Source organism: Pantoea sp. JK (assembly GCF_026130245.1).
In the GTDB taxonomy this organism is placed as follows: domain Bacteria; phylum Pseudomonadota; class Gammaproteobacteria; order Enterobacterales; family Enterobacteriaceae; genus Pantoea; species Pantoea trifolii.
Genome location: NZ_JAINFN010000010.1, coordinates 115,344 through 173,014 on the forward strand (window position 1 = coordinate 115,344; position 57,671 = coordinate 173,014).

A 57,671-nucleotide genomic window follows, 5' to 3' on the forward strand; every position below is an offset into this window, starting at 1 on the left:
TAGCGACCTGGGTTCTGGCGTTGATTCTGATTCCACTAGCGCGCGCCATCTCTAAACGTGTGCTGAATCATTACGGCATGTGGAAGAAGCAAACCATCATCATCGGCAGCAGCCGCAACGCGCAGGAAGCCTGGCAGGCGCTGCAGAGTGAAGAGGTGATGGGCTTTGATGTAATCGCCTTCTTCGATGTTGATAAGAGCAGCCCGCAGGCCAGCATCTCTGGCGTACCTGTGCTACACAACGAACAAGAGCTGTGGCAACTGACCAACAGCGAAACCCAATTCATCGTGGCGGTGGAGTTCGAACAGAGCCAGCACCGCGATCACTGGCTGAAAACGCTGGCAATGCACAATTGCCGTTCTGTTTCGGTGATCCCAACGCTGCGTGGTGTACCGCTGTACGGCACCGATATGGCTTACATCTTCAGCCATGAAGTGATGATTCTGCGTGTAAATAACAACCTGGCGAAGCGCACTTCACGTTTCCTGAAGCGTGCATTCGATATCGTCGGCGCGCTGAGCATTATTTTGGCGCTGTCACCGGCGTTGCTGGTGCTCGGATTTATGGTTGGCCGTGATGGCGGACCTCCGATTTACGGTCATGAACGTGTGGGGCTGGGCGGACGTAAGTTCAAATGCCTGAAATTCCGCTCCATGGTGATCAACTCGAAAGAGGTGCTGGAAGAGGTACTGCGTACCGATCCTGTTGCCCGCGCCGAGTGGGATAAAGATTTCAAACTGAAGAACGATCCGCGCATTACCAAAGTCGGTCATTTCATCCGTAAAACCAGTCTGGATGAGCTGCCGCAGCTGTGGAACGTAGTACGTGGCGATATGAGCTTGGTGGGGCCGCGCCCGGTTATTGAAGATGAACTCTGCCGTTATGCCGGTGATGTCGATTATTACCTGATGGCGAAACCAGGCATGACGGGATTGTGGCAGGTTAGCGGTCGTAACGACGTTGACTATGAAACCCGTGTCTATTTTGACTCGTGGTATGTCAAGAACTGGTCGCTGTGGAATGACATTGCGATTCTGTTTAAGACGGTTGGCGTAGTGCTGAAACGCGATGGCGCCTATTGATAGACAGCGAAGCCGGGGAGGGCGTTATTTCCCCGGTTGAAAACTGCGGGTGCTGAGTGTGTCGTTATTTGACAGCTGCACTGATTGAGTCTGTATAAACCATTTTAATTGATGTCGTCTTTAGACTCGGTGACAACATAAAACCAAGGGAGCGCATAATAATGACCCACAGTTTCAGTGTTTAACCTGTCATATTCCATTTTTGTAAGACGCTACACAGCGGGCGATTTCGCCTCTATCAATCAATAACTGATAGCGAAGAATCAGATGATAATGAAAATTAAATTGATACCTTTACTGGTATCCGCGACTTTTCTCTCCGGATGTACCATTGAGCCGGGTTCTCACCTTTCCACCAGTGGAAAAGATGTCATAGAGCAACAGGATAGCAACTATGACATCGACAAATATGTCAACGTCTTCCCGCTGACGCCGCGTCTGGTTGAACAGATGCGTCCGAAGCCGTTAGTCGCTCAGGCTAACCCAATGCTGCAAAATGAAATTCAGAGCTACGAATACCGCATCGGTGTGGGTGACGTGCTGAACGTCACCGTCTGGGATCACCCAGAGTTGACCACACCCGCCGGTCAGTACCGTAGCGCCAGCGACACCGGCAACTGGGTTCAGGCGGATGGCACTATTTTCTATCCGTACATCGGTAAAGTGCGCGTAGCAGGCCGAACGGTCACCGAGATCCGCACCGAAGTGGCGCGTCGACTGGCACAGTTCATTGAAAGCCCGCAGGTTGACGTAAACGTCGCCTCATTCCGTTCACAGAAAGCCTATGTGACCGGTTCAGTCACCACCTCCGGACAGCAGCCGATCACTAACGTGCCGCTGACCGTGCTGGATGCCGTCAACGCTGCGGGCGGTTTAGCCGCCGACGCTGACTGGCGCAATGTGGTGCTGACGCACAACGGCAAAGAACAACGTCTTTCGTTGCAGGCGCTGATGCAAAACGGCGACCTGAGCCAAAACCATCTGCTCTATCCGGGCGACATCCTTTACGTGCCACGTAACGACGATCTCAAAGTCTTCGTGATGGGCGAAGTGAAGCAGCAGTCAACGCTGAAGATGGACCGCAGCGGCATGACGCTGGCCGAAGCGCTGGGCAACTCGCAAGGTATGGATCAGACCACTTCTGATGCCACCGGCGTGTTCGTGATTCGTCCGATTCGCGGCGCCAACCGCACCAAGATTGCCAACATCTATCAGTTGAATACCAAAGATGCGGCATCGATGGTGATGGGCACCGAATTCCAACTGGAGCCATACGACATCGTCTATGTCACCGCTACACCACTTACCCGTTGGAACCGTGTGATTTCAAGCCTGCTGCCGACCATCGTAGGTGTTGACGATGCCAGCTCCGCGGCGCTTCGTTTCCGCAACTGGTCGAACTAAGGGTTCGCCATGATTAAGTCCGTGTTAGTCGTCTGCGTCGGCAACATTTGCCGCTCCCCAACCGGGGAGCGTCTGTTCAAACGCGCGCTACCAAACATCCGGGTTGCCTCAGCAGGGCTCAGTGCCCTGAAAGGTTATCCGGCGGACCAGAAAGCCCATGATGTGGCCGCCGATCACGGCGTGTCGCTCGATGGTCATCAGGCACAGCAGTTAACGGCCAGCATGTGCCGTGACTATGACCTGATTCTGGTAATGGAAAAGCGCCACGTTGAGCAGGTGAATCGCATCGATCCAGCCGCACGCGGAAAAACCATGCTGCTTGGCCACTGGCTCAATCAGCAGGAAATTGCGGATCCGTACAAAAAAAGTCGCGAGGCCTTTGAAGAGGTCTACGGGTTACTGGAAAACGCTACCCAGAAATGGGTCAACGTATTAAGCCGATAGTTGGGATTATCCATGAATATCAAAAACAAGGTTATGACCGCGCCAAAGGAAGATTCGAATGGATGGGATCTGGCGCATCTTGTGGGACAGCTGATTGATCATCGCTGGATCATTGTTGCCGTTACCGCCTTCTTCATGCTGGTGGCGACGCTCTACACACTGTTTGCTACACCAATCTACAGCGCAGATGCGTTAGTGCAGGTTGAGCAGAAGAATGCCAGCTCAGTACTGAATGAGTTAGACAGCATTCTGCCGCCAACGCCGGCGTCCGATACCGAGATTCAGATTCTTGAATCGCGCATGGTTATCGGTAAAACCGTTGACGATCTAGGCCTGGACACCGTTGTTACCCAGAACTATTTCCCGGTGATTGGTAAAGGTCTGTCGCGCCTGATGGGAAATAAGCCATCGACGGTCGCCATCTCTCGCCTGGAAATTCCACGCACCATCGATAAGCGTACCGTTGAACTGGAAGTGACCGGTCCTGACTCGTACACCGTGTCAGCGGATGGTGATGAACTGTTCAAAGGTAAAGTCGGTCAGCTGGAAACGCACGGTGAAGTGACCATGCTGGTGAGCGGCATCAATGCTGATGAAGGCACCAGCTTCAGCGTCACCAAGCTGAACGAGCTGCAGGCGATTAACTCGGTGCTGGCCAACCTGACCGTTGCGGACAAAGGCAAAGACACCGGCGTGCTGGGTCTGGAATATCTGGGTGAAGATCCAGAGCAGATCAGCAAAGTGCTGAACCAAATCGTCAATAACTACCTGCTGCAGAACGTTGAGCGTAAATCTGAGCAAGCGGAAAAGAGCCTTGAATTCCTGCGCAATCAGCTGCCGCAAGTGCGTGGCAAACTGGATGATGCGGAAGACAAGCTGAATACCTTCCGTCGCCAGAACGAGTCGGTTGACCTGTCGCTGGAAGCAAAATCTGCGCTGGATTCTTCTGTCAGCGTGCAGAGCCAGTTGAACGAACTGACCTTCCGTGAAGCTGAAGTTTCTCAGCTGTTTACCAAAGATCACCCAACCTACCGCGCCTTGCTGGAAAAACGCAAAACGCTGGAAAACGAACAGGCCACGCTGAACAAAAAGATTTCTCAGATGCCACAAACGCAGCAAGAGATCTTGCGTCTGACGCGTGATGTGCAGTCTGGTCAGGAAATCTACATGCAGTTGCTGAACCGTCAGCAAGAGCTGGGTATCAGTAAAGCCAGCACCGTGGGTGATGTACGTATCATCGATGGCGCAGCAACCGGCAACAGCCCGGTAGCACCGAAGAAACTGCTGATCATCGCGGCGAGCCTGATTCTGGGTCTGATGGTTTCTGTTGGTCTGGTTCTGATGAAAGCGCTGTTGCATCACGGCATCGAAAATCCAGAACAGCTGGAAGAGCTGGGCATGAACGTGTATGCGAGCGTGCCGCTGTCAGAATGGCAACGTAAGAAAGATACCGAAGCATTGGCGCGTCGTGGCAACAAGGTGAAAACCGATCCACACGAAACGCTGCTGGCGCTGGGTAATCCTACTGACCTGTCAATCGAAGCGATTCGTAGCCTGCGTACCAGCCTGCACTTCGCGATGATGGAAGCGAAAAACAACATCCTGATGATCACCGGCGCGAGCCCAGGCATTGGTAAAACCTTTATCTGTGCCAACCTGGCAACGCTGGTAGCAAAAGCGGGCCAACGCGTACTGTTCATCGATGGTGATATGCGTCGCGGTTACACCCACGAACTGCTGTCAGCCGATAACAAATCCGGTCTGTCCAACGTGTTGTCGGGCAAAACCGAGTTCAGCCCAGCGCTGATTCAGAAAGGTGCGTATGGTTTTGACTTCCTGCCACGCGGCCAGGTACCACCAAACCCGTCTGAACTGCTGATGCATCGTCGCATGGGTGAGCTGCTGGATTGGGCGAGCAAGAATTACGATCTGGTGTTGATTGATACGCCACCGATTCTGGCGGTAACCGATGCATCTATCATCGGCAAACTGGCCGGTACCTCGCTGATGGTGGCGCGTTTTGAAACCAACACGCCGAAAGAGCTGGATGTCAGCTTCAAACGCTTTGCCCAGAACGGTATTGAGATTAAAGGTGTGATCCTCAACGCCGTGGTGCGCAAAGCCGCCAACTCGTATGGTTACGGTTACGACTATTACGATTACGAGTATGGCAAACCGACTAAAAGTTAATTTGCCCGTCATTCACTGTTAATGATGAGGGTAATCCGGTGAAGAGAGGGGCGGGTTGACCGCCCCTTTTGATTGCACCGTTTGAATGACGACACGCAACGATTGACACAGGTGATTCTCTTTATAACGCCAAAAAAAGCCACTGTTGGCATGAGAACTTGTGGAATTAAGGAATCACACCATGGCTCCATATTGGTATTTATCAGGGTTTGTACTGTTGCTTGCGCTGGTCGAAATCCTGTTGAAGAAAGACGAACGAACCACCCATATTCTGACTTACCTGCTGTGCATCGCCACCGTCACGCTGATTATCTTCGCCGGTATTCGCGGTCTCGGCACCGGGATGGATGACTATCAATATCGCAGCTTCTTTGCTGACTTCATCCGCCGTATTGAGGTCAACGGTTTTGCTAACACCGTCGCCTTCTTCCGTTACGAACCGCTGATTTTTGCTATCGCGTGGATCACCAGCCTGTTTTCACACAATGCCAGCGTGTTCCTGTTTGTGTTCAGTATTCTGGCGGTATCGACTAACGCCATCTTCTTTAAAAAGATGTCGCCGTATCCGGTATTGGCATTGGCGCTTTACTCGGCGCATATCTTTATTAACAAAGACGTGAACCAGATTCGTTTTGGCCTGAGTTCGGCGCTGTTTCTTGGCGTGATCTGGACGATTTACCTCAAGCAATACTGGTGGGCGTTTGCCTTCTTTATTCTCTCCTTCCTCAGTCACAACACCGCCGTAATGGTGGTGACCATCATTCCGTTCCTGTTTATTCGGGAATCGCGCTGGTGGCCAGTGGCCATCATCATATTAAGTGTGCCCCTTTCGGTGGTGGGCGGGACCGGCTTTATCGCCTTGATCGCCGGACATCTGGGATCGATGGGGGAAAGGGCCGCAGGCTACAGTAACGAAGCCTCGAATGCCGGTGACGGCAGCGTGGTGTCGGTGTCGAACCTGAAAAACATCATGCTGGTGTTCATCTTCGTCTACTTCATGCTGAGCAACCAGCTCAAGCGCGAACAGTACGACGTGTGGAAGCTGAACTACCTGCTGATTCTGACCTTTGCGATCGGCGGCGGCATCAGGATCTTCTTCTATAACTACTCATCGGGTGCGCGCCTGTCGAACTACCTGCTGCAGGTCGAACCGATTATTTTGACGTCGCTGATTTATCAGTCGAAACGGGTATTGAAGCCGGCGATGTTTGCGATGTTTGCTTTCTTCCTTGTTTATTACCTCTATTACAACACGATCTCACTGAAGCAAGCCGTTGTCGGCTATGAAGTTGCTCGTGAATTCAAATTGTTTCATTAACCGATGAGAGGAAATATGCGGAAGACCTTACTGGCAATGCTGATCACCTCTGCGCCGTTGCTGGCGCAGGCAGACGATCATCCCGGCACCTTTATCATCGCGGCCTACGGTGACTCGACCACCGCAGGCGTTACCGCCCAGGGCAATCGCAACATCATCAGTCAAAACAACGAAGTGAGTTTTTTGCAGCAGATGTTGCGCGAGAAGTACGGCAACAACATTGAGGTGAAGAATCACGGCATGCCGGGCGCACAGGTTTCGGTGCTGGTTTACAACAAAGACAATACGCCAATGGATTGGTCAGACCGCATGGCGAAATCCGATGCCAACATGATTCTGATTAACTATGCGATCAATGATGCGCGCATCAACTTCTTCAAAGATAAAGGCGAGCGCATTGAAACGCCGGAAGAGTACAAGCGCATCATCACCGAGCTGGTAAAAGGCGCGAAGGCGAATAACAAACTGGTGGTTCTTCAGGAACCGAATCCCATTTGTGGCAAAGCCGAGCGCTGGAACGTCTGGCCGTATGTTTACCAGTTAAATGAAGTGGCTAAAGAGCAGCAAGTTCCGATTGTGAAGCAGTTCAGCGTCATCAAAGAAAACCGTGACTGGCAATCTGAGATGTCGCCCGATTGCATTCACCCCAATGAGATGCTTTATAAACAGAAAGCAGCAAGAACCTTCAATGTCCTAAGCAGCACTTTCGATAGCGTTTTGTCACGGCACAGCAGCTAACCCAACTCAGATTCAGGAGCTGACATGTATGTATTAATCATGGTGCTGTCATTTTGTCTGGCGCTAATCATTCTGCGAGTATTCTCCTTCCACAAAGGCGTTTACAACGAGAGCGGTATTAAAAGTATCTCTGGTATGCGCGCGCTGCTGGCCAGCATCGTCGCGTTCTCACACTTCGCCCACTACATCTATTCGCTGGATGGTCAGTGGGTGTTCGATAAAGATTATTTTGCCTGGTTCTCTGAAGGCAACTTCTTCGTTAACTCCGGCAAATTTGGTGTGCTGCTGTTCTTCATGATCTCCGCCTTCCTGTTCTATCGCTGGCTGGATAATGAAACCCTGACGCCAGGGCAACTGACGCACAAGCTCCTCAAGTCGCGTATCCGCCGTATTGTCCCAATGTTCTGGTTCTCCGGTTTTGTCATCATCGCGGTGGGCGTGGTGCAGGGCGATCTCACTTATAGCCTGACGGCGGTGAAAGATGCCGTGCTGTGGTTGCTGTTTATTGGCAGCTATCGCATGGGTGATTTCCTGACGGCGGATGTGAACGCCGGTGTTGAGTGGACATTGCGCCTCGAATGGCTGCTGTATCTGTCGATTCCGCTGATTTACGTCCTTAATCGCGCCACCAAAGGCAAATACAAAACCCTGCTGATTCTCGGCTCGATCGGCGTGATTTTCTGCGTGGCGGTCGGCCTACGTCTGTGGGGTAAAACCTATACCGATCCGCGTCCGGTGCTGGGCTTCGCCATGGGCTATCTGGCGTATAAATATCGCGATAGGTTTGCGCACTACAAAACCTCCAGCCTGGCTGGCTTTGCGGTGATTGTGCTGTCGCTGTTCTCGCTGTCGTTCACCAGCAACACCTTTTGGTATCTGATTTTCCTCTGCTGCCTGACGGTGATCTTCTTTATTGTCAGCAGCGGTAACGCCGTGTTTGGCATTCTGGAAAACAAAACCCTGATGTCGATTGGTGAGGTGAGTTACAGCCTGTATCTGATTCACGGTGTGGTGCTCTATTTCATCAAGCAGATCCCAGAAACGCTCTATCCGCATTCGTTCCTGTTCTACACCTTGCTTTCAACGCTGTTCTTTGTCGCCTCTTTCTATGTGGCGAAACTGACTTACCTGTTTGTCGAGAAACCGTTTATCGGCAGCAGCAACAAGAAGAAAGTGGCGATGAAGACCTCGCCGACAAATTAGGACACCACCCATTATTCTTTTGAGCCCACAAGTTATATCATTGATTTTGTAACTTTTTTAATGAGGTGCTGGCAATGCAGGAGATTCGCTTCTCAATTGTTATTCCCGCGTATAACGCGTCGAAATCAATTGTCACGACGCTAGATTGTGTCAAAGCGCAAACCTATCGCAATTTTGAAGTCATTATTGTTGATGACAAATCGGCCGATGCGGCCGAACTGGCGCAGGTGGTGCGCAGCGAGCGTTATCAGGATTTGGCTATAAAACTGGAGCTGTCTGAGGTCAAACTCAACGGCGCCGGCGCCCGTAACAAAGGTATTGAGCTGGCAAGCGGCGACTTTATCAGCTTTCTCGATGCCGACGATGAGTGGCATCCGGACAAGTTATTAGTGGCGAGTGAAACCATCGCCAAACTGGAAGCGCAGGGCAAATCGCGCTACGTCATCTTTAGTCAGGTGAACATCCATCAGGATGGCAGCTTCCTCAAGGTGATGCCGATGCAGCCGCCCGGTAAGAACGAAACCGTGGCCGAATATCTGTTTGGCTGTTACGGCTTCATTCAAACCAGCACCATTGTGCTGAAGCGCGAAGATGCGGCGAAGATTCAGTTTGATGCGCGCTATATTCGCCATCAGGATTATGATTTCTGCATCCGCGCTGACCGCATGGGTTACGCGTTCGTAATGATCGACAAGCCGCTGGCAACCTATCATCTGGTGACCAAATTTGGTTCCAAGCACAAAGGCGAATCGGTCAAATACTCCTTCTTCTGGCTCGACACCATGAAGCCGCATCTGACCACACGCGACATCCATACTTATAAGGCGTTCAAGCTGCCGCTGCGCTATAAGATGGATGGTAAATCGCTGCAGGCCAGCCTCAGCTTTGCACGCTACTTCTTCCTCACCAACCGTGACAATCGCGCCTACTTCATGAATCGCCTGCTCGATAAGGTGAAGTCGCGCTTCTCGGGCAGAAGAGCCGTCTCCTGATTCACTTTTAAACACTTTCACTTGCTCCCTACATGGGGGCAATTTTTTGGTTCCTGAAACTCCGGGTAGACAAATGACAAATCATGTTGGCACCGTCGGTATTGTGATGCCGATGTATAACGCGCGAAATACCGTTCTGCGCGCGGTTGAGTCGATCATCAACCAGACCTACAGCGACTGGCATCTTTACCTCATCAACGACAAATCCACCGATGATTCACTGGCCTTTGTGCGTGAACATTGTCGGGACGCACGCATCACCATTCTCGACAATGAAGTGAATCAGGGCGCAGCCGAAACCCGTAACGTTGGATTGCGTGCAGCGAAAGAAGAGATCATCGCGTTTCTCGACAGCGACGACGAGTGGCACCGCGAAAAACTGGCCGAACAGACGGCTGCGATTGCCGCCGGCGACGATTTCGTGATCACGCATTATCACTACAAAACCAAAACCGCTGATCACGATATCAACTACAGCAAACCCTACCTGCAGCAGGAAAACTTCGTGAAGAAGCAATATCGCGTTTGCTTCTCCTCGGTGTGTTTCCGCCGTCCTCCACAGGGCATCTTCTTCCAGCGTAAAGGCCATGAAGACTTCCTGTTCCTCTATGAATTGTTCCTCCGCTACAAACAAGCCCGCGTGATCCAGAAAATCCTGGTCAACTATTACGAGTTGGGCGATTCACTGTCGCGTAACAAAAATAAAGCGGCGAAGTGGCACCTCGAATTATTAAGAATTATCTATAAAAACAATCCGTTAAAAGTATATTACTATTACACGTGGTACATGGTGAACGGGGTTCTTTTTGCCTTAAAACACCGCTAAGCGCAACGGTGATTTAGCTGCTTATATATTTTTGAGGTGGAAAGGATTGTATGAAGAAGATCGTTTTGGTGATTAAAGATGCCTACTCATATGCGGGCACGGAAAACATCTGCAACTTTATGTCTGAGTGCCTTGGCGAACAGCATGAAGTCACCATTTACTCGCTGGAAGGCCACGGCAAAACCTTTTATCCGTTCGAACGTGTGAAAAAAATTGTCAGCTTTGAAGGCCACAGCAACCCGATTAAAAGCGCCGTTGCCAGCATCCACCAGGAAGGCTTCGACAGCGTATTCCTGATCAGCATGGGCCGCCTGAGCGTGATGTTCGCCTTCTGGAACCTGATGGCGCTGAAGAAGAAGCGCTTCAAGGCGTATGCCTGTGAACACATCGCAATTAACTCGTTCAGCAAGCCAATTAAGCTGCTGAAGTGGCTGATGCTGCGCTATTACGATCAGGTGATCGTGCTGACTGACAAAGATCATCAGGTCTTTAACCGCTGGAACATTGCCAGCCAGCAAATCCCCAATCCGGTGGTGTACAAAGCGTTTCAACGCCAAACGCGCAGCCGTCAGGCGCTGGCGGTGGGGCGTCTTGATAACCAGAAAGGCTTCGACCTGTTGCTGGATATCTGGGCCGACTTCAGTAAGAAGCATCCCGAGTGGAAACTGGTGATTGCCGGTGACGGCGAACTGCGCCAGCAGCTGCACGATCAGGCTGCCGCGTTAGGTATCACTAACAGCGTCAATTTCGTCGGCAAAGTCAGCAACATCAACGATTACTACCGCGAAAGCGACATGGCGCTGATGACCTCGCGCTATGAAGGTTTGCCGCTGGTGCTGCTGGAGGCCAAATCCTGGTCGCTGCCGGTGGTGGCGTACGATTGCCCAACCGGACCGCAGGAGATCATTAATCACGGTGAAGATGGCTTCCTGGTGCCGATGAATGACAAAACCACGTTTATTAAGCGTATGGAGCAGCTCGCCAGCGATGATGGCCTGTTCTATGCGATGAGTGAAAAAACCAAAGAAACCGCGCTCAAGTTTGACGGTAACCAGATCAAGCAGAGCTGGCTCGCGCTTGTTTAGCGACAATTATCGTGCCTCGGGAATTCTTTTTGGCCGTACAACCACGGGAATTGAAGCATGAAAAGAAGAGAAGTCTTGCAGGCCGCAGCCTCCTCGATTGTTACTGCGCTCTCAGTGAGTGCGTTTTCCAGCTACGCCGCAAAAAGTGGTCAGCCAACGTTAAAATCTGTCGATCCGTCCAGCGTACCCGCAGGCGATGTACCGATTCTTACGCCAGAAAACGTCTATACAATGCCACCGCAGTTCTGGCAGAACTTTGAGGGCAAACTGTGGATCGGTAAGGCGGGCAGCGATGCCAGCCAGTCTGGTAATCAGATCCCGGTGTTTCTGCGCGATGCCAATGGCAAAGTGTCACAAATCAGCCAGCCGATTGCGTTGAACAAAGGGAACTTCGCCCAGTTCATTCACGACAATGCGGCGTTGATCGCTAATCCATCACACTCAATGGTGGTGGAGGACGATCAAGGCCACACGCTGTTCTCCATCAGCGATGTTTCACGTCCTAATCAGAGCAACTTTAGCCAGCGTCTGGCGCAGCCGAACGGCTACCAGCTGATTGGCGAAATTCCGTCGGTTGAAGAACTTCGCAAAACCCGTCCGCTGTTTGCCGGTGCCAAAATCAAGCTGAAAAGCTGGCACGAAGGGCTGGAAGTGGGCGGCGGCGAGTTCGTCGGCACCTTCGGTGATGGCAAAGATGATGGCGGCGTGAACTTCAGCGGCAACGGTTTCACCTGGCGTCGTGTGGTGGAAGATTTCAACCGCCTGACATTGTTTGATTTCGGCGCTATCGCCGACGGCAAAACTGACACCGCGCCAGCGATCAAAGCCATGTATCAATGGTCGATTGATGCTAGCCAGCAGATCTGCGTGCAGTTCCCGGCCGGTACCTTCTTCGTTTCCGAATGTGATTTCGGTGACGAAGGTCGTCGCTTCTTCCGCATCTCGGGCGCGATGGTCAACTTCGGTTATTTCCCGGCGACCACGCTGGTTTCTGACGGTCGCTCCGAATTCCTGTTCCAGGTAAATGCGCGCTGGACAGAAATCTCCAACCTGAATTTCAACGGCAACACCGACAAGCGTCCGAACAAACAGGGTTTGTTCCGCAATACCTGTCCGGGCGGCCAGTTCTTCCGTGGCGCTTGCCTGCGCTTCAATCAGGTTGGCGGCGTCTCCCTTAGCCTGCTGGATACGCTGGATTGCAAAATCGACCAGTGGTATGCCAACGCCTGTACCGGCGATGTGATTAAAGCCAGCTGGTCGGGGCAAAAGGCCGGCGCCTGGGATCACAGCACCGCGATTGAGCTCTCCAACTTTAACGCTCAGCACTGTAAAGGCGGCATGGTGTTGAATCTGCCGCGCTGCAGCCAATCGATCATCCACAACGGCTGGATTGAGCACAGCGATTTCCCTGGCGACATCTCGAACGGCCAGTGGATTGTCGATGCGCTGAGCATTGAGGATTGTAAGAACCCGCTTAACGCGCGTAACTCGCGCCTTAATATGCGTCAGACCAATCTGCAGTCGGGCAGCTGGATTGATAACTCGCTTGAAGGCGAGCGCTGGCTGAACATCTGGGAAATGGGCTCAACGCGCGTCGAATCTTACGGCGTCGCCATCGATGGCAGCCTGAAATACAACTACATCACCTCGCGCTTCCGCCTGACCAATAACAGCGATCAGCAAACCTGGTTTGAACTCGGCAACTTCTACTCGCCAACGGTGGGCGATAGCTGGGAGATCGAGGTGTTTGGCCAGTCGCAGTTTAATAACGGTACTGCTAATCAGCCGCTGATGGATCTTATCAACGGTAAAGGCACTGGCGGCCGCGCGGTGATTCATCTGCAGCGCAAGAAAAACAAAGCCGAAGCCAGCTGGTCAGCGGAAGGTAGCTCGCCGGTGGTTGATGTGCGTTTCGAAGCGCGAAGCGATACCGACACCAAAGTCTACGTCAAGCTGGCGGGCTGGACGCCGACCACCGCCGTGCTGATCAAAAGCACCGCCAAGGATCGTTTCCTGACCGGCCAATGTGCGCGTGTGGATGCGGTGATGGACAAAGGCGCACCGGGCAGTGGCGCACAGCAGGCGCCGCAGCGTTTCAGCCTGCACAATGGTAAGGCTGGCATCGGCGGTAACGAGCAGGGCGATTTACTGATGGCATCGCGCGCGCTCAAGCCGGAACAGGTGGATACCCGCGAACCCAAAGGTTTCATCTCGGTAGTGATAAATGGCGAGCAGGTGGCTATGCCGTATTTCGCTGTGAAGTCGTAATGAGTGGTTTGTAAATCGGTCGCCATTAATGGCGACCCTACGTTAAATCGGCATTGGATGATGGTTTTGTAGGGTGCGCATTCATGCGCACCAGAGAGCAGCACCGACGTTAAGTACCACTTTTTGGGGTTTACTCCCATTGCAGTCCTTTGAATCAGAGTTCACTTTGCCAGTGCAGCTATTGGCGGCTTGTAAAAATTACAAAAATTTTTCCGGAGTTTTTTTATGAAGATTTTATTGGTAGGAAACCATACCTGTGGAAATCGTGGGGATGGCGCGATTTTACGTGGGCTGATTGATTCACTGAAATCCGCGCGCGCGGATTTGGATATCGATGTGATCAGCCGTTATCCAACAAGCTCTGGCTATTTACTGCAGCAGGACATCCAGCAGGATTCCCTGTTCCTGCACAACAGCAAGTCGGGCAAAGGGTTAGTCGGTAGCCTGAAACGCAAAGTAGCGAACCGTTTGATGCCGGACATCATGATGGCGCACCTCGGCAAAGGCGGCGTGTACAAATCCTTCTCGGTGCCACCGCATCTGGCGGCGTTCACCAAAAGCCTTGCGCAGTATGACGCGATTATTCAGGTTGGTGGCTCGTTCTTCGTCGACCTGTACGGCGTAACCCAATTCGACCACGCGCTCTGTGCGCTGATGGCGAAAAAGCCGCTGCATATGGTCGGTCACTCGGTCGGTCCATTCGAAAACCCGCGCGTGAACGCGCTGGCGAACTTTGTCTTTGATCGCGTCGACAGCCTGGTACTGCGCGAAGAGGTGAGCTACGACCGCCTGAAACAAGATGGCGTGACCACCAGCAAGGTGAAGAAGGGCGTTGATACCGCGTTTCTGGTTGAAGCGCGTGAGGTGGCCAATCCAAGCCATAACCTGCTGCACTGGCAAGCGATTATCAGCGCACGCAAAACCATTGCGATTACCGTGCGCGAACTGGCGCCGTTTGACAAACGTCTCGGTGTGACGCAGAAAGAGTATGAAGCTGCCTTTGGCCGCGTGATTAACGCGATGATTGCCGAAGGTTATCAGGTGGTTGCCTTCTCTACCTGTACCGGTATTGATAGCTACGCCAAAGATGACCGCATGGTGGCGCTGACGTTGCGCGATCATGTCGAGCATCCCGAGCATTACCATGTCATCATGGACGAGTTCAACGACCTCGAACTCGGCATCCTCCTCAGCCATTGTCATCTGACCATTGGTACCCGCCTGCACTCCGCCATCATCTCCATGAACTTTGGTACGCCAGCCGTGGCCATCAACTATGAGCACAAGTCGCTCGGCGTGATGAAACAGCTTGGCCTGCCGCAGATGGCCACCGATGTGCAGAGCCTGATGGACGGTTCGCTCATCGATAAAGTGCAGACGGTGCTGGCCGATTACGACAACGTGAAACGCAAAGTGGATACCGCGGTGGCGCAGGAGCGTGAGATTGGTAACCGCATTACAGCAGAAATTCTCAACGTCCTGGGGTGAAGTGATGAAGCTGACCTTTTTCACCATGCGTTTTCCTGTTGCCTCTGAGACCTTTGTGCTCAATCAGGTAACGCATTTCATTGACGCAGGCTACGACGTGGAGATTATCTCCGTGTTTCCGGGCGATATGATCAATCGCCACGCCGCGTTCGATGACTACAATTTGGCAGCGAAAACCCACTATTTACTGCCGGAAGAGAAAGTATCCAACCTCGATAAGCTCACGCAGCGTATCGGCTTGATACTGCCGAAAATCACCAAAGGCGCCCTGCTCAAGTCGCTGAATGTGCGTCGTTACGGCGCACAGGCCAGCAAACTGCTGCTGCCAGCGATTGTCGCGAATACCAAGCAGCCTTACACCGCAGATGTGTTTCTGGTGCACTTCGGCTATGCCGGCGCGCTGGCGAACAAACTGCGCGAGCTTGGCGTGCTGAAAGGCAAGCAGGCGACGGTGTTCCACGGCGCGGATATTTCACGTCGTCACATCCTCGAAGAGCACAAGCTCGACTACATCAACCTGTTCAAACAGAGTGAACTGATGCTGCCTATCAGCCACTTGTGGGAGAACAAGCTGATTGAGATGGGCTGTCCGCGTGCCAAAGTGCACGTGACGCGTATGGGCATCGAGCCGGAGAAGTTTAACTTCCGCCCACGCGAAGCCTTCCATCAACCGCTGCGCATCGTCTCTGTTGCGCGTCTGACCGAGAAGAAAGGGTTGGATGTGGCGGTGAAAGCCAGCGAAATCCTGCGCAATAACGGCGGCCAGTTCCAGTTCACCATCATCGGGAACGGCGAGCAGGATGGCATGATGCGCGAGCACATTGCGCGTGCCGGATTGCAGGATTGCGTCGACATGCCGGGCTTTAAGCCGCAGGACGAGATTCGTCAGGCGCTAAACGAAGCGGACATCTTCCTGCTGCCATCCAAAACCGCCGCAGATGGCGATATGGAAGGCATTCCGGTGGCGCTGATGGAAGCGATGGCGGTTGGCTTGCCGGTGGTGTCGACCTATCACAGCGGCATTCCTGAGCTGATTGAGAATGACGTCAGCGGATGGCTGGTGGCTGAGAACGATCCTGACGAGCTGGCGGCGACGCTGCTGCGTCTGTCGCGCGGCGATGTCGATGTGGCTCCGGTGGTCGCGGCCGCGCGGCAGAAAGTCGAAACTGAGTTCAATCAGCACATCGCTTACGGTGAGCTGGCGAAAATTCTGGAGCGCATGGTGTGAGCGGATTAAAAAAACAGGCCGTTTGGCTGTTTGGTAGTACCTGTTTTGCCGCATTGCTTCAGGTGTTACAGCTCGCCGTTCTGGCGCGCAAACTGGAAACGCACGAGCTGGGTTTACTGGCGATCATCAATGCGATTCTGGCGGTGGCGACCGTGCTGCAGGATATGGGCATGAGCAGCTACATCGTGCATCGCCAGGACATTAATCGCCGCGAGCAGAGCACCATTTACTGGGTGAACGTGTCGCTCAGTTTCTGCACCGGCTTGATTATGCTGGCGATTGCCTATCCGGTGGCGTGGTTCTATCACCTGCCGGAGCTGGTGGGCTTAATCATGCTCACCAGCCTCAACTTCCTGGTGCTGGGACATCTGTCGCAGTATCAGGCGCACTATGTGAAAACCAAACGCATGGTAACGCTGGCGAAGATTGAGATGGCCACCAAGCTGTTCGCGTTCCTGTGTACCGTGGCGATGCTGTATTACACCTCGCTCACCGTGGCGGCGGCGATTCTTGGCCTGTTCATCAACGCCTTCACGCGTATTCTCTGCATGATCTACTTCGGCGAGAAATCGTGGCGTCCGACCTGGGAATTCGACGGCAAAACCTTCGTCAGCGCGGTACGTTATGGCGTGTATCAGCTCGGTTCGCAGACCATTAACCAGCTGCGTACGCAGGCGGATGCGCTGATCGTCGGTAAAGTGATGGGCGCGGAAATGCTGGGGATTTACTCGCTGGCCAAAGAGCTGATCCTGCAACCACTGAAGCTGGTTTCGCCGGTGATTAACCGTCTGGCATTGCCGCGCTTTGCTGAGAAGCAGCACGATCCGGAGCAGCTGAAAAAGCTGTTCCTGAAAGGCACTTTCGTCATCATGCTGTTCAGCAGCGCGATGTATCTGGCGATTGGCATTCTGTCACCGGTGATTGTGCGCGTGCTGTACGGCGCTTCGCATGAGCAGGTTTATCATCTGATTCCGCTGATGCTGCTGTTTGGCATGCTGCGTCCGATGGGCGGCTTAACCGGCGCGATTTCGCAGGCCAACGGCCGCACCAATGTCGAGTTCTACTGGAACATCGTGGCGAGCCTGGTGGTGGTCGCGGTGCTGGCGACAACCTACATCTGGCCGAACGTGCTGTATGTAGCGCTGACGCTGTCGATCTCGCAGGTGCTGATCTCGGCTTTCGCCCATCCGTTCTTTATCAAGCCAGTGATTGGCATCCGCTTTATGCCGTATGCGCGCCAGTGGGTTTCAGTGTCGGTGGTGTTTGTCGCGTTGATGATGCTGGTAAACCACTTCAACCTGTTCGTAATGCCGGAATGGTTTGAGGGCTGGCTGTAACCTTCGTAAGGTCACCATTAATGGTGACCCTACAATTCCTACACGTTAACTTTTCTGAAAATCACTGGTCTTCCCCTTCGTCACTCTCGCTCCATCCTCTTACGGTTTTTCAGCGGCTTAGTGCATCGTTTCCGTTTTGTAATTCTGGCGATTTTACCGGCCAAATTGGCGATTTTTGATGTCGTGACAGAGAGTTAGTGCCGGTTTTTCAGATAAAGATTATACTTGCTCGACCGGCCGATCCTGCATAATCGACCCCACGTATTCACTTCATGAAATGGAATAAATATGACCAAGCTTAAAGCAGTAATCCCCGTTGCGGGTCTCGGTATGCATATGCTTCCTGCGACTAAAGCCATTCCGAAAGAGATGCTGCCAATCGTCGACAAACCAATGATTCAATACATTGTTGACGAATGCGTCGCGGCTGGCATCAAGGAGATTGTGCTGGTCACCCATGCTTCCAAAAATGCAGTGGAAAACCACTTCGATACCACTTACGAGCTGGAAGCGCTGCTCGAAGCGCGCGTTAAACGTCAGCTGCTGAGCGAAGTGCAGTCAATCTGTCCGCCGGGCGTAACCATCATGAACGTGCGTCAGGCTAACCCGTTGGGTCTGGGTCACTCCGTGCTGTGCGCGCGTCCAATGATTGGCGACAACCCATTTGTGGTGGTGCTGCCAGACGTGCTGCTGGATGACTCTACCGCTGACCACCTGCGTTATAACCTCGCCTCAATGGTGGCTCGCTTCGAAGATACTGGCCACAGCCAAGTGCTGGCGAAACACATGCCGGGTGAAGACCTCACCGAATACGGCGTGCTGACCACCGAACAGCCGATTGACAACCCAGGCGATATCAGCACCATCACCAGCTTTATCGAGAAGCCAGAAGCGGGCTCAACCGACTCTGATCTGACGGCAGTTGGCCGTTACGTGCTCTCTGCAGATATCTGGGAAGAGCTGGAGCGCACCGAGCCAGGCGCATGGGGCCGTATTCAGCTGACCGATGCTATCGCCTCCCTGAGCAAGAAGAAGCCGGTTGATGTGCAACTGCTGACCGGAACCAGTTATGATTGCGGTCGTAAACTTGGTTACATGCAGGCATTCGTCTCTTACGGCTTGCGTAACAACGATCAGGGCCGCGATTTCCGCGAATCCATTCAGAAAATCCTGGCGAAATAAGCTTCCTCATTCTCTACCGCGCCATTAGCGCGGTTTAAAGGAGTACACATGGCTATTTTGGTAACGGGCGGAGCGGGTTACATCGGCTCCCATACGGTGCTGGCGCTGTTAGAGCGTGGCGACGACGTTGTGGTCCTGGATAACCTTTGCAATGCTTCCCGCGAAGCCATTAACCGCGTGGAAAAGCTCTCAGGTAAAAAAGCGGTGTTCGTTGAAGGCGACATCCGCGATCGCGCCTGCCTGCGTGACCTGTTTGCCACCAACGACATCAGTGCCGTGATTCACTTCGCTGCGTTGAAAGCCGTTGGCGAATCCACGCGCATGCCGCTGGAATATTACGAAAACAACGTGGCTGGCACTGTGGTGCTGCTGGAAGAGATGCGCGCTGCTGGCGTATGGAACTTCATCTTCAGCTCATCTGCGACCGTTTATGGCGCGGATGCACCGGTTCCTTACGTGGAAACCACGCCAATCGGTGGAACTACCAGCCCGTACGGCACCTCGAAGCTGATGATCGAATTCGTGATGCGCGATTTCGCTAAAGCCGATCCGAATTTTAAAGCCATCGCACTGCGCTACTTCAACCCGGTTGGCGCGCATGAATCTGGTGAAATCGGTGAAGACCCAACCGGCATTCCTAACAACCTGCTGCCGTACATCGCGCAGGTGGCGATTGGCCGTCTGGAGAAGCTGGGCGTGTTTGGCGACGACTACGACACGCCAGATGGCACCGCACAGCGCGACTACATTCACGTTGTCGACCTGGCAGAAGGGCACCTGAAAGCGCTGGACCACTTAGCCAAAGTTGAAGGCTACAAAGCTTACAACCTTGGCGGCGGTGTGGGCTTCTCGGTGCTGGAGATGATCAAGGCGTTTGAGAAAGCTTCCGGCAAGCCAATTCCGTTTGAGTTCAAGCCACGCCGTGACGGCGATTTGCCAGCGTTCTGGGCAGATGCGACGCTGGCGAACAACGAACTGGACTGGCGCGTGACGCGCGGGATCGATGCCATGATGCGTGATACGTGGAACTGGCAGTCGAAGAATCCGAATGGGTTTGAATGATACTATTGCGGGCCTTAGCGCCCGCTTTACATGCACCTCGTCTGAAAAAACACTTCTGAGCTTTAGTCAAAATCTGATTGAGTTGAATTATTGACTCAGCAAACATCATCTCCGACCCAAAGCGGTCAATACTTAAACTAACACCCCCGGAAATCTGTAATTTGTTCGTCATTGAAGTTTACGAGTGGTAGAATTCCTGAGTAACGATCTCAGTGGCAATATTTTTGAAAAATGCTATAAACTATTGAATTATCAGCGTGATATCAGCATGAGAGGATTGGATTTTTCGCTTGAATTTGTTTGTATTTCAGCTATGTGGGAGCTGTAACCCAGGGGCGGTAGCATGTTATTTAGAGTTGAAGGCTAACGCATTTGTTTAGAATTATGCCATCACGAAGGAAAATGGAGTTAAAAATTCTTTATTCTAATTATGGTTTAATATATTCGGCTCGAGCTCGTACTTTTCGCTATATAATAAATTCTTCTATAAAAGATTATTTGATACATTAGCATCCAACAATAATTTTTTTTTATTATTTAAAGTTATCAATAGAAGGTTTTATCGAACGTTACATAATGGCGAATGCTCTACTTTATAAAGAAAAAAATAATTATGTTGCCAAGAATTTTGGGTTTAAATATCAGCGATTTTTTAATCAATAACTGGATGGCTTAAGCATGACGAGAGTAATAACATTTGGGACATTCGATGTATTCCATGTTGGACATGTGAATATTCTTGAAAGAGCTGCAAAATATGGTGATGAACTCATTGTTGGTGTTTCTTCAGATAAATTGAATTTTAGTAAAAAAAATAAATATCCAATTTATTCTCAAGAAGATAGAATTAAAATTATACAATGTATAAAATTCGTAAAAGAAGTTTTTATTGAAGAGTCTCTTGAGGAAAAACTTAATTATATCAGAAAATTCAAAGCGGATATTCTGGTTATGGGCGATGATTGGGAAGGACGTTTCGATTGGGTCAAAGATGAGTGCAAAGTAGTCTATTTACCAAGAACGCCATCCATTTCAACAACTGAAATTATTGAAGTCGTTAGGTCTGGAAGAAAATGATTTTTAGAAAAAAATTGTTAAGGTTCGTCAAGGTGTTTTTTTCAGGAATTAATTTTTTAATACCTAAAGTTCGCACTAAGATCATATTTAAAAGCAGACCTGATTTTAGTGGTAATGCACGGGCATTATATGAATATATTAATTTAAAACATAAAGACAAGTTTACAACAGTGTGGATTTCCGAAAATAGTAATTATGTACCAGCTGGTGTGAGGGTTGTTCAAAGTGGTTCATTTCAGGCATTAAAAGAATACGTTACTGCAAAATATATTGTAACAACACACAATGAAATGATCGGAATAAAAAGTATCAATCAGACTTATGTAAGTTTGTGGCATGGTATGCCACTTAAAAAAATATGCTATTTGGGTGAGTATGATTATATAGGAATGGAAGATTACTCATCATTTCGTATCGCCTCATCGGAGATAATGAGGTCAATTATCTCAGCGTGTTTTAGAGAGAAAGCGAATAATGTATTCATTACAGGTCAGCCTAGAAATGACTACCTGTTTGATTTTAACAAATCCAACAGAATATTTTCAGATTTAAGTGATAAAAAGATCTTACTTTACATGCCTACTTTCCGTGAAAATCAAGAGTCCTTGAAGTATTCGGATGGTAGTGGGATCAATAAAAATAATTTTTTTAGAGTTAACGATTTTTCATTAGATGAAATCAATCAATATTTAGAAAAAAGCCACTCGCATCTTATTATTAAATTGCATCCTTATGAAGAAAAAACAATACTTGATGCGAATTTAGGAAGAAATATATCGTTAATAACAACCTCTCGATTAAGAGAGAATGATATGGATGTTAATCATCTAATGGCGAGAGCTGACGTTCTTATTAGCGATTACTCATCTGCTTATTTTGACTTTATGATCTTAGATAGACCAATCATTTTTCTTATTCCAGATGTTCATAAATATAGCGAACATCGTGGCGGATTCACTTTAGAACCTGTCGAGTTTTGGATGCCTGGAGCTCATGTTTATAATCAATATGAATTATTAAGAGAACTTAAGGACCTATCCTCTGGAGAGGATTATTATAAAGACAAAAGGAATGAAATAAATGAGATGATTAATTATTATAAGGATATGAATAACTGTGAAAGAGTTTACAACCAATTCTTTAGATAAGTTTGAAATTCATTTTATATTAGGTGACGTCTCATCACGAGGCGGGATTGAGAGAGTAACAATCACTTTGGCGAATTCACTATCGTCTATATGCAAGGTGAAATTAATTAGTCTTTACCAAACAAAAAATAAGCTATCGTTTAATGTTTCTGAGAAAGTGAGTCTAGAAATCATAAACAATAAACATGAAGTAAGTATGTATAATCGAAAAATGGGCACAGTTAAAGGATTGTTTTTCGATTTTTTGTATATCAAAAAAAAGAGTGGCAGCTTAAAAAAAATAGCTAAAAGTAATAATGCTATAGCAATTACATCTGATGTGAAAATGACATTGCTCGCTAAAGTTTCAGGCTATAAAAATATAATTGCTGTCGAACATTTTGAGTATGATGTTATTAGCCCAATACTTAAAGTGGTTAGAAAACTGCTTTACAAAAAAATAAGTTGTGTTATCAGCCAAACTGAAGAAGATAAAAAAAAATATGATTGGTTACCTGCTGATAAACACTGCGTAATTCCTAATATAGTCGAAGAGCCAAATCAGATTACATGCTACGAGAAACGTAGCAAAATTGTGTTGGCTGTAGGACGCCTAACACATCAAAAAGGATTCGACCTTCTTCTTAGATCATGGAAAAGAATCAATGCACCAGATTGGAAGTTGAAAATAGTAGGAGAGGGTGAAGAATTTAGGAATCTGCAATATTTCATTAAAAGTAATAAACTGACTAATGTGATACTCTGCCCATTTTCAAATGCTATTGAGCAACATTATAACGATGCAAAGATATTCGTATTGAGTTCAAGATATGAAGGACTAGGAATGGTTTTGGTAGAGGCATTATCTTATGGACTCGCATGCATTAGTTTCGATTGCCCAGCAGGACCTAGAACAATACTGAATCAAGATAATGGCATTTTAATTGAACCTGAGAATGTCGAAAGCCTTACAGCGTATTTGCAAGAATTAATCGGAAACAGAGAACTTCAAAACAACATGAATAAAAGTGCGATAGCAAGTATAGATAGATTTAAATCAAGTGTTATTATTGAACAGTGGATAAGTATAATAAGAGATGTAAAATGAAAAATTACGACCTGGTAATTATAACAAATGTCCCAGCATTCTATAAAATTAATCTATTTAACCAGCTATCGGATAAGTTAAAATTAAAGGTCATCTTTATTTCTAAAATATCGAAAATAAGAAATCATGATTTTTATAATTATGACATTAATTTTGACCATGCTTTTTTGAGTGAAGGCGCTTTTGAAGACCGAAGTTCTTTTAAGACGTTATACAATTTGTTCATAGAACTAACTAAGATTAAGTATGAAAGAGTTCTTTTCCCTGGCTGGGAGATAAAAGAATTGTTCTTTTTATCATTAATAACAAAAGTCAAAAAAAATGCTATTGTGATTGAAAGCAGTATTAATGAGAGCAAAGTTAAAGGAATATCAGGTTTTTTAAAAAAAATATATTTAAGTCGTATGGGAAGTGCCTATCCATCGGGTTTTCTGCAGAAAGAAATTTTGTTAAATATGGATTTTAAAGGACGTTCTTATTTAACACATGGAGTAGGTATAATAAATGATAGTCCAGTCACCGATATAAATATTAATGAAAAAGTTACAAGGCTAAAATATATATATATAGGCAGGCTTTCACAGGAAAAAAATCTACTTTTACTTATTAAGGTTTTCAATGAGTTGCAATTCCCACTAATTATTGTTGGTACAGGACCTCAGGAGGATGAGCTGAAATCGGCTGCAAATGAGAATATTATATTTAAAGGTTATATTCAAAATAAAACATTACATGCCTTATTAAAAGAATGTAATGTTTTTATCTTACCTTCTATATCCGAACCATGGGGATTGGTAGTAGAAGAAGCATTAGCTTCAGGTCTACCAGTTGTGGTTAGTAATAAAGTTGGGTGTAATAAAGACCTCGTAGATGCTGAGAATGGTATTATTTTCAATCCTCATGATGCAGAGTGCTTAAAGACTTCAATATTGAATATGGAGAAAAATTATTCTGGATTTAAATATGCTGCATTGAATTATAACATCCAGGTAAGAAATACTTTGCAAATCAACTCATATGTAGAATCAATGAAAAATGAAAAATGAAAAATGAAAAATGAAAAATGAAAAATAAAACTATTCGAGACTTTGCAAATTATGCTTTAGGTGATTTATTTGTAAAAGGCTTTCTATTTATTTCATTGCCACTTCTATCGCGGATTCTTGATCCGGCAGAGTATGGAAAGCTTTCAATTATTAACACTGCAATTATGATATTGTATGTGTTTGTTAGTTTAAATCTACAAAATGCAATTACAAATCGATATATGCTGACTGCAGAAAATTTTGGAGATTACTTTAAAAGTATTTTGGTTTTTATATTGCCATTTCAAGTTGCCCTTCTAATATTAAGTCCATTATACTCTGGTTTTGCTTCAGGATTACTGGGTATTGATTCGAAAGATTTTTTATGGGTCTTAATTATATGTATCATGCTTAGTTATTTGTATATGTATACTTGCTATTTACAAGCATCAAGGCAGAGTGGTTTGTATGTTAAGATTAATATGCTATCAAAGATCCTTGAAATAACATTGATTTTTGCATTTGCATATTTTATGACATCGCAGCAATACATGTCTAAAATTTATTCTCAACTTATTGTTACAGCTTTCATTTTAGTTTACTTATCGCGAAAATTAATTTTTTTAGCTACTGGTAGGGTTAAGGTTTTATATATCAAGGAAGCTCTTGTTTTTTCTATCCCGCTTATAGTTCATGTTTTATCTAATTCTCTACTATCCCAAGCTGATAGAATTATTATTAATAATTCTCTGGGATCTTCGGCTGCCGGTATATATTCTTTCACTTATAATATTAGCACAGGTATTCTTGTATTAATAATGGCCTGGAATTCATCTTGGCAACCTAGGCTATATAATCATATAGAAAATAATCGATTAAATAAAATTCGCGAAATTACGAAAGCAAGTACAGTCATAATTTTTTCTGTTAGCTCATTAGCTATATTATTTTCGCGAGAGATGATAATGTTGATTGCTGAAAAAAGCTATTTTTCAGGGATTAAAATACTTCCAATTGTCATTATTGGGAATGCAATTATTCATTTATATTTGATTTATGTTAACTTCATTTTCTATAAAAAAAAATCAATATTGATCTCTACTGCAACATTATTAGCTGTTATGGTAAATGTCGGATTAAATTATTTATTAATACCCATATTGGGTATTTTAGGTTCAGCGTGGGCCACTGTTTTTTCATACTTATTGTTAACTATTCTGCATTACATAACTTCGACTTACATTGTTGTTAATAATCCGTTAAGTGCTAAATATATAATTTATTTTCCCTGTGGGTTAATAATTATGTATTTATTGAGTATACTTGTAGATTCAAACTGCTCCTATTTAATAGGCATAATGATCAAGTTTATAATGATGATTGTTATTGGATTGGTAATAATTAAAACAAGAGTTCATAAAAGTTTGAGTGAGTAAAGATGATCTACTATTACGCTTTTTTGTTTTTATTATCGTCAATGATATTATTGGACGTGCTAACATATTCGTATAAAAAACTGCTAATAATCTCATCTTCATTAGTGGTGTTTTCTTTCATAGGATTGAGATATAAATTAGGTGTGGATTGGCAGTTTTACTATGATATTTTTTATGGTGTAAAATCAGAATTGACTATTGAACCAGGATATCAAGTGGTCTCTTGGATAAGTAGTAATTTGCTAAACTTCTGGGTTTTTGTTTCTTTAATTACTTTACTTAGCATATTTTCAATATCTCGCTTTGCATACCGTTTCTCGCCATATCCAGTTTTAGTCTTCGGGTGTTATTTTATAATTTCTTTTGGATTTAATGTTGAAGCATTGCGGCAAATTATAGCAGTGGCATTCTTCTATTTAGGCCTATATAAATATTTTAAAAACCGAAAGCATTTCTTTTACTTATATTGCATAGTTGGCTCATTTTTCCATATTTCACTACTTCCGTTAGTTTTTATTACATTGTTTTTCAATGATCTATTCCTAAAATTTGGTGGGAAATTATTCCTGCTTGGTGTTTTTCTGGCAATTTTTCATATCTATCCAGTTAAAGAGATCATCGAATTATTTAATTCTTTAATAGGAGGGCCATATTTAGCAAAGCTCAATTGGTATGCATTACAAGGTGCTGAAAACAATACTTTAACATTTAACATGATGTTCAAAGTACTAATTTATGGTTACTTCTATTACAACAGAGGTAAGATAATGTCTTACTGCGTTGAAAGAAATTTGAGTGATAAATTTATTAAATGCTTGCACGCAATGTATTTGGTAATGCTTCTGCTCAATGTTTATTTTTTACCTTTTGGCACCATTGTTTCTCGATATGATGAGTATTTTATACTTGTAATGTTAATTTGTTTTAGCTATTCATTAAAAGTTAATAGTTTTTACACTAATAGAGTTATTATAGGCACTGTATTTACAGCGTTAATAAGCGTGATTTTTATTCGGTTTATGACAAATGATTATTTCCGAGCACAATATGTGCCGTATGCTAATTCAATATATCAATTGTTAACAGCCAGTACAGATGATGCGGCTCGCGCGAAAGCTGTTTACTTACATTGGAAACAGAGTAACCAATAATGATTTTAGTTAATGCGAGTAATTTATATGTTGGTGGCGGCATGCAAGTAGGTATGTCAGTAATTGAAGAGTTTAGCAAAATGGATGTTGATTTCATTGCTGCCGTTTCACCACCTATCTTTAAACAGCTTTCTGAGTATGCAAAGAAGAACAGTATAGTAATAAATGGATCACCATCTAAATTACTAAACTTTGGTACAAGAAGAATGCTAGACGGCATTGTTAAAAAATATAATGTCGATTCTATTTTTACGGTGTTTGGCCCAAGTTACTGGAATCCAAAGATTAATAATCACACTGTCGGATTTGCGCTTCCATGGCTAATATATAATTCTTCAGACGTAATCAGTAGTCTCAGTCTCAAACAAAAAATTAAAAATTCAATACTAAAATATTTACAGCCTTATTTCTTTAATAAAAATGCAGCTAAAATAGTGGTTGAAACAATTGATGCTAAAGAACAAATATATAAAAAACTTCACATTGAAAAAAATAAGATTTTTGTGGTCCCTAATACAGTAAGTTCTAATTTTAAAGACGATTTTGTTTTTGATGATTACTTTTCTATGAAATTACCACACAAAGAAAAGGGAGACATTTGGCTTTTGACAATATCTCATGATTACCCACATAAAAATTTAAGAATAATATTTAATTTGTTAGAGTTACTGCCTAAATGTTTTAAGTTTGTATTAACGTTAGATAAATCATTTGCTGAGCATTTAAGCAGTGAGAATAAGGCCAGATTTATTTTCTTGGGTGAAGTGGAGAATAAACTGTGTCCCACTTTGTACGCTCTTTCAGATGCTTTATTTTTGCCAACATTACTAGAATGTTTTAGCGCATCTTACGTTGAAGCTGGTCTAATGAAAAAGCCGATCTTTACTTCAAATCGAGGTTTTTCCAAAACTGTTTGTGAGGATGGTGCTTTCTATTTCGAACCATTGGATGCATTAGACATAGCGCAAATAATTTTAAATGCTTTTGGTAATCCGGAAGAAATGTCAAATAAATGCGAGCGGATGTATCTCATTCAAGAAAAGCTACCCTCTGCAAAAGAACGAGCTGAGATGTATTTAAAAATTATTTCAATGTGAAAGCTGAATCCATTGTTATAATATTTGAATATTAAAAAAATATGATGAATTCATTAAATCAGCTTGATTCTGCGTTTTTTCAATTTTGGTCAATAAGTGGGAGTATTAATGTTTAAATCTAAAGTTTTGCTGATAACTGGTGGAACAGGTTCATTTGGAAATGCTGTATTAAAACGTTTTCTGGATACAGATATTGGAGAAATACGCATATTTAGCCGCGATGAAAAAAAACAAGATGATATGCGAAAGAAATATAATAGTAGTAAATTAAAATTTTATCTTGGCGATGTACGTGATGAAAATAGCATCGCTGCAGCGATGCGCGGTGTTGACTATGTTTTTCATGCAGCAGCATTAAAACAAGTACCTTCATGTGAATTTCACCCTATGCAAGCGGTCCGTACCAACGTACTGGGTACTGAAAATGTTCTAAACTGCGCAATTTCAGCTGGTGTGAAACGTGTTGTGTGTTTAAGTACCGATAAAGCTGTATATCCCATTAATGCAATGGGTATCAGTAAAGCGATGATGGAAAAAGTCATGGTAGCGGCAAGTCGTAATTTGGAAGGTACAGATACGGTAATTTGTGGTACTCGCTATGGAAATGTAATGGCTTCAAGAGGTTCAGTCATTCCTCTTTTTGTTCAGCAAGTGCAGCAAGGTAAAACAATTACTATTACTGAGCCAAGCATGACCCGCTTTATGATGACTCTTGCTGATGCAGTAGACTTGGTTCTGTATGCATTTGAGCACGGGAACAACGGCGATATATTCGTGCAAAAAGCACCTGCTGCTACAGTCGAAACTTTAACCAAAGCCATCCTCAAATTAATGAATAAGCCTGCCCATCAGGTAAGTATTATTGGATCGCGTCATGGTGAAAAGTTATTCGAATCTTTGCTTGGTAAAGAAGAACGAGCATGTGCTGAAGATATGGGCGATTACTTCCGCGTTCCTGCAGATACACGTGACTTAAACTACGCTAAATTTGTTGAAGAGGGTGAGCAGAAGATGACTGATGCGCTCTGTGGTGAGGAGTATAACTCCCACAACACACTGCGTCTCGACGTTGAAGGTATGACTAAACTTCTTTTGAAGTTAGAGTTTATGCGAAAGATTTCTAAAGGCGAATACGCGGATCCGGAGGAATAAGCAGTGAAAGTCCTTATCACAGGTTCTGAAGGTTTCATTGGGAAAAATTTATCTCTTCGGCTAAGTGAAATTGAAAGTATTACTGTCCTGACTTTTAGTCGTCAGCAGAGTCAACAAGAATTAGTAGCACTATTGCAAGACGCCGATTTTGTATTCCATCTTGCTGGCGTTAATCGCCCGCAAAATCCTGATGAATTTACTACTGGGAATATTGATCTCACTTACAGTATTTATTCCATTGTTGCAGATATCGCAGTTAAAACTGGAAGAAAGATCCCAGTACTATTTACCTCATCTATTCACGCTGTGCTTGATACTCCATATGGTAAATCTAAACGTGAAGCTGAGAATATTTTGTTGCGTCTAAAGGATGAGCTTGATATTCCCATCTATATTTTTCGTTTACCAGGGGTTTTTGGAAAATGGGCTAGACCAAATTATAACTCTGTAGTTGCAACTTTTTGCTACAATATTGCGAATGATTTACCACTTGAAATAGATAATCCACAACACCAGCTAAAACTAGTTCATGTCGATGATGTAATATCAACATTTATAAGTGCAATAGAAGGTAAAAAAGTTATTTCGCGACATGATGCCTTATTAGACGTACTACCTGAGTATACCACCTCAGTTGGCGAATTAGCTGAGGCCATAAAATCTTTTGAAATCTGCCGTCAAACGCTTATTACTGAGAGGGTAGGAAGCGGTTTTCTTAGATCTTTATATTCTACTTATGTAAGTTATCTTCCTATTGATAAATTCACTTACTCAATAAAAGAGCATGAAGATCCGCGCGGTCGTTTTGTTGAAATAATTAAAACGAAGGATTCAGGTCAGATTTCATATTTTACTGCCCATCCAGGTGTAACGCGAGGAGGGCATTATCATCATTGTAAGACGGAAAAATTCTTAGTAATTCAAGGTACTGCGAAATTCAAATTCCGGCATTTAATAACTAATGAACGCTATGAATTAATCACCAGTAGTGCGAAGGCAAACATCGTTGAAACAATACCAGGATGGTCACATGACGTTACTAATGTTGGGACTGATGAGCTGATTGCAATAGTCTGGGCTAACGAAAATTTCGATTCTCAAAATCCTGATACTATAGCTTCTTTACTGTAAGAGACCCTCTATGAAAAAACTAAAAATAGTCTCAGTGGTTGGAACTCGTCCTGAAATTATTCGGTTGTCGCGCGTTCTAGCTAAACTTGATTTGTATTGTGACCATATTTTGGTTCATACAGGGCAAAATTATGATTATGAGCTGAATGAAGTCTTTTTCAATGATCTCCAAGTTAGAAAACCGGATTATTTTCTCAATGCAGCTGGAAAAAATGCTGCTGAAACTATTGGTCAGGTTATTATAAAAATTGACGAAGTTTTTGCAGAAGTAGAGCCCGAAGCTATGTTGGTATTAGGCGATACTAATTCTTGTATTTCAGCCATTGCTGCAAAACGCAGAAAAATTCCTATTTTTCATATGGAAGCGGGTAACCGTTGCTTTGACCAACGTGTACCTGAAGAAACTAATCGTCGCATTGTGGACCATACGGCTGATGTAAATCTCACTTACAGTGATATTGCACGAGAGTATCTACTTGCTGAAGGTTTACCAGCTGACCGAGTGATTAAAACTGGTAGCCCGATGTTTGAAGTATTGAACCACTATATGCAGCAGATTGATGCTTCAAATGTCTTGAAACGGCTAGATTTAGAAAAGAATAAATTCTTTGTTGTTAGTGCTCACCGTGAAGAGAATGTTGATTCACCTAAGCAGCTATCTAAACTTGCAGACATACTCAATACCATTGCTGAAAAGTATCAATTGCCTGTAATTGTTTCTACGCACCCTCGTACAAGAAACCGCGTTGAAGAAAATGGCATCGTTTTCCACAAAAATATTCAGTTGCTGAAGCCTCTTGGGTTTCATGATTATAACCATTTGCAAAAAAATGCAAGAGCGGTTCTTTCAGACAGTGGCACCATCACTGAAGAATCTTCAATAATGAACTTTCCAGCGCTAAATATTCGTGAAGCTCACGAACGACCTGAAGGCTTTGAAGAAGCATCAGTCATGATGGTAGGGCTTGAAACAGAACGTGTCTTGCAAGCTCTCTCTATATTAGAGAATCAACCGCGCGGAGATGAAAGGTTACTGCGACAGGTTTATGATTATAGTATGCCGAATGTATCAGATAAAGTAGTAAGAATTGTTCAGTCTTACACTGATTATATTAAGCGAGTTGTTTGGAAAGAATATTAATGAATCTGGCTCTAATCATTGACGATTATCTTCCACAAAGCACGCGCGTTGGCGCTAAGATGTTTCATGAACTGGCTCTGGAGTTCCTGAAACGCGGGCATAATGTGACTGTTATTACGCCGTGTTCAGAGCAAAAGGAAAAGCTCGTCATTGAGACATTTGACAATGTTCAGGTATGGCGTTTTAAAAATGGGCCTATAAAGGATGTCAGACATCTAACTCGTGGAATCAATGAGGCTTTATTATCGCTTCGTGCCTGGAAAACCATCCGTCAAATGGTTAAAGCCGACACTTTTGATGGAATTGTCTACTATTCACCCTCTATTTTCTGGGGGCATTTGGTAAACAAAATAAAGAGACGATGTCATTGTAGATCATATCTTGTTCTTCGTGATTTATTCCCTCAATGGGCTATTGATGCGGGGATGATTAAAAGTGGCTCCGTCATAGATAATTTCTTCAAATACTTTGAAAGGTTCTCCTATAATCAGGCTGATAAAATCGGGCTAATGTCCGAGAACAACTTAGTTTTATTCCGAAAATATAATCCTTCAACCAATTGTGAGGTGTTGCGCAATTGGGCTGATGTCCGGCCATCCAACGTGCTGCCAGTTGATTATGTACCTATCAGGCAATCATTAAACTTAAACAAGAAGATTATATTCTTTTACGGAGGGAATATTGGCCATGCCCAAGATATGTCAAATTTGATGCGTCTCGCAAGGCGAATGGTAAAATATCCCGACGCACATTTCTTGTTTATTGGTCAGGGTGACGAGGTTGAGCTAGTTAAAAAACTGGCAAGCGACTGGGCGCTCAATAATTTCAGTTATCTCCCTTCAGTTCCTCAAGCTCATTTTAAAAATATACTCGCTGAAACCGATATTGGATTATTTTCGTTATCTGCTAATCATACCGCATTTAATTTCCCTGGAAAAATATTGGGATATATGGTAGAGAGTTTGCCGATATTAGGTAGTATTAATGTTGGTAATGACCTGGAGAGTTTAGTAAATAACCATGGAGCTGGTTTTATCCATGTCAATGGTGATGATGAGGCATTATTTCGGTCTGCAGTGAAATTAGTTGAAGATTCTCAATTGAGAAAACGCATAGGTAAAGCTGCATTCAAACTATTGGAAGATGAGTTTACAGTTTCTTCCGCAGCCAATATTATTGAAAACGCTTTCGAGGGAAATTATGCGGCTCATTGATGATGCGATGATTCAATCATTATTTGATTCAGCTGTTAGTTCGGAAAGAAAAAGATCTCACATTTTACTCCATAATTCTCAACAAGATAAAGTGCAGAGATTATTGATTGGTTTAGTTCAGGGTAGTTATGTTGAGCCTCACTATCATGAATTACCTCATCAGTGGGAGTTGTTCACTGTGTTAGAAGGAGTACTTGAAATAACTTTATATAATGAAAATGGTGAAATACTTAGCAAGTTTAATGCTGGGCCAACGTCTAATACAAAGTTTATCGAGTTTGCACCAGGTGATATTCATAGTGTTGAATGTATTTCTGAGCGAGCATTAATGCTCGAAGTTAAAGAAGGACCATTTGATGATAAATTTGCTAAAGCTTTTCCACAATGGAATTGTGGATAACGTTAGCAGCAGCATTCTCCGTGCTGGACATTTATCCATTTAAATACCCTATAGCATCTAACGCTATCCAGTGTCATCTTTAGTGAGTTAACATCGAAGTACTTTTGTGCTGCAAAATGATTGCGCAGCGAACACATCTGACAGGAGTATGTAATGTCCAAGCAACAAATCGGCGTTGTAGGTATGGCGGTAATGGGCCGCAATCTAGCTCTGAACATCGAAAGCCGTGGCTACACGGTATCCATCTTCAACCGCTCGCGTGAGAAGACCGATGAAGTGATTGCTGAGAATTCAGGTAAGAAACTGGCTCCTTTTTACACTGTAGAAGAGTTCGTTGAATCGCTTGAAAAGCCTCGTCGTATCCTGCTGATGGTGCAAGCGGGTGAAGCCACAGACAAAACCATCGCTTCACTGACTCCTCATCTCGACAAAGGCGACATCCTTATCGACGGTGGCAACACCTTCTATAAAGATACTATTCGTCGAAATAAAGAACTTTCGGATCAAGGCTTCAACTTTATCGGTACGGGTGTTTCCGGTGGCGAAGAGGGCGCATTGAAAGGCCCATCAATCATGCCTGGCGGCCAGAAAGAAGCGTATGAGTTGGTTGCTCCAATTCTCGATAAGATTGCTGCGCGTGCTGAAGATGGCGAGGCTTGTGTTGCTTACATCGGTCCTAATGGTGCTGGTCACTATGTGAAGATGGTTCACAACGGCATTGAATATGGTGACATGCAATTGATCGCAGAAGCCTATGCATTGCTGAAAGGCGCGCTGGGTTTGAACAACGAAGAGTTGGCTAAAACTTTCACCGATTGGAATAACGGCGAGCTAAGCAGCTATCTGATCGATATCACCAAAGATATCTTCACCAAGAAAGATGAAGATGGTAAATACCTTGTTGATGTGATTCTTGATGAAGCAGCAAATAAAGGAACCGGTAAGTGGACTAGCCAAAGTTCATTAGATCTTGGTGAGCCATTGTCTCTTATTACCGAATCTGTTTTCGCTCGTTACCTCTCCTCACTCAAGTCTCAACGTGTTGCTGCATCTAAGGTGCTTAGTGGTCCACAAGCGCAAGCTTTCACTGGCGACAAAGCTGAGTTCGTTGAGAAAGTGCGTCGTGCTCTTTACTTGGGTAAAATCGTTTCTTACGCGCAGGGCTTCTCACAGTTGCGTGCAGCATCAGAAGAAAACGAGTGGGATCTGCATTACGGCGAAATCGCTAAGATTTTCCGTGCCGGTTGCATTATTCGTGCTCAATTCCTGCAGAAAATCACTGATGCTTATGCAAGCAATGCTGATATTGCTAACTTGCTGTTGGATCCTTACTTCAAGAATATTGCCGATGAATATCAGCAGGCGCTGCGTGATGTCGTCTCCTATGCGATTCAGAATGGTATTCCAACGCCGACTTTCTCTGCTGCGATCGCTTACTATGACAGCTATCGTTCAGAAGTATTGCCTGCTAACCTGATTCAGGCTCAGCGTGACTATTTTGGTGCGCATACTTATAAACGCATTGATAAAGAAGGTGTGTTCCACACCGAGTGGTTGGATTAATATTATTTAACACCTCTCAGTTGTGAGAGGTGTTTTTTCATTAGGTTTTTGTTTTGTGAGTCATTTTATATATGAAAGACAGTGAAAATTCCAATTCAGAAAGTTCAAATTTTCAGCAGGTTTCTTACAATAATGATAATGAAGTTGATCTGGTTGATATAATAGTACAACTCTGGAAAGGTAAAGTTACTATAGTGGTAACGGTTATAATTACTTTGGCGTTGAGTCTCGTTTATTTAAACATTGTAAAGGAAAAGTGGACGTCAAAAGCCATAGTTACTCTTCCTGCTGCCGGTCAGGTTGCTAATTATAACGCGACGTTAAGTACGTTATATGCGCAAAACCCACAAGATAAACCTTCGATTACTGACTTGCAAAATCAAATGTTCATTCGTTTTAGTGCATCAATGAATGCATTGTCAGGTTCCCTTGCTAATCAAGAGAAACCAACAACCTTACGCATTGAACAGGTAAATAAAGGAAGTAATGATTCTCTTGCTATCTCTTTTGTTGCTGAAAGCGGAAAGCAAGCGCAGGAAACCCTTTCAAAATATATCGCAGAAGTTAATAAAGATGTTGTTGATGACTTTGGTTCTGATATCAAAAAGAATCTAGGTGTTAAAGCCAAGGAGTTGTCAAATATACTTGATGCTCATAAACAAATTGCCATTAATAAAAAACAGCATCGTATTGACGTGATTAACCAAGCATTAAAAGTAGCAATGCAGTCGGGTTTAACCAAATCACAGTTAAAAGAAGCATCATACCTCTCCGACGACACTTTGTATCTTTTAGGAAGCGATGCATTAAATGCTATGATCGCCAATGAAGCAACAAAACCATTAGACTATGATGATGATTATTACACTGCACAACGTGCGCTACTCTCAGTAACTCATGTCCAGATTCAGACAGATAATTTGCAATCTTTCCGTTATATTGCAAAAGCGGATCTACCATTTAGAAGAGATAGCCCTAAGAAAACATTAACTGTATTGTTAGCGTTAATTTTAGGCGGTGTATTAGGCTCTTCAATTGTAATTGGTCGTAACGTTGTAGCTAATTATCGCAATCGACACTAATTTTAGAACCGGCCTTTTAGGCCGGTTATTTTATCCCACCAGCAACTCTCCCCGTCTCCCCGCATTCTCCCCAGCCAACCGCACCACCAACATCCCAGCCGTCACAAACCTGGTCAAATTCCTCGCATACAACACGCCACCAAACTCAGCCACCAGCGGCATCACCTGGTCAGTAATCGGGTCAACAACCTCAGCTACCACTTCCCCAGCCTTAATCCACTCGCCCAAATTACGTCGGTAAAACACCAATCCAGATTGCGCTGCATGAATATACTCACATCCCGCCAGCGCCGTCGCCGGATGAATCAGGGCAGGGGACTCACCCACTTCACCGGCAATATATCCGCCCTCAATCAGTGCATTGATAATCGCGTCAGCATCTTTCTCCGCCAGCTCTGGCGATACATCCGCCACACCGCGAAGTTCCAGCGTCACCGGCAGCAAGCCGCGCGGCATGGGATACTCATCGCCAAAGCGCTCTGCCAGCGTCAGCCACGGCTCACAGCAAGCCTCATCAAAAGGTTCGCCGCCCGAAATCTGCGCCAGCAACTGCACTTCACTACCTAACCAACGCGCGAGTGGTTCAATATCCGGCCATGCGTGCGGCGTAGTGTACAGATGCGGCAGCGCATCCCAGTCGCAATGCAGATCAATCATTAAATCCGCCTGGCTGGCCATACGCATCAGCGTAAAGCGCTGAGCATCAAGTTCAGTACGGGCAATACGCTCACGGTAATGACGATCAATCGCTTCACGAATTAGACGCTTATTTTCGTATTCACTCTGCGTCAGTGAACCTGTAAGCTCTTCAACCAAGGCTTCACCCAATGCAGGGAAGCGGCGGTTGAAATCTTGTCCTGAGAGCGTATGGAAACGCCCGAGATGGCTACCATGCCAATGCTGTCCCATGGCTAAAGGATTCGCCACCGGCACCAATGTGATTTTGGATTTGAGTTGTCCGGCAGATTCCAGCGCCAGCAGTTTATGTTTCAAATACCACGCCACCGCCATTCCCGGCAGCTCATCGCCGTGCAGCGCAGCCTGAATGTAGACGCGTTGTTGTGAATCCGTGCCGAAGTGGAAGCTGACAATTTCGCGTTGCGTGCCCAGCGAGGCGCTTAATAGAGGATGATGTTGTTGTTGCATAACGCTATCGATGTCCTTTATTCATGGCACGCTTTCAGCGACGCCAGATGCATTTTCTGATGGAATTATAGTGCTGAGTGCAAAAAGGGCGGCAAAAAAGCCGCCCAAAAGATTACTGCTGGATGGAAATGTCAGTCGCGAAGTATTGTTTCTGAATCTTATCGAAAGTGCCGTTCTTCTTAAGCTCGGCAAACGCGTTATCCAGCGCGGTTTTCAGTTCGGTGTCGCCTTTACGCAGACCAATCGCAGTGCCTGGACCGATAATCGGATCCTGCACAATCGGGCCAGCCAGCTCGAAATCTTTGCCCTGCGGATGTTTCAGGAAACCATTTGCAGCCTGGGCAGCATCGGTAAACACCACATCAAGACGGCCCGAAATCAAATCACTCTCAACCTGTGCCTGATCGCCATAAGGTACAACCTGCACGCCATGCGGCTGCCATTTTGCCAACGCATAACGCTCCTGCACGGTGCCTTGCTCAACGCCCACGGTTTTGCCTTTCAGCGATTCAGCGGTTGGCAGCAGGCCAGAACCTTTACGCGCAATCAGCTGGGTATGGGTGTCGTAGAGCGGCACGGTGAAATCAATCTGCTTCAGACGTTCTTCAGTGATGCCCATATCAGAGAGGATGGCGTCGAACTTACGTGCTTTTAGCGCCGGGATCATGCCATCGAACTGGCTTTCCACCCACACACATTTGGCCTGCATCTGCTCACACAGAGCATTGCCGAGATCGATATCAAAACCGATCAGTTTGCCCTGTGGCGTTTTGGATTCGAAAGGAGGATAGGTAGGATCAACCGCGAAACGCACTTGATCAATTTTTGCCTGCGCGCTAAACGCGCAACCTGCCAGCACAGCCAGCGCCAGCGTCTGACGCAGGCGGGCGGTTAAACGAGAAATTGCCATAATATCGGTCTTCTTTTGGTGTGATGTTGAGTTAAGAAGAGTACCGCTCAGGACAGGGCAAGGCAATTAGAGGATTATTTTCATCACGTTACCATTATGCAGCGTCTGGTAATCCGCAACATTTAGCACCACTGATTGCTCCAGCAATCCGGCATTGAAGGCGATTTCGTCATAGCGTTCGAACAGCAGCGGATCGACCACCAGCTGTAAATCCGGATGAAAGCTAAACGGGGGAATAGCGCCGAACACGCAGCCGGTCAGCGCATCCACTTCTGCCGGTGAGGCCAATGAAGCACGTCGACCACCAACCGCTGCTGCCAATTTGCTGAGATCCGCTTGTTGATCGGCAGGCAACACTGCCAGCACATGTTGCTTGATGCCATTACCTTTCACATGACACACCAGCGCCTTCGCGCCTTGCCCAACTTCAGTTCCGCGAATCGCCGCCACCGCTTCACACTTGCCCGTCGCTTCATGCTCCATCACGCGATAGCGCGCCTGATGCTGGTCGAGCAGCGCTATCAGTTTTTCATGTGTGGTCATGGCCTTCTCCGTGTTGGGTGAGTTGAGTAAGAAGTGCCTGCATCATATGCGTTTGACGTGGCAGCAAGCCGAGTTTTAAACCCAATGGCTTAAAAGCGCGATTTAGCATGGTCAAGGTGACGCTCTCTTTGTCCCGCTCAATATCGGAGAGCGTACGGCGGCTAATCCCTGCCAGCGTCGCATAACGCTCCTGAGAGAAACCCAGCACTTTTTTACGCAGTTGCATCAGCAACGTGCCCTGACTGAATTTCTCTTCAAGAAACTGCTGCAGCAGCTCTAGTAATAAGGCTTCGCGCTCAAATGGCGACATGTTTTTTTTCATAATTGCCATCCCGCGATGCGTTCATCCAGATAGTTAAAGCCGATGCCCGGCATTTCCAGTATTGATGGTGGTACGCCACGTGCAGCAAGCCGTGCTTTCAAACCCTTCAGATTATTCGCTAGTCCGCTGAGTTGCAGAAGAAGAACATCTGCAGAAACCAGGTCATTAAGTTGCTGAGCAATGAGGTGCCATTGATAATGGCCACCTTCCTCATACGGCGATCCCCATTGTGTGGTGCGTACGACGCCTTCCGGGTCGGCTTTCATTGGGGCAAAATCATAAACAGGCGCCAGCCACATGCCGTCTATTTTCTTCAAGATAGCGCTATTGCGGCCATGATTATCAGAATTACCAAAGGCGATATTCAGCATGTCGCGTTTCACCCATTCAATGACCAATTCTGCTTTTTGCTCGGTATCCAGTGGCAGCGTACGCACCAAACAACGTATCACCTCAAAATGGTTGAGATAGCTGCCCGGTGCTTTTTGCATCATTGAGTAAACGGATTCCAGTCCATACAGCGCTTTTTTACCTTTGATAAACGCCATATCAAAACGCGGCAACCAAAGGGAAGGGTAGCGCTCGCCTTCGCACAGCAGCATCTGCTTTGTATCGATGGTCTCTACGCCAAGAGCAGATAGCTCATGGTAAAAATGGTATTCCGCTCGCAGAATGTCGCAATCAATTGGCGTGCGTGCGCCACGAGGATATTTGACCAGATAAGGTGTGTCTTGATTCACCTGATCATCTTGCCAGGTATCGATCCACACTTCGCTGTTGCTATTACGACGCAACAATAATTTTGGTGCTTCACCGCCTGCGCCCGTTGCACCACCGCTGGCCGCGCCCATTTGCTGCGCGTACTCAAGAAAGTCGGTATCACGTTCGATCGCCCATTCGGCGGGAAAACGACGACTTTTGAGTTGGCTATCTGGCGGCAGCTGCGGCAGTGACTCTTTTATTCTCAGGTTACCAACAGGCGCGATGGTTCCAGCCTTCAGTAGCATGTAATCTTGCTCGTTAGCAGGTTTGCCTTGCAGACCTAACTGCGTAATCCAGTAACGCCTGCTGGCACCGGCGGGAATGATGTCATCAAGAAAACCAAACCAGGGTTTAGCAAAATGGCTGCCGATCAGCATTACGGGATAGTTAATGCTGCAGCTGGCAATATCGTTGCGGTCTAAATGATCAACGGCATAGTTGAAGTCGTAGGCAAGCAGGGCTTCGCCATCGCGGCCTTTGAGCGGCTCTTTGAAATCGAGCACTGCGGCATCATGCCAGCATCCATCTAGATAAATCTGCAGAGTAAGCATGGTAAACCTTATTTGAGCAGCATATTGCTCAATTCTAGTTCGTTTTGCTTCCCTTGAGAAGGATGCTGCTCAAATTTCGCTTCATCAGCCAATTTTGAGCAGCATGTTGCGCAATCTGCTATTTATGACGCGCGCGCAGATTATTGATGATGGTGCTCAAATCCAGCTCCTGATCCTGCAGCAGCACCATCAGGTGATACAGCAAATCAGACGCTTCATTGGTCAACTCGTAACGATCATTAACCGTTGCTGCCAAAGCGGTTTCTACGCCTTCTTCACCCACTTTCTGCGCGATACGCTTGGTGCCGCTGGCGTAAAGCTTCGCGGTATACGAACTCTCAGGATCGGCGCTTTTGCGCGAAGCCAGCAGTTGCTCGAGCTGATAGAGGAACGTCCAGTCTGGCGCAGCCGGTGAGAAGCAGCTGGAAGTGCCGAGATGGCAGGTTGGGCCAATCGGATTGGCCAGCACCAGCAAGGTATCGTTATCGCAATCCGGCGTGATGCTTGCCACTTGCAGGAAGTGGCCCGAGGTTTCGCCTTTGGTCCATAAACGATTTTTAGTGCGTGAGAAGAAGGTGACATTGCCCTCGCTGAGGGTTTTTTGCAGCGCTTCTTCGTTCATATAACCGTGCATCATCACTTCGCCGGAAACGTTGTGCTGGACGATAACGGGCATCATGCCCGCAGTTTTGACCCAATCCAGCCTGGCCAGTTGTTCTGCAGTTAACACGCGCGAATCTCCACACCGTTGTCGATCAGGAAGTTTTTCAACTCGCCGATATTGATAATTTGTTTGTGAAACACCGAAGCCGCCAGCGCACCATCCACGTTCGCCTGCTCAAAGGCTTCAAGGAAGTGCGGCATGGTGCCTGCGCCGCCGGAGGCGATCAGCGGCACTTTGCATACATCGCGCACTTTCTTCAGCTGCACCAGATCGTAGCCATTCCGCACGCCATCCTGGTTCATCATGTTGAGGACGATTTCACCCGCGCCCAGCTTCTGCACTTCCTGCACCCAATCCAGGGTTTCCCACGTGGTCACTTTGGTGCGCGCTTCGTCGCCGGTGTACTGATTGACGTGATATTTGCCGCTCACTTCGTCAAACCAGGTATCGATGCCCACCACGATGCACTGCACGCCAAAGCGATCGGCCAGACGCGTAATCAGCGTCGGGTCGGCTAAGGCCGGCGAGTTTATCGAAATCTTGTCGGCACCAAACTGCAGAATGCGCGCCGCGTCTTCTTCGCTCTTAATGCCGCCCGCCACGCAGAAAGGAATGTCGATCACTTCTGCCACGCGTGACACCCAGCTTTTGTCCACCACGCGGCCATCGGATGAGGCGGTGATATCGTAGAACACCAGCTCGTCCGCGCCTTCCTGCGCATAGCGCTGCGCCAGCGGCACGATGTCGCCGATGATTTCGTGGTTACGGAACTGAACGCCTTTCACCACTTGCCCGTCACGCACATCGAGACAAGGAATTATCCGTTTTGCCAGCATGCAATCGCCTCCGCCACCGTGAATTTATCTTCCAGTAAAGCGCGGCCAACGATCACGCCCTGCGCGCCGCTGCCGCGTAACGCCGCGATGTCATCCAGCGAACCGATGCCGCCCGACGACTGGAAAGCGATGTCCGGGAAGGCCGCAGACACTTCTTTATACAGCGCGACGTTGGAGCCGCTTAGCGTACCGTCACGCGAAATATCGGTGCACAGCACATGCTTGAGGCCAACCGGCTGATACCAGCCAATCACCTCTTCCAGCGTTACGCCCGCCGCTTCCTGCCAGCCGCTGATCGCCACTTCTTTACGGTTGTTGGCATCAATGCGCACATCCAACGCCAGCACGATGGCGTCCGCGCCAAACTCGCTGAACCAGCTTTTGACTTCTTCCGGCTGCTTCACCGCGGTGGAACCGACCACCACGCGCGTAGCGCCCGCTGCCAGCAGCGCCGCCACGTCATCGCGATTACGGATGCCGCCGCCCACCTGCACCGGTACGTTCACGCCGCGCAATAAGGTGGTAAGCAGCGGAATCTGGCGCTTGGCGGGATCTTTCGCGCCGGTCAAATCCACCAGATGCAGCACTTCAGCGCCCTGGCGCTGGTAATCCTGTAAGCGCGGCAGCGGATCGCTACCGTAATCGCGCTGCTGGCCGTAATCGCCCTGATGCAGGCGCACCACTTTGCCGTCGATTAAATCTAATGCGGGGATAATCATCACATCTCCAGGAAATTTTTCAGCAACTGCGCGCCTGCTTTGCCCGAACGCTCCGGGTGGAACTGCACGCCGAAGAAGTTATCTTTCTGCAAGGCGGCAGTGAACGGATGACCGTAATCGCACTGCGCGATGGTGGCCGCATTCACCGGCATAGCGTAGCTGTGCACGAAGTAGAAGTAGCTGCCATCGGGAATGTCGCGGAACAGATGATGGCCCGCTTTAGCGGTGATCTGGTTCCAGCCCATGTGCGGCAGCGGTAAATCCTGCGTGTCCATCAGCGTGACCGGCTCATCAACCAGACCCAGCGTGGTGACGCCGCCATTCTCATCGCTCCCGCGACCGAGCAGCTGCATGCCAAGGCAAATGCCGAGCACCGGCTGGGTGCAGGCTTTGATCAGATCGATGAGATCGCGCTCCTGCAGCTGGTTCATCGCCGCCTGTGCGGTACCCACGCCGGGCAGCAGCAGCTTGTCGGCATGCAGCACCACATCCGGGTCGCGGCTCACCTGCGGCGTGTAGCCGAGGCGCTCAATCGCCCACTTCACCGACGACAGGTTGGCGCAGCCGGTATCGAGGATCACCACGTTCATCACAGCACTCCTTTCGAGCTCGGCAAGGTGTTGCCTTCCACGCGAATCGCCTGGCGCAGCGTGCGGCCAAAGGCTTTGAACAGGCTCTCCACGCGATGGTGATCGTTGCGGCCTTTGGTTTTCAGGTGCAGCGTGCTCATCATGGCGTAGGAGAGCGAACTGAAGAAGTGCTCGACCATCTCGGTGCTGAGATCGCCGACGCGCTGGTAGCTGAACTCGGCTTTGAATTCGATGTGCGGACGGCCGGAGATGTCCAGCGCGCAGCGCGCGAGGCACTCATCCATTGGCAACACGAAGCCAAAACGACCGATGCCACGTTTGTCGCCCAGCGCTTTCAGCAGCGCTTCGCCGAGCGCCAGACCGGTATCTTCCACGGTGTGGTGATCGTCGATGTACAGATCGCCTTTCACATCGATGTTCATGCGGAAACCGCCGTGCACCGCAATCTGGTCCAGCATGTGATCAAAGAAGCCGACGCCGGTGTTAATTTTGCTGCCGCCTTCACGATCCAGCCACACTTCGACTTTAATCTGCGTCTCTTTGGTGTTGCGCTGCACCAGCGCATAGCGGTCGCGCTTGGTCAGGCGCGCCTGAATCGCATCCCAATCTTCGCCTTCCGCGCCGTAACGCAGGCCCTGAATGCCCATATTCTGCGCCAGCTGAATATCGGTGAGACGATCGCCAATCACGTAACTGTTAGCGGTATCGAGCGCACCAGCAGCCAGCCAGGCTTCAACCATTTTGGTCTTCGGCTTGCGGCAATCGCAGTTATCTTCCGGCATATGCGGGCAGATCAGGATGTCGCTGAAATTCACGCCTTGTGAGCTGAGAATCTGCATCATCAGGTTGTGCGGGCCGTCGAAATCGGCCTGCGGGAAGCTCGCGGTGCCGAGGCCATCCTGATTGGTGATCATCACCAACTGAAAACCCGCTTCCTGCAACGCCAGCAGCGCCGGAATGGCGTTCTTCTCAAACGCCAGCTTCTCCATGCGATCCACCTGATAATCACTTGGTGGTTCAGAGATGATGGTGCCGTCGCGGTCGATAAAAAGGATCTTCTGACTCATGCTTGCTCCACTGATAAGGCTTGCAGCGCGGCGATCAGGCGCTCGCACTCTTTACGGGTGCCGATTGAGATGCGCAGGCATCCCGCAAGGCCGGGGTTTTTGTTTTGGTCGCGCAGAATAATGCCTTGATCCCAAAGCATTTTAAACACTTTTGGCGAATCAGTGAAGCGCGCCAGAATGTAGTTGGTTTCGCTTGGGAACACCTGTTGCACCACGCTAATCTGCGGCAACTGTTCAAACAGCCAGGCACGATTGGCGTTCAACTCGGCAACGTGCTGACGCATCAGCGCAATACCTTTCTCGCTCAGCGCTTGTCCGGCCACATCCGCCACCGGCGTGGCGAGCGGATAGGGTGCAATCACCTTCATCAGCAGATCGATCACCGGCTTGTTCGCCAGGGTGAAGCCGCAACGCAATCCGGCCAAGGCAAAGGCTTTGGACAGCGTGCGCAGAATCACTAAGTGCGGATACTCCTGCAGCCAGCCCGCCAGCGTCGCTTCCGGGCAGAACTCGATATAGGCTTCATCGGCCACCACCAGCGCTTTACCGGCGGTCATTTCCAGCAGCTCGCGAATGTCATCGGGATTGATCAGGTTGCCGGTCGGATTGTTTGGACTGCACATATAGACGACTTTTACGCCGTCGAGCTGGTCGGCAATCGCCGGCAGATTTAGCTGCCAGTCATCGAGTGCCGCCACGGTACGGTATTCGATGCCGATGGTTTCGGCGCTGACGCTGTACATGCCGTAGGTTGGCGGGCAGAACAGAATCGCATCTTTGCCCGGCTCGCAGAAGGCGCGCATCAGCAGTTCGATACCTTCATCCGCGCCGCGACTGACCAGAACCTGCTCCGGCGTCAAACCGGCGTAAGCGGCGTAACGCTCAATAACAATTTTCGGCTGGCATTCCGGATAGCGGTTCAGCGTCTGCTGCGACAGCTCAAACGGTACCGGCAGCGGGAATTCGTTGGCGTTCAGCCACACATCACCGTTACCACCCAGACGACGCGCCGATTGATACGGCGTCAGCGCTCGCACATTGGCGCGCGCTAACTCTTCAATATTCAGGCTCATGCTTGCTCCTTCAGCGCGGCAACACGCAGGGTAACGGCATTTTTGTGGGCTTCCAGCTGCTCGGCGGCGGCCAGCGTTTCAATCGTAGCGGCAAGATTGAGGAAGCCTTGCGGCGTCAGCTCTTGCACCGTCATACGTTTCTGGAAATCGGCCAGGCCAAGGCTGGAACAGGTGGCGGTGTAACCGTAGGTCGGCAGCACGTGGTTAGTGCCAGACGCGTAATCGCCCGCTGATTCCGGTGACCAGTCGCCAAGGAATACCGAACCGGCGCTGGTAATGCTATCCACCAGATCGCGCGGTTGACGCGTCTGAATGATCAGGTGCTCCGGGCCGTAGAGGTTGGAGATCTCGATGCACTGATCCAAATCGCGCAGCACAATCAGGCGGCTGCTCTCTAACGCCTGACGTGCGGTAGCGGCACGCGGCAGCTGCGCCAGTTGCTCTTCAACCGCTTGCGCCACGCCTTCGGCCAGTTGCAGCGACGGCGTCAGCAGAATCACCTGTGAATCCGGGCCGTGTTCCGCCTGCGACAGCAGATCCGAAGCGACGAACGCTGGCGTAGCACCTTCATCGGCAATCACCAGCACTTCGGATGGACCGGCCGGCATATCGATCGCCGCACCATCTAAACGCTGGCTCACCTGACGTTTGGCTTCGGTTACATAAGCGTTGCCTGGGCCAAAAATCTTGTCCACTTTCGGCACGGTTTCAGTGCCGAAGGCGAGGGCGGCGATCGCTTGCGAGCCGCCAACCTGAAACACCTCTTTCACGCCGCACAGCTGCGCGGCGTAAAGAATTTCATCGGCAATTGGCGGTGGCGAGCACAGCACCACGCGGCCGCAACCGGCGATGCGTGCTGGTGTCGCCAGCATCAACACGGTTGAAAACAGCGGGGCGGAACCGCCAGGAATGTACAAACCCACCGATTTAACCGGACGGGTAATCTGCTGGCAGCGCACGCCCGGCTGGGTTTCCACATCCACTTCCGCCAGAATCTGCGCGTTGTGGAAGGTCTCGATATTGCCCACAGCCACCGCCATCGCCTGCTTCAGCGTGTCGCTCAGACGATCGCTGGCGGCTTGCATCTCTTCGGCGGTGATGCGCAGGTTATCCACCTGCGCTTTGTCGAAGCGCGCGCTAAATTCACGCAGCGCCGCATCGCCACTCTCTTTCACTTGTACCAACACGTCACGCACGATCTGGCTGATACTTTCTGAAGCCGAAATCGCCGGACGCATCAGCAGCGCTTGCTGCTGCTCTGCGCTGCATTGCTGCCAATCAATGGGTGTCATCAGAGTGCTCATCGTGTTACTCCAACATTTTTTCGATTGGCAGCACGAGGATCGAGCTGGCACCCAGCGACTTCAGTTTTTCCATGGTTTCCCAGAACAGCGTTTCGCTGCTGACCATGTGCATTGCCACGCGGCTGACATCACCGGCCAGCGGCAGCACGGTTGGACGCTCCGCGCCCGGCAGCAGCGCAATCACTTCATCCAGACGCTCGCTTGGCGCGTGCAGCATGATGTACTTGGATTCACGCGCTTTAATCACGCCCTGAATACGCGTCATCATTTTGTCGACCAGCTCTTGCTTGGCGGCCGGCAGTTCGCCGTCGCGCTGAATCAGCACCGCTTTAGAACGGTAGATCACTTCGACTTCGCGCAGACCGTTAGCTTCCAGCGTGGCGCCGGTTGAAACCAGGTCACAAATCGCATCGGCCAGGCCAGCGCGTGGTGCAACTTCAACAGAACCGTTCAGCAGACAGGATTTGAAGGCGACGCCTTGTTTATCGAGGTATTTCTTCAGCAGGTGTGGATAAGATGTGGCGATGCGGGCGTTATTCAGGCATTGCGGGCCGGTGTACTCTTCATCAACCGGCATTGCCAGCGACAGGCGACAACCGCCGAAATCCAGACGACGCAGCGTGAAGTAACGCGGATCTTCGCCCTGAGCACGACGGTTCAGCAGCTCCTCTTCCAGCACGTTTTCACCGACGATACCGAGATCGACGACGCCATCCATCACCAGGCCAGGAATATCGTCATCGCGCACACGCAGGATGTCGATCGGCATGTTCTCCGCAAACGCAATCAGACGCTGTTGCTGAAGGTTGATTTTGATACCGCAGCGTGCCAGCAGTTCACGAGATTCATCACTTAAACGGCCAGATTTCTGCATAGCTATGCGAATACGGGTGTTATCTAACATGGTTCCTGTCCTCTTATTCAATCCTGTCTGAACGTGTTGGTTTGCGTTCGCCCATAAAAAAACCCCCGGAAGATGATCTTCCGGGGGCTCTCTTTGCGTTCGCACCACTGGAAGATCCTAATCGTCTCCCAGCACACATCGCCTGAAAGACTAGTCAGGATGATGGTGATGATGGTGGTTGAACTGAACGCGTGTCATAGTAAATTCCGTTGCTGAATGAGTATTCATTTGCGTGCTGAATAACCTAACGAAGATGGTGACAATTGGCAACCCTTTTTTAACCGTCAATTTCCGGAATCTCCCGAAACAGTTTGCGCTGGTTTGGCACATCTGGCCGCACTAAGATGAAGTGTGAGCCCATAGCAGGAGTCGATATGAAAAAGGTCGCGATTGTAGGTCTGGGATGGCTGGGGATGCCGCTGGCGATGGCGCTAACGGCACGCGGCTGGCAAGTCACCGGCAGTAAAACCTCGCCGGATGGCGTAGACGCCGCACGCCGCTGTGGCATCGAAGCCTTCCAACTGGTGCTGACGCCCGAGCTGGAGTGTGAAGCCGAAGAGTTAGATACGCTGATGTCCGTCGATGCGCTGGTGGTGACCTTGCCCGCCAGTCGCACGGTAAAAGGCGGTGAAGATTACATGCAGGCGGTGCAGAACGTGGTGGACACCGCGCTAGCGAAGAAAGTGCCGCGCATCATTTTCACCAGTTCTTCGTCGGTGTACGGCAGTAGAGAAGGGGTAATGAAAGAGACCAGCCCGCTGCAGCCGGAAACTATAGCGGGCAAAACGCTGGTGGAGCTGGAGAACTGGCTGTACGATCTGCCCGGCACCAGCGTGGATATTGTGCGCCTCGCCGGATTAGTAGGACCGAATCGTCATCCAGGTCGTTTCCTCGCGGGCAAAACCGGACTGGAAAATGGCGGTCATGCGGTCAATCTGGTGCATCTCGATGATGTGGTTGACGCGATTGTCCTCCTGCTGCAAACCCCGAAAGGCGGGCATATTTACAATCTGTGTGCATCGAAACACCCGTCGCGCGACAGCTTTTATCCCAGCGTGTCGAAGCAGCTGGGGCTGGAGCCGCCGACGTTTGTGGCGGAGCCGGAGCGTTCTAACGGGAAGGTGATTGATGGCTCGAAAATCGCTAATGAGCTGGGGTTTGAGTACACCTATGATGACCCGATGAAAATGCCGCTGGAGTGATTTTCCCCTCACCCTAACCCTCTCCCGCAAGCGGGCGAGGGAATGTTTTGCTCCCTCTCCCTGTGGGAGAGGGCTGGGGTCAGGGCATCAGCACGCAGCAGATCAAACCCCAAACCGATCCCTCAGCGCATACCAAGCCGCTCCCATCGCGGTGAGCGGCACCTTAAACCGTCTCCCACCTGGAAACGGCAGATGTGGCAATTTCGCGAACGCATCAAATCTCTCCGCATGCCCACGCAACACTTCAGCAATCAACTTCCCCGAAAGATGCGTACAGGTCACGCCATGCCCGCTGTCGCCCTGCATAAAGAACGCATTCTTCTCAACCTGGCCAAACTGCGGCATGCGCGACAGCGTAAGCAGGAAATTGCCGCTCCAGCGGTGGCTGATTTTGATATCCCGCAATTGCGGAAAGGTGCGCAGTAGCTTGGGACGAATCAGCGCTTCAATGTCATCCGGCTCGCGCGCGCCATACACCACGCCGCCGCCGTAGAGCAGGCGGTTATCGGCGGTGAGGCGGAAATAATCCAGAAGGTAGTTACAATCTTCAACGCAGTAATTGTTCGGCAGCAAACCCAGCGCCTGATCGCGCGTTAAAGGTTCGGTGGTGACGATCTGCGAGCCGCACGGCATGCTTTTGCGCGTCAGGCGCGGTTCAAGCTGCGACGGCAAATAGGCGTTGCCGGCAAAAATCACGAAGGTGGCGCTGACTTCGCCCTTAGCGGTTTTTATGCGATGCGGTGCGCCGTATTTCACTTCAATCGCCGCTGACTGCTCATAAATGCGTCCGCCGTGACGGCGAATCGCTTCGGCTTCACCCAGCGCCAGATTAAGCGGATGCAGATGGCCGCCGCGTTTATCCAGCAAGCCACCGACGTAGCGATCGGTCGCCACTTCGCGCCGAATGCCACGTTCGTCGAGCAATTCCAAATCGTGATTACCGTAGCGCGCCCACAGTGCTTTTTGGCTGCGCAGATGGCCCATTTGCCGCTGATTCAGTGCGGCGAAAATGCCGCCAGGACGATAGTCGCAGGCGATGGCATATCGGTCGATGCGATCGCGAATGATCTCCGCGCCTTCAAACATCATGCTGCCGAGCATTTGTGCAGTTTGCTTGCCGTAGCGCTGCTCAATCACATCCACGTCACGGCTGTAGGAGTTGACGACCTGGCCGCCATTGCGGCCGCTGGCGCCAAAGCCGATTTTCGCCGCTTCAAGCAGCACCACGTCGTAACCTGCTTCGGTGAGAAACAGCGCGGACGAAAGTCCGGTAAATCCGCCGCCGATAATGCAAACATCGCATTGAACTGATTCTTGCAGCTCCGGCCACGGCTCATGCGCGTTGGCGGTAGCGGCGTAATAACTTCCCACATGTTGCATTACATCCTCCTTAAGCGCGAAACCTTAGAAATTGGCGGGCGTATGCGCGCTAACAATGCGACACGGCTGATCTGAGGTATTGGTAAAACTGTGCGGCAAGCCGGTATCAATTACATAGCTTTCACCGCGATAGAGATGGTAACTCTGGCCATTCACCACCAACGTGATTTCACCCTCCAGCACCGTGCCGGTTTCCTCACCCGGATGGCGTAACTTCTCGCCGGTGCTGGCGCCGGGTTCATAACGCTCCAGCAGCATCGCCAGCGCGCGTCGCGCGGCACCGTTATCGATCAGCATCAGCGATACGCCAAGGCTGCCGATCTCCACGCACTCTTCCGGGCGCACAATCACGCGCGGCGTGGCATTGATTTTGGGTTCGGAGAAAAACTCCGACAGCGATAACCCGTAAACTTTCAGCAGCTTTTGTAAGGTGCTGACGGCCGGGCTCACTTTGTCCTGTTCGATGGTGCTAATGGCACTGTGCGTTAAACCTGATAACTCAGCGACGCGACGCTGAGACAATCCCAACTCCTGCCGGATCTGCGATAAGCGACGTCCGGGTGCCAGAGTGGCATCATTCATGGCTGTTTTTCCTTGTGATAACAGACAGCGGCGTGGATAAAGGCCGTAAACAAACGGCGCGAGATCGGATCGCGGTCGGAATGCCACTCCGGATGCCATTGCACCGCAAGGGCGAAAGGGTGCTTTGGCAAACTAACGGCTTCAATCAGTCCGTCGGGTGCGCGCGCTTCCACGCGCAGCAGCGGGCCGGTTTCGCGAATGCCTTGTCCGTGCAGCGAATTGACCGCAAAGGGTTCGGCGCTGCCCAGCAGTTGGCTCAGCACGCCATCCACTTCTGGCAGCACGTCATGCACCGGCGCATATTGCTCATCCAGCGACAGCGCATCGTTTTCGCGGTGTTCCTTGAATAGATTCGTCATATGCAGCTGGCGATGCAGCGCACCGCCGTTGGCCACCACCAGCTCCTGCAGGCCACGACAGATGCCGAACATCGGCATCTTTTTACCGATCGCATGTGTGATAAGCCCGAAGGCGAGGCGATCGCGCGCCGGATCGGCATGCGCTTCTTTACCGTCTTCGCCGTAATGCCAGGGTTCGATGTTGCTGGGGCTGCCGGTCAGCAAAATGCCATCCAGCACGGTCATACTGTTTTCTAATAGATGAGGCGCCTGCATCAGTTGATGCGGCAATGGCAGCGGCACGCCACCGGCGAGCACGATAGCGTCGAGATATTTGTTGTGAACCGTTTGCCCCGGATGGTTGCCGATTAAGTTCTGGCACATCACTACGCCAATCAAGGGCTTGTCAAAAATAATGCCCATAACGTCTCCGCGTTGCTGTTCAATATTTTCGCCGGAAATGCGCGGCTGGCCTGTAAAGTGTGCAATATTTTGTCAATCTAGCAACCGATCGTTCATTCCTCAAACAGATTTGTTACATTTGCACACTTTTTGCGTTAGAGCTATGTTAGAGGAGTGGCTGTTATTTTGAGCATTACGCGCACCAATATTAAACGGTAAAGGGCGGGTGGGATCATGACGAACCTCGTAGAAGTAGAAGACTTCACACGACACAGTGAAGAGAAACGAACAAGCGCGTTCCAGCTGGAGGTCAAAACCTGGCTGGAACGCCATCCTGAAACGCAATATGTCGATATTCTTCTTAATGATTTAAATGGGGTATTTCGCGGTAAACGCATTCCCATCTCCGCATTGGCAAAACTGGAAAAAGGGTGTTACTTCCCGGCCTCCGTTTTCGCGATGGATATTCTCGGTAATACCGTCGAAGACGCCGGACTTGGTCAGTCACTGGGCGAACCCGACCACCTCTGCATGCCGGTTCCCGGAACCTTAATTCCTTCTGCCGCCGATCCCTCGCATATCGCCCAGCTGTTGCTGACCATGTGTAACCAAGATGGCACTCCCTTTGACGTTGAACCCCGTAATGTCCTCAATCGGCTGTGGCAACAGCTGCGCAATCGAGGATTGTTCCCGGTGGTAGCGGTAGAGCTGGAGTTCTATCTGGTGGATAAAAAGCGCGATGCCGAAGGTTTTATTCAGCCGCCGTGTTCGCCGGGCAGTGATGAACGCAATATGCAGAGCCAGGTCTATTCGGTGGATAATCTCGATCACTTCGCCGACGTGCTGCGGGATATCGACCATTTAGCCAAGCTGCAAGGCATTCCCGCCGATGGCGCACTAGCGGAAGCTTCGCCCGGTCAGTTCGAAATTAATCTTCATCATACGCGCGACGTGCTGAAAGCCTGCGACCACGCCATTCAGCTGAAACGGCTGGTGCGTCAGGTGGCGGAAAATCACGGCATGACCGCCACATTCATGGCTAAACCTTACGAAGAGTACGCGGGCAGCGGCATGCATGTGCACATCAGCATGCTGGATGCCGCCGATCACAACGCCTTCGCACTGGATGACGGTAGCGATTCGCCGCTGATGAAACGTGCGCTGGCGGGCATGATCGATCTGATGCCAGCCTCAATGGCGCTGCTGGCGCCGAACGTGAACGCCTATCGTCGCTTTCTGCCGGAAGCTTATGTGCCATTACAGGCATCGTGGGGACATAACAACCGCACGGTGGCGTTGCGCGTGCCTTGTGGCGATGCGGATAACCATCGCATTGAGTATCGCGTGGCTGGCGCGGATGCAAATCCCTATCTGGTGGTGTCAACTATTCTTGCCGGTATTTTGCACGGTCTGGATAATCAGCTACCCTTACCGCATCCGGTGCAGGGCAATGGACATGAAGCAGAAGGGCTGGCATTACCGATTCGGCAGAGCGATGCGCTGTATGAATTCGAGAATAGCTACCCGCTGCAGAAGCTGTTGGGCGAGCGTTTCAGCGGGGTGTGGCACAGCTGCAAACAGTATGAATTGATGCAGTTTGAGCGCTTAATCACCTCAACAGAAATCGACTGGATGCTGAAGAACGCCTGACGCAGGAAGATTTGATCTAACGTCTTGTGCCGATGGCATAAGTTGGGGCAAAATACGCGCCCTGCAAAATGAGAAACATAACCGACGCTTATCCCGTCGGTTATTTTTTTGCATGATGTACTCACTGACTTTCAAACGAGGCCGGACACGCATCCGGATAGATAGATACTGACAAACACGCTTGTGCGTGAGATTTGAGGAAAACAAAGATGGGACTGTTTAACATTGCACCAGCGCAGGCTGGTTCTCGCTTCCGTGATGACTACGGCGCCGCGACAATCGCAAACTCTTATATCACTTCTCACTGCAGCAAATTGCGCAGTAGCCCTGTAGCCCAACCGATCGCGGTTGTCGTCTGCGGGGGCCTGAACAATGTCGCTTAACACCTCTGCCGCACCTCAGCGTGCACACCTGAAAAAATCCCTGACCTTGATCCCGGTTGTCATGATGGGCCTGGCGTATATGCAGCCAATGACCCTGTTTGATACCTTCGGTATCGTGTCTGGATTGACCGACGGCCACGTCGCAACCGCTTATGCTTTCGCCCTGATCGCGATTCTGTTTACTGCCGTGAGCTACGGCAAGCTGGTACGCCGCTTCCCATCTGCGGGCTCCGCTTACACCTATGCTCAGAAGGCAATCAGTCCGCACGTCGGCTTTATGGTGGGCTGGTCATCACTGCTGGACTACTTGTTCATGCCGATGATCAACATCCTGCTGGCGAAAAGCTACTTTGAGACGCTGGTACCGGGCATTCCGTCGTGGATTTTCGTGGTGCTGCTGGTGGCCTTTATGACCATCTCTAACCTGCGTGGAATCAAAACCGTTGCCAACTTCAACAGCGTGATCGTGGTGCTGCAAGTGGTGGTGATGGTAGTGATCACCGGCATGGTGATTTACGGTGTGGCACACGGTGTTGGCGCAGGAACCTTGACCAGCAGCAAACCGTTCTGGTCTGAGAACGCACATGTGGTACCGATGATTACCGGTGCGACCATTCTTTGCTTCTCGTTCCTCGGCTTTGACGGTATCAGTTCGCTGTCAGAAGAGACCAAAGATGCTGAACGCACTATCCCGCGCGCGATTTTCCTCACCGCGCTGATTGGTGGTGTGATCTTTATCGGTGTCTCATACTTCCTGCAGCTGTACTTCCCGGACATTTCACGCTTCACCAATCCGGACTCTTCACAGCCAGAGATCATGCTGTTCGTGGCGGGTAAAGCGCTGCAGATTGGCATTCTGATCTTCTCGGTGGTGACGGTGCTGGCATCCGGTATGGCGGCGCACGCAGGCGTTTCGCGTCTGATGTACGTGATGGGCCGTGATGGCGTATTCCCACAGCGTTTCTTTGGCTTTATTCACCCGACTTACCGCACGCCGTCACTGAACGTGCTGCTGGTAGGCGGTGTGGCGCTGCTGGCAATCAACTTCGACCTGGTCACCGCAACTGCGCTGATTAACTTCGGTGCGCTGGTCGCATTCACCTTTGTGAACCTGTCGGTGATTGCGCAGTTCTGGATCCGTGAGAAGCGTAACAAGACGCTGAAAGATCACCTCAACTATCTGGTGCTGCCGGTGATGGGTGCCCTGACAGTCGGTGCGTTGTGGATTAATCTGGAAGAGACCTCAATGGTGCTCGGCCTGGTGTGGGCAGCGATTGGTATTATTTACCTCGCGTTTGTTACCCGCACCTTCCGCAACCCGGTTCCGCAGTTCAGCGAAGAAGTGTGATTTGATCGACGTCGCTGTCCCCCATCCCGGCCTTCCCCCGCAAGCGGGGGAAGGAGACGCTGCCACATGCAACGCCTGATCTAGCATATAGCAGCATCTTCCTCCCCCATTTATGGGGGAGGACCGAGGAGGGGGACAGCGAGCACAGACCGAGGAGGGGGACAGCGTGCACAGTCATAAAAACTCAACTCGCCAACACCAACTCCCAACTCCCCGCACTCAACGCTTCGCGTCCCGCTTTACTCAACTCCGCATCCGTAATCAACGTATCAAAGCGCTCCAGCGGCAATGCCAGATGCGTCGCAATCTTGTTGTACTTCGAACTGTCGCTTAGCAATACGCGCTTACTACTGACATCGCTCGCCGCCTGCTTGACCGGCACTTTATCCTCATCCGGCGTATACAGTCCGCGCGGGCCCCAGCAGGACGCGGAGATAAATGCGATATCGATCGCCAGCTGGCGCAAACTACGTGCAGCGGCTTCACCGACGCTGGAACGGTTCTCACGACACACCGTGCCGCCGGTGTGAATCAGTTTGCAGCCGCTGCTCTCCATCAGCAGGCGCGCAATCACGAAATCATTGGTCACCACCAGCAAGTCATCACGCTCTACTAACTCACGCGCCAGCGCCAGTGTGGTGGTGCCGGCATCGAGATAGATGCAGCTATTGCGCGGAATATGACGTGCGGCATACTGACCAATCGCCATCTTCTCGCCGCTGTACATATTGGTTTTCGCCAGATGCGACGGCTCCGCCGCCAGGCGATCCGCCGAGCGCACGCCGCCCGAAACAGACAATACTGCACCTTGCTCTTCCAGCTTCTGCACATCGCGACGAATCGTCATATGCGACACACCCAACCGCTCAGTCAGCTCGGCAATGCTGACCACGCCGCGTTCGCCAACCAGCGCTAAAATTTGTTGATGACGTTCAACCGGAATCACATTGCTCTCCCTGAATTATCATTTTTTCACATTGTAGATCATCGATTCACAGCTCGCAGCACAATTTATCTTCCCGATATGTAAGCAGAAATCCCGTATCAGCTGGGTGCGGCGCGCTAAACTCCGCCTGTGAATCCCTGTTAAGCGTTGCGCGGTGAAGTTAATTTTTGTGAGATAACGCACGTTTATTCGCCACTGACTGCGGCAGACTTAACACCAATGAACAAATTATCACTTAAATTAACAATGGAGGTTTGCTGTGTCAGCAACCGTGAATAACATCGGCGTGATTGGTTTAGGTTCCATGGGCATGGGTGCAGCGCAGTCTTGCATCCGTGCAGGATTAAATACCTGGGGTGTTGATCTCAATCCGCAGGCGCTGGAAACCCTGCGTCAGGCCGGTGCGCGTGATGCGCAAACCTCCGCTGCCCGCTTTGCCGCCGAACTCGATGCGGTGCTGTTGCTGGTGGTCAACGCCGCGCAGGTTAAAGCGATTCTGTTTGGTGAAAACGGCGTGGCGGCGCAGCTCAAGCCCGGCACCGTGGTAATGGTCTCTTCTACCATCTCTTCACAGGATGCGCAGGCGATTGAACAACAGCTGGCGCAGCATCAGTTGCTGATGCTGGATGCCCCGGTTTCCGGCGGCGCAGCTAAAGCAGCGGTTGGCGAGATGACCGTGATGGCCTCCGGCAGCGACGAAGCTTTTGCCCTGCTGAAGCCGGTGCTGGATGCGGTGGCGGCGAAAGTCTATCGCGTGGGCAGCGAAATCGGTCTCGGCTCAACCGTCAAAATCATTCACCAGCTGCTGGCGGGCGTGCACATTGCCGTGGGCGCTGAAGCGATGGCGCTGGCCGCCCGCGCCGGTATTCCACTCGATACCATGTATGACGTGGTCACCAACGCCGCCGGTAACTCGTGGATGTTTGAGAACCGCATGCGTCACGTGGTGGATGGCGATTATTCGCCGAAATCAGCAGTCGATATCTTCGTTAAAGATCTCAATCTGGTGGCGGACACCGCCAAGTCGCTGCACTTCCCGCTGCCGCTGGCCTCCACTGCGCTCAACATGTTTACCGAAGCCAGCAACGCCGGTCACGGTCGTGAAGATGATAGCGCGGTGATCAAGATCTTCAGCGGCATCACGCTGCCGCAGGCGAAGGAGCAGTAATCATGCGTTTAGGCGTCATTGCAGACGATTTTACCGGAGCGACCGACATCGCCAGCTTCCTGGTGCAAAACGGTCTGCCGACCATTCAGTTCAACGGGGTGCCGGAAAGTCATGACGAGCTGAGCGCGCAGGTGATAGTGATCAGCCTGAAGTCGCGCTCTTGCCCGACGCATCAGGCGATCGATCAGTCGCTGGCGGCGCTGAAGTGGCTGCAACAGCAGGGCTGCGATCGTTTTTACTTCAAATATTGCTCCACCTTCGACAGCACCGAGCTGGGCAATATCGGTCCGGTTACTGATGCGTTGCTGGCGGCGTTAGGCGAAACGCAAACGGTGATCTCGCCATCGCTGCCGGTTAACGGTCGTACGGTGTATCAGGGCTATCTGTTTGTCGCCGATCAGCTGCTGTCCGAATCGGGCATGCGCCACCATCCGGTAACGCCAATGACCGACAGCAATCTGGTGCGTTTAATGACGCGTCAGGCTAAGGGCAAGGCGGCGGTGATCAACGCGACTCAGCTGGATCAAGGTGCCGATGCGGTGCGTGCCCAGCTGGATACCTTGAAGGCGCAGGGCATCAACTATGTGGTGCTGGACGCGCTGCACGAGCAGCATCTGCTGACGCAGGGCGAAGCGTTGAAAGAAATGTGTCTGGTGACGGGCGGTTCAGGATTAGCGATCGGTATCGCCCGCGCCTGGGCGACGCAGCAGCAGAATAGCGACGCTGAACAAGCCGGACGTCCACAAGGCGAGCGCGCGGTGGTGATCTCGGGCTCCTGCTCGCAGATGACCAATCGTCAGGTGCAGGCGTATCGCCAGCTAGCGCCATCGCACGAAGTGTTGGTGGAGCGCTGCCTCGATAACGCTGAAAGCTATGCACAGGAACTATGTGATTGGGTGGAAGCGCATCATCAGCCCGATCTGGCGCCCTTGCTGTTTGCTACCGCCGATGCGCAGCAGCTGCAGGCGATTCAGCAGCAATACGGCGCGGCGCGCAGCAGTGAAGCGGTTGAGCAGCTGTTTGCTGCGGTAACGCGGGAGCTGAAAAGCCGTGGCTGGCAGCGCTTTATCGTCGCCGGTGGTGAAACCTCGGGCGTGGTGGCACAAAGCCTTGGCGTCACCGCATTCCACATTGGCCCAATGATTTCGCCGGGCGTGCCGTGGGTGCGCGATATCCATCAGCCGCTGTCGCTGGCGCTGAAATCCGGCAACTTTGGCGACGAACAGTTCTTTGCCCGCGCACAACAGGAGTTTTCAGCATGACGGAACAACAAGCACGCGAAGAAATGGTACAGCTCGGCGCGTCCTTCTTTCAGCGCGGTTACGCCACC

The 57,671-nt window shown here is 49.3% G+C and carries 54 protein-coding genes and 1 other annotated feature (2 of these 55 cut by a window edge); of the genes, 36 read left to right on the forward strand and 18 right to left on the reverse strand.

The features are described 5' to 3' along the window. From wbaP to wzzB, 30 genes are all read left to right on the forward strand, one after another. Positions 1-1,082 carry the 3' portion of an undecaprenyl-phosphate galactose phosphotransferase WbaP gene (wbaP, locus tag PanJK_RS19895; protein ID WP_176972414.1) on the forward strand. 352 nt of this gene lie to the left of the window's left edge, so the window shows 1,082 of its 1,434 coding nt (coding positions 353-1,434); the start codon falls outside the window, past its left edge; its stop codon occupies positions 1,080-1,082. Between the two features lie 273 nt (positions 1,083-1,355). Further along, positions 1,356-2,486: a polysaccharide export protein gene (locus tag PanJK_RS19900; protein ID WP_008104879.1), complete on the forward strand. Its 1,131-nt coding sequence runs from the start codon at positions 1,356-1,358 to the stop codon at positions 2,484-2,486. A gap of 9 nt (positions 2,487-2,495) precedes the next feature. Next, entirely contained in the window at positions 2,496-2,930 is a 435-nt protein-coding gene (locus PanJK_RS19905; protein ID WP_265302341.1) for a protein tyrosine phosphatase, read from the forward strand. 12 nt (positions 2,931-2,942) lie between these two features. Beyond that, positions 2,943-5,120, forward strand: coding sequence for a tyrosine-protein kinase Wzc (gene wzc / locus PanJK_RS19910; protein WP_008104875.1), 2,178 nt, complete (start codon positions 2,943-2,945; stop codon positions 5,118-5,120). Positions 5,121-5,301: 181 nt separating this feature from the next. Next, a complete protein-coding gene (locus PanJK_RS19915; protein ID WP_256696865.1) occupies positions 5,302-6,438 on the forward strand; it encodes an EpsG family protein in 1,137 nt (378 codons plus the stop codon). Positions 6,439-6,453: 15 nt separating this feature from the next. Next, positions 6,454-7,176 carry an SGNH/GDSL hydrolase family protein gene (locus PanJK_RS19920; RefSeq protein WP_265302346.1) on the forward strand — a complete coding sequence of 241 codons (723 nt, stop codon included), beginning with the start codon at positions 6,454-6,456 and terminating at the stop codon, positions 7,174-7,176. Positions 7,177-7,200: 24 nt separating this feature from the next. Further along, positions 7,201-8,379, forward strand: coding sequence for an acyltransferase family protein (locus PanJK_RS19925; protein WP_256696863.1), 1,179 nt, complete (start codon positions 7,201-7,203; stop codon positions 8,377-8,379). A gap of 74 nt (positions 8,380-8,453) precedes the next feature. Further along, positions 8,454-9,371, forward strand: a complete 918-nt coding sequence (locus tag PanJK_RS19930) for a glycosyltransferase family 2 protein (protein WP_256696862.1) — start codon at positions 8,454-8,456, stop codon at positions 9,369-9,371. Positions 9,372-9,444: 73 nt separating this feature from the next. Beyond that, entirely contained in the window at positions 9,445-10,197 is a 753-nt protein-coding gene (locus PanJK_RS19935; protein WP_265302349.1) for a glycosyltransferase family 2 protein, read from the forward strand. Positions 10,198-10,247: 50 nt separating this feature from the next. Further along, positions 10,248-11,282, forward strand: a complete 1,035-nt coding sequence (locus tag PanJK_RS19940; protein ID WP_256696860.1) for a glycosyltransferase — start codon at positions 10,248-10,250, stop codon at positions 11,280-11,282. Between the two features lie 57 nt (positions 11,283-11,339). After that, positions 11,340-13,550 carry a phage tailspike protein gene (locus PanJK_RS19945; protein ID WP_265302352.1) on the forward strand — a complete coding sequence of 737 codons (2,211 nt, stop codon included), beginning with the start codon at positions 11,340-11,342 and terminating at the stop codon, positions 13,548-13,550. Positions 13,551-13,775: 225 nt separating this feature from the next. After that, positions 13,776-15,038 carry a colanic acid biosynthesis pyruvyl transferase WcaK gene (gene wcaK / locus PanJK_RS19950; RefSeq protein WP_256696858.1) on the forward strand — a complete coding sequence of 421 codons (1,263 nt, stop codon included), beginning with the start codon at positions 13,776-13,778 and terminating at the stop codon, positions 15,036-15,038. 4 nt (positions 15,039-15,042) lie between these two features. Next, positions 15,043-16,266, forward strand: coding sequence for a glycosyltransferase (locus PanJK_RS19955; protein ID WP_036648512.1), 1,224 nt, complete (start codon positions 15,043-15,045; stop codon positions 16,264-16,266). Beyond that, a complete protein-coding gene (locus PanJK_RS19960) occupies positions 16,263-17,603 on the forward strand; it encodes an MOP flippase family protein (protein WP_008104858.1) in 1,341 nt (446 codons plus the stop codon). The genes PanJK_RS19955 and PanJK_RS19960 overlap by 4 nt, the downstream gene beginning before the upstream one ends. Positions 17,604-17,891: 288 nt before the next feature. Next, positions 17,892-18,785 (forward strand): UTP--glucose-1-phosphate uridylyltransferase GalF, encoded by an 894-nt coding sequence (gene galF / locus PanJK_RS19965; RefSeq protein WP_265302354.1) that lies wholly within the window; start codon positions 17,892-17,894, stop codon positions 18,783-18,785. Positions 18,786-18,833: 48 nt separating this feature from the next. After that, complete coding sequence (galE, locus tag PanJK_RS19970; protein ID WP_222184776.1) at positions 18,834-19,847, forward strand: UDP-glucose 4-epimerase GalE; 1,014 nt, start codon at positions 18,834-18,836, stop codon at positions 19,845-19,847. A gap of 678 nt (positions 19,848-20,525) precedes the next feature. Continuing rightward, the gene (locus tag PanJK_RS19975) at positions 20,526-20,924 is read left to right on the forward strand and encodes an adenylyltransferase/cytidyltransferase family protein (RefSeq protein WP_265302358.1); all 399 of its coding nucleotides are present in this window, start codon (positions 20,526-20,528) and stop codon (positions 20,922-20,924) included. A 32-nt stretch (positions 20,925-20,956) separates the two neighbouring features. Continuing rightward, a complete protein-coding gene (locus PanJK_RS19980) occupies positions 20,957-22,072 on the forward strand; it encodes a CDP-glycerol glycerophosphotransferase family protein (RefSeq protein ID WP_265302360.1) in 1,116 nt (371 codons plus the stop codon). Then, positions 22,041-23,159, forward strand: a complete 1,119-nt coding sequence (locus tag PanJK_RS19985; protein ID WP_265302362.1) for a glycosyltransferase family 4 protein — start codon at positions 22,041-22,043, stop codon at positions 23,157-23,159. The genes PanJK_RS19980 and PanJK_RS19985 overlap by 32 nt, the downstream gene beginning before the upstream one ends. Next, the gene (locus PanJK_RS19990; protein ID WP_265302364.1) at positions 23,156-24,205 is read left to right on the forward strand and encodes a glycosyltransferase; all 1,050 of its coding nucleotides are present in this window, start codon (positions 23,156-23,158) and stop codon (positions 24,203-24,205) included. The genes PanJK_RS19985 and PanJK_RS19990 overlap by 4 nt, the downstream gene beginning before the upstream one ends. Positions 24,206-24,222: 17 nt before the next feature. Beyond that, entirely contained in the window at positions 24,223-25,620 is a 1,398-nt protein-coding gene (locus PanJK_RS19995) for a lipopolysaccharide biosynthesis protein (RefSeq protein WP_265302366.1), read from the forward strand. 41 nt (positions 25,621-25,661) lie between these two features. Then, positions 25,662-26,771, forward strand: a complete 1,110-nt coding sequence (locus PanJK_RS20000) for an EpsG family protein (RefSeq protein WP_265302495.1) — start codon at positions 25,662-25,664, stop codon at positions 26,769-26,771. Further along, positions 26,771-27,868 carry a glycosyltransferase gene (locus PanJK_RS20005; RefSeq protein WP_265302369.1) on the forward strand — a complete coding sequence of 366 codons (1,098 nt, stop codon included), beginning with the start codon at positions 26,771-26,773 and terminating at the stop codon, positions 27,866-27,868. Before PanJK_RS20000 ends, PanJK_RS20005 begins: the two co-directional genes overlap by 1 nt. Positions 27,869-27,976: 108 nt before the next feature. Beyond that, positions 27,977-29,020, forward strand: coding sequence for a polysaccharide biosynthesis protein (locus PanJK_RS20010; protein WP_265302371.1), 1,044 nt, complete (start codon positions 27,977-27,979; stop codon positions 29,018-29,020). Between the two features lie 3 nt (positions 29,021-29,023). Beyond that, entirely contained in the window at positions 29,024-30,151 is a 1,128-nt protein-coding gene (gene wbjC / locus PanJK_RS20015) for a UDP-2-acetamido-2,6-beta-L-arabino-hexul-4-ose reductase (protein WP_265302373.1), read from the forward strand. Positions 30,152-30,161: 10 nt separating this feature from the next. After that, positions 30,162-31,292, forward strand: a complete 1,131-nt coding sequence (gene wecB / locus PanJK_RS20020; protein WP_265302375.1) for a non-hydrolyzing UDP-N-acetylglucosamine 2-epimerase — start codon at positions 30,162-30,164, stop codon at positions 31,290-31,292. Next, the gene (locus PanJK_RS20025) at positions 31,292-32,506 is read left to right on the forward strand and encodes a glycosyltransferase family 4 protein (RefSeq protein ID WP_265302377.1); all 1,215 of its coding nucleotides are present in this window, start codon (positions 31,292-31,294) and stop codon (positions 32,504-32,506) included. The genes wecB and PanJK_RS20025 overlap by 1 nt, the downstream gene beginning before the upstream one ends. Next, a complete protein-coding gene (locus PanJK_RS20030) occupies positions 32,493-32,906 on the forward strand; it encodes a WbuC family cupin fold metalloprotein (protein ID WP_265302379.1) in 414 nt (137 codons plus the stop codon). Before PanJK_RS20025 ends, PanJK_RS20030 begins: the two co-directional genes overlap by 14 nt. Positions 32,907-33,059: 153 nt before the next feature. Continuing rightward, positions 33,060-34,469 carry an NADP-dependent phosphogluconate dehydrogenase gene (gene gndA, locus PanJK_RS20035; RefSeq protein ID WP_256696837.1) on the forward strand — a complete coding sequence of 470 codons (1,410 nt, stop codon included), beginning with the start codon at positions 33,060-33,062 and terminating at the stop codon, positions 34,467-34,469. 71 nt (positions 34,470-34,540) lie between these two features. After that, positions 34,541-35,551, forward strand: coding sequence for an LPS O-antigen chain length determinant protein WzzB (gene wzzB, locus PanJK_RS20040; protein WP_265302382.1), 1,011 nt, complete (start codon positions 34,541-34,543; stop codon positions 35,549-35,551). A gap of 30 nt (positions 35,552-35,581) precedes the next feature. Here the strand turns inward: wzzB and PanJK_RS20045 are convergent, their stop codons facing one another. From PanJK_RS20045 to hisL, 14 genes are all read right to left on the reverse strand, one after another. Beyond that, complete coding sequence (locus tag PanJK_RS20045; RefSeq protein ID WP_265302384.1) at positions 35,582-36,697, reverse strand: succinylglutamate desuccinylase/aspartoacylase family protein; 1,116 nt, start codon at positions 36,695-36,697, stop codon at positions 35,582-35,584. Between the two features lie 112 nt (positions 36,698-36,809). Beyond that, positions 36,810-37,607 carry an ABC transporter substrate-binding protein gene (locus PanJK_RS20050; protein WP_265302386.1) on the reverse strand — a complete coding sequence of 266 codons (798 nt, stop codon included), beginning with the start codon at positions 37,605-37,607 and terminating at the stop codon, positions 36,810-36,812. 66 nt (positions 37,608-37,673) lie between these two features. Then, positions 37,674-38,150 (reverse strand): YbaK/prolyl-tRNA synthetase associated domain-containing protein, encoded by a 477-nt coding sequence (locus PanJK_RS20055; protein WP_265302388.1) that lies wholly within the window; start codon positions 38,148-38,150, stop codon positions 37,674-37,676. Then, a complete protein-coding gene (locus PanJK_RS20060; RefSeq protein WP_256696832.1) occupies positions 38,137-38,472 on the reverse strand; it encodes a helix-turn-helix domain-containing protein in 336 nt (111 codons plus the stop codon). Before PanJK_RS20060 ends, PanJK_RS20055 begins: the two co-directional genes overlap by 14 nt. After that, a complete protein-coding gene (locus tag PanJK_RS20065; RefSeq protein WP_265302391.1) occupies positions 38,469-39,785 on the reverse strand; it encodes a type II toxin-antitoxin system HipA family toxin in 1,317 nt (438 codons plus the stop codon). Before PanJK_RS20065 ends, PanJK_RS20060 begins: the two co-directional genes overlap by 4 nt. A 118-nt stretch (positions 39,786-39,903) precedes the next feature. Continuing rightward, positions 39,904-40,515: a bifunctional phosphoribosyl-AMP cyclohydrolase/phosphoribosyl-ATP diphosphatase HisIE gene (gene hisIE, locus PanJK_RS20070; RefSeq protein ID WP_265302393.1), complete on the reverse strand. Its 612-nt coding sequence runs from the start codon at positions 40,513-40,515 to the stop codon at positions 39,904-39,906. Further along, positions 40,509-41,285, reverse strand: a complete 777-nt coding sequence (gene hisF, locus PanJK_RS20075; RefSeq protein WP_192233420.1) for an imidazole glycerol phosphate synthase subunit HisF — start codon at positions 41,283-41,285, stop codon at positions 40,509-40,511. Before hisF ends, hisIE begins: the two co-directional genes overlap by 7 nt. Continuing rightward, positions 41,267-42,004, reverse strand: a complete 738-nt coding sequence (gene hisA, locus PanJK_RS20080) for a 1-(5-phosphoribosyl)-5-[(5-phosphoribosylamino)methylideneamino]imidazole-4-carboxamide isomerase (RefSeq protein ID WP_265302396.1) — start codon at positions 42,002-42,004, stop codon at positions 41,267-41,269. The genes hisF and hisA overlap by 19 nt, the downstream gene beginning before the upstream one ends. Further along, positions 42,004-42,594 carry an imidazole glycerol phosphate synthase subunit HisH gene (gene hisH, locus PanJK_RS20085; RefSeq protein WP_008104825.1) on the reverse strand — a complete coding sequence of 197 codons (591 nt, stop codon included), beginning with the start codon at positions 42,592-42,594 and terminating at the stop codon, positions 42,004-42,006. The genes hisA and hisH overlap by 1 nt, the downstream gene beginning before the upstream one ends. Next, on the reverse strand, positions 42,594-43,661 hold the full coding sequence (gene hisB / locus PanJK_RS20090) for a bifunctional histidinol-phosphatase/imidazoleglycerol-phosphate dehydratase HisB (protein ID WP_265302399.1): 1,068 nt from the start codon (positions 43,659-43,661) through the stop codon (positions 42,594-42,596). Before hisB ends, hisH begins: the two co-directional genes overlap by 1 nt. Then, positions 43,658-44,734, reverse strand: coding sequence for a histidinol-phosphate transaminase (gene hisC, locus PanJK_RS20095; RefSeq protein ID WP_265302401.1), 1,077 nt, complete (start codon positions 44,732-44,734; stop codon positions 43,658-43,660). The genes hisB and hisC overlap by 4 nt, the downstream gene beginning before the upstream one ends. Further along, positions 44,731-46,038, reverse strand: coding sequence for a histidinol dehydrogenase (hisD, locus tag PanJK_RS20100; RefSeq protein WP_265302403.1), 1,308 nt, complete (start codon positions 46,036-46,038; stop codon positions 44,731-44,733). The genes hisC and hisD overlap by 4 nt, the downstream gene beginning before the upstream one ends. A 4-nt stretch (positions 46,039-46,042) precedes the next feature. Beyond that, positions 46,043-46,942 carry an ATP phosphoribosyltransferase gene (hisG, locus tag PanJK_RS20105; RefSeq protein ID WP_008104821.1) on the reverse strand — a complete coding sequence of 300 codons (900 nt, stop codon included), beginning with the start codon at positions 46,940-46,942 and terminating at the stop codon, positions 46,043-46,045. A gap of 53 nt (positions 46,943-46,995) precedes the next feature. Then, positions 46,996-47,117 (reverse strand) — a sequence feature (His leader region). After that, on the reverse strand, positions 47,093-47,140 hold the full coding sequence (gene hisL / locus PanJK_RS20110; RefSeq protein ID WP_100396937.1) for a his operon leader peptide: 48 nt from the start codon (positions 47,138-47,140) through the stop codon (positions 47,093-47,095). It overlaps the preceding feature by 25 nt. Before the next feature lie 176 nt (positions 47,141-47,316). Here hisL and PanJK_RS20115 point away from each other — a divergent pair, with 176 nt between their 5' ends. Beyond that, the gene (locus PanJK_RS20115) at positions 47,317-48,144 is read left to right on the forward strand and encodes an SDR family oxidoreductase (RefSeq protein WP_265302406.1); all 828 of its coding nucleotides are present in this window, start codon (positions 47,317-47,319) and stop codon (positions 48,142-48,144) included. Positions 48,145-48,246: 102 nt separating this feature from the next. Here PanJK_RS20115 and PanJK_RS20120 read toward each other — a convergent pair whose 3' ends face one another. The 3 genes from PanJK_RS20120 to puuD are packed head-to-tail and all read right to left on the reverse strand — an operon-like array spanning position 48,247 to position 50,867. Further along, a complete protein-coding gene (locus PanJK_RS20120) occupies positions 48,247-49,524 on the reverse strand; it encodes an NAD(P)/FAD-dependent oxidoreductase (RefSeq protein WP_265302409.1) in 1,278 nt (425 codons plus the stop codon). A 24-nt stretch (positions 49,525-49,548) separates the two neighbouring features. After that, positions 49,549-50,106 carry an HTH-type transcriptional regulator PuuR gene (gene puuR, locus PanJK_RS20125; RefSeq protein ID WP_008104818.1) on the reverse strand — a complete coding sequence of 186 codons (558 nt, stop codon included), beginning with the start codon at positions 50,104-50,106 and terminating at the stop codon, positions 49,549-49,551. After that, positions 50,103-50,867, reverse strand: a complete 765-nt coding sequence (gene puuD, locus PanJK_RS20130; protein ID WP_265302412.1) for a gamma-glutamyl-gamma-aminobutyrate hydrolase — start codon at positions 50,865-50,867, stop codon at positions 50,103-50,105. The genes puuR and puuD overlap by 4 nt, the downstream gene beginning before the upstream one ends. Positions 50,868-51,080: 213 nt before the next feature. On the opposite strand from puuD, the gene PanJK_RS20135 reads away from it, so the two are divergent. After that, positions 51,081-52,496, forward strand: coding sequence for a glutamine synthetase family protein (locus PanJK_RS20135; RefSeq protein WP_414858956.1), 1,416 nt, complete (start codon positions 51,081-51,083; stop codon positions 52,494-52,496). A 372-nt stretch (positions 52,497-52,868) separates the two neighbouring features. Continuing rightward, positions 52,869-54,227, forward strand: a complete 1,359-nt coding sequence (locus PanJK_RS20140) for an APC family permease (RefSeq protein ID WP_256696823.1) — start codon at positions 52,869-52,871, stop codon at positions 54,225-54,227. Positions 54,228-54,411: 184 nt separating this feature from the next. Here the strand turns inward: PanJK_RS20140 and ygbI are convergent, their stop codons facing one another. Then, positions 54,412-55,173 carry a DNA-binding transcriptional repressor YgbI gene (ygbI, locus tag PanJK_RS20145; RefSeq protein ID WP_061717696.1) on the reverse strand — a complete coding sequence of 254 codons (762 nt, stop codon included), beginning with the start codon at positions 55,171-55,173 and terminating at the stop codon, positions 54,412-54,414. A gap of 259 nt (positions 55,174-55,432) precedes the next feature. Between ygbI and ltnD the strand changes: the two genes are divergently transcribed. The 3 genes in view from ltnD to PanJK_RS20160 are tightly spaced (at most 2 nt apart) and all read left to right on the forward strand, a layout consistent with a single transcriptional unit that may run on beyond the window. Further along, on the forward strand, positions 55,433-56,341 hold the full coding sequence (gene ltnD, locus PanJK_RS20150) for an L-threonate dehydrogenase (protein WP_101763402.1): 909 nt from the start codon (positions 55,433-55,435) through the stop codon (positions 56,339-56,341). A gap of 2 nt (positions 56,342-56,343) precedes the next feature. Then, entirely contained in the window at positions 56,344-57,603 is a 1,260-nt protein-coding gene (otnK, locus tag PanJK_RS20155) for a 3-oxo-tetronate kinase (RefSeq protein ID WP_321161866.1), read from the forward strand. After that, on the forward strand, positions 57,600-57,671 hold the start of the coding sequence (locus PanJK_RS20160; protein WP_265302416.1) for an aldolase. Its footprint extends 555 nt past the window's final position; only the first 72 of its 627 coding nucleotides appear in the window; its start codon is at positions 57,600-57,602; the stop codon falls past the right edge of the window. The genes otnK and PanJK_RS20160 overlap by 4 nt, the downstream gene beginning before the upstream one ends.

What these genes read in the sequence shown, in the direction of transcription:
- PanJK_RS20120 (WP_265302409.1), bottom strand. Translation starts at nt 49,524, where the DNA reads ATGCAACATGTGGGAAGTTATTACGCCGCTACCGCCAACGCGCATGAG.
- PanJK_RS19975 (WP_265302358.1), top strand. Translation starts at nt 20,526, where the DNA reads ATGACGAGAGTAATAACATTTGGGACATTCGATGTATTCCATGTTGGA.
- otnK (WP_321161866.1), top strand. Translation starts at nt 56,344, where the DNA reads ATGCGTTTAGGCGTCATTGCAGACGATTTTACCGGAGCGACCGACATC.
- hisF (WP_192233420.1), bottom strand. Translation starts at nt 41,285, where the DNA reads ATGCTGGCAAAACGGATAATTCCTTGTCTCGATGTGCGTGACGGGCAA.
- PanJK_RS20005 (WP_265302369.1), top strand. Translation starts at nt 26,771, where the DNA reads ATGATTTTAGTTAATGCGAGTAATTTATATGTTGGTGGCGGCATGCAA.
- PanJK_RS20065 (WP_265302391.1), bottom strand. Translation starts at nt 39,785, where the DNA reads ATGCTTACTCTGCAGATTTATCTAGATGGATGCTGGCATGATGCCGCA.
- PanJK_RS20000 (WP_265302495.1), top strand. Translation starts at nt 25,662, where the DNA reads ATGATATTATTGGACGTGCTAACATATTCGTATAAAAAACTGCTAATA.
- hisC (WP_265302401.1), bottom strand. Translation starts at nt 44,734, where the DNA reads ATGAGCCTGAATATTGAAGAGTTAGCGCGCGCCAATGTGCGAGCGCTG.
- hisA (WP_265302396.1), bottom strand. Translation starts at nt 42,004, where the DNA reads ATGATTATCCCCGCATTAGATTTAATCGACGGCAAAGTGGTGCGCCTG.
- puuR (WP_008104818.1), bottom strand. Translation starts at nt 50,106, where the DNA reads ATGAATGATGCCACTCTGGCACCCGGACGTCGCTTATCGCAGATCCGG.
- galE (WP_222184776.1), top strand. Translation starts at nt 18,834, where the DNA reads ATGGCTATTTTGGTAACGGGCGGAGCGGGTTACATCGGCTCCCATACG.
- PanJK_RS20055 (WP_265302388.1), bottom strand. Translation starts at nt 38,150, where the DNA reads ATGACCACACATGAAAAACTGATAGCGCTGCTCGACCAGCATCAGGCG.
- PanJK_RS19945 (WP_265302352.1), top strand. Translation starts at nt 11,340, where the DNA reads ATGAAAAGAAGAGAAGTCTTGCAGGCCGCAGCCTCCTCGATTGTTACT.
- PanJK_RS19990 (WP_265302364.1), top strand. Translation starts at nt 23,156, where the DNA reads ATGAAAAATTACGACCTGGTAATTATAACAAATGTCCCAGCATTCTAT.
- PanJK_RS20030 (WP_265302379.1), top strand. Translation starts at nt 32,493, where the DNA reads ATGCGGCTCATTGATGATGCGATGATTCAATCATTATTTGATTCAGCT.
- wzzB (WP_265302382.1), top strand. Translation starts at nt 34,541, where the DNA reads ATGAAAGACAGTGAAAATTCCAATTCAGAAAGTTCAAATTTTCAGCAG.
- wcaK (WP_256696858.1), top strand. Translation starts at nt 13,776, where the DNA reads ATGAAGATTTTATTGGTAGGAAACCATACCTGTGGAAATCGTGGGGAT.
- PanJK_RS19920 (WP_265302346.1), top strand. Translation starts at nt 6,454, where the DNA reads ATGCGGAAGACCTTACTGGCAATGCTGATCACCTCTGCGCCGTTGCTG.
- wecB (WP_265302375.1), top strand. Translation starts at nt 30,162, where the DNA reads ATGAAAAAACTAAAAATAGTCTCAGTGGTTGGAACTCGTCCTGAAATT.
- PanJK_RS20010 (WP_265302371.1), top strand. Translation starts at nt 27,977, where the DNA reads ATGTTTAAATCTAAAGTTTTGCTGATAACTGGTGGAACAGGTTCATTT.
- galF (WP_265302354.1), top strand. Translation starts at nt 17,892, where the DNA reads ATGACCAAGCTTAAAGCAGTAATCCCCGTTGCGGGTCTCGGTATGCAT.
- PanJK_RS19905 (WP_265302341.1), top strand. Translation starts at nt 2,496, where the DNA reads ATGATTAAGTCCGTGTTAGTCGTCTGCGTCGGCAACATTTGCCGCTCC.
- PanJK_RS20045 (WP_265302384.1), bottom strand. Translation starts at nt 36,697, where the DNA reads ATGCAACAACAACATCATCCTCTATTAAGCGCCTCGCTGGGCACGCAA.
- PanJK_RS20025 (WP_265302377.1), top strand. Translation starts at nt 31,292, where the DNA reads ATGAATCTGGCTCTAATCATTGACGATTATCTTCCACAAAGCACGCGC.
- PanJK_RS19915 (WP_256696865.1), top strand. Translation starts at nt 5,302, where the DNA reads ATGGCTCCATATTGGTATTTATCAGGGTTTGTACTGTTGCTTGCGCTG.
- PanJK_RS20050 (WP_265302386.1), bottom strand. Translation starts at nt 37,607, where the DNA reads ATGGCAATTTCTCGTTTAACCGCCCGCCTGCGTCAGACGCTGGCGCTG.
- gndA (WP_256696837.1), top strand. Translation starts at nt 33,060, where the DNA reads ATGTCCAAGCAACAAATCGGCGTTGTAGGTATGGCGGTAATGGGCCGC.
- wzc (WP_008104875.1), top strand. Translation starts at nt 2,943, where the DNA reads ATGAATATCAAAAACAAGGTTATGACCGCGCCAAAGGAAGATTCGAAT.
- PanJK_RS20140 (WP_256696823.1), top strand. Translation starts at nt 52,869, where the DNA reads ATGTCGCTTAACACCTCTGCCGCACCTCAGCGTGCACACCTGAAAAAA.
- PanJK_RS20135 (WP_414858956.1), top strand. Translation starts at nt 51,081, where the DNA reads ATGACGAACCTCGTAGAAGTAGAAGACTTCACACGACACAGTGAAGAG.
- PanJK_RS19925 (WP_256696863.1), top strand. Translation starts at nt 7,201, where the DNA reads ATGTATGTATTAATCATGGTGCTGTCATTTTGTCTGGCGCTAATCATT.
- puuD (WP_265302412.1), bottom strand. Translation starts at nt 50,867, where the DNA reads ATGGGCATTATTTTTGACAAGCCCTTGATTGGCGTAGTGATGTGCCAG.
- PanJK_RS19930 (WP_256696862.1), top strand. Translation starts at nt 8,454, where the DNA reads ATGCAGGAGATTCGCTTCTCAATTGTTATTCCCGCGTATAACGCGTCG.
- PanJK_RS19995 (WP_265302366.1), top strand. Translation starts at nt 24,223, where the DNA reads ATGAAAAATAAAACTATTCGAGACTTTGCAAATTATGCTTTAGGTGAT.
- PanJK_RS19955 (WP_036648512.1), top strand. Translation starts at nt 15,043, where the DNA reads ATGAAGCTGACCTTTTTCACCATGCGTTTTCCTGTTGCCTCTGAGACC.
- PanJK_RS20115 (WP_265302406.1), top strand. Translation starts at nt 47,317, where the DNA reads ATGAAAAAGGTCGCGATTGTAGGTCTGGGATGGCTGGGGATGCCGCTG.
- PanJK_RS19935 (WP_265302349.1), top strand. Translation starts at nt 9,445, where the DNA reads ATGACAAATCATGTTGGCACCGTCGGTATTGTGATGCCGATGTATAAC.
- hisH (WP_008104825.1), bottom strand. Translation starts at nt 42,594, where the DNA reads ATGAACGTGGTGATCCTCGATACCGGCTGCGCCAACCTGTCGTCGGTG.
- hisB (WP_265302399.1), bottom strand. Translation starts at nt 43,661, where the DNA reads ATGAGTCAGAAGATCCTTTTTATCGACCGCGACGGCACCATCATCTCT.
- PanJK_RS20060 (WP_256696832.1), bottom strand. Translation starts at nt 38,472, where the DNA reads ATGAAAAAAAACATGTCGCCATTTGAGCGCGAAGCCTTATTACTAGAG.
- PanJK_RS19900 (WP_008104879.1), top strand. Translation starts at nt 1,356, where the DNA reads ATGAAAATTAAATTGATACCTTTACTGGTATCCGCGACTTTTCTCTCC.
- PanJK_RS19940 (WP_256696860.1), top strand. Translation starts at nt 10,248, where the DNA reads ATGAAGAAGATCGTTTTGGTGATTAAAGATGCCTACTCATATGCGGGC.
- hisG (WP_008104821.1), bottom strand. Translation starts at nt 46,942, where the DNA reads ATGTTAGATAACACCCGTATTCGCATAGCTATGCAGAAATCTGGCCGT.
- hisD (WP_265302403.1), bottom strand. Translation starts at nt 46,038, where the DNA reads ATGAGCACTCTGATGACACCCATTGATTGGCAGCAATGCAGCGCAGAG.